This window comes from Moritella viscosa (genome assembly GCF_900120065.1).
Lineage (GTDB): Bacteria > Pseudomonadota > Gammaproteobacteria > Enterobacterales > Moritellaceae > Moritella > Moritella viscosa.
Genome location: NZ_FPLG01000039.1, coordinates 57,672 through 115,342, shown reverse-complemented (window position 1 = coordinate 115,342; position 57,671 = coordinate 57,672). Strand labels below are relative to the sequence as shown.

Annotated in this window: 53 protein-coding genes (2 of these 53 cut by a window edge); 9 read left to right on the top strand and 44 right to left on the bottom strand. The window is 39.2% G+C overall.

The genetic code is table 11. The features are described 5' to 3' along the window. The 4 genes from BT797_RS06640 to BT797_RS06625 all read right to left on the bottom strand — a co-directional run. A protein-coding gene (locus tag BT797_RS06640) for an aldehyde dehydrogenase family protein (protein WP_045110010.1) crosses the window boundary here: on the bottom strand, positions 1–840 show its 5' portion. Its footprint begins 561 nt before the window's first position; 840 of the gene's 1,401 nt are visible here — the first part of the coding sequence; its start codon is at positions 838–840; its stop codon lies off the left edge, out of view. 14 nt (positions 841–854) lie between these two features. Next, on the bottom strand, positions 855–2,225 hold the full coding sequence (locus BT797_RS06635) for a glutamine synthetase family protein (protein WP_075471390.1): 1,371 nt from the start codon (positions 2,223–2,225) through the stop codon (positions 855–857). A gap of 160 nt (positions 2,226–2,385) precedes the next feature. Then, complete coding sequence (locus tag BT797_RS06630) at positions 2,386–2,805, bottom strand: hypothetical protein (RefSeq protein ID WP_075471389.1); 420 nt, start codon at positions 2,803–2,805, stop codon at positions 2,386–2,388. Between the two features lie 207 nt (positions 2,806–3,012). Next, the gene (locus tag BT797_RS06625) at positions 3,013–3,219 is read right to left on the bottom strand and encodes a cold-shock protein (protein WP_045110007.1); all 207 of its coding nucleotides are present in this window, start codon (positions 3,217–3,219) and stop codon (positions 3,013–3,015) included. A 466-nt stretch (positions 3,220–3,685) separates the two neighbouring features. On the opposite strand from BT797_RS06625, the gene BT797_RS06620 reads away from it, so the two are divergent. Continuing rightward, on the top strand, positions 3,686–4,045 hold the full coding sequence (locus tag BT797_RS06620; protein WP_045110006.1) for a VOC family protein: 360 nt from the start codon (positions 3,686–3,688) through the stop codon (positions 4,043–4,045). A gap of 26 nt (positions 4,046–4,071) precedes the next feature. Beyond that, positions 4,072–4,440 carry a tautomerase family protein gene (locus BT797_RS06615; RefSeq protein WP_045110005.1) on the top strand — a complete coding sequence of 123 codons (369 nt, stop codon included), beginning with the start codon at positions 4,072–4,074 and terminating at the stop codon, positions 4,438–4,440. Positions 4,441–4,488: 48 nt separating this feature from the next. On the opposite strand, the gene BT797_RS06610 is transcribed toward BT797_RS06615, so the two are convergent. Beyond that, entirely contained in the window at positions 4,489–4,815 is a 327-nt protein-coding gene (locus tag BT797_RS06610; protein ID WP_045110004.1) for a thioredoxin family protein, read from the bottom strand. A 294-nt stretch (positions 4,816–5,109) separates the two neighbouring features. Next, positions 5,110–6,534, bottom strand: coding sequence for an alpha-amylase family protein (locus BT797_RS06605; RefSeq protein ID WP_082276020.1), 1,425 nt, complete (start codon positions 6,532–6,534; stop codon positions 5,110–5,112). Between the two features lie 566 nt (positions 6,535–7,100). On the opposite strand from BT797_RS06605, the gene pulA reads away from it, so the two are divergent. Continuing rightward, positions 7,101–10,949: a pullulanase-type alpha-1,6-glucosidase gene (gene pulA / locus BT797_RS06600; protein ID WP_075471388.1), complete on the top strand. Its 3,849-nt coding sequence runs from the start codon at positions 7,101–7,103 to the stop codon at positions 10,947–10,949. Between the two features lie 200 nt (positions 10,950–11,149). On the opposite strand, the gene BT797_RS06595 is transcribed toward pulA, so the two are convergent. Further along, positions 11,150–12,148: an ABC transporter substrate-binding protein gene (locus tag BT797_RS06595; protein WP_045110002.1), complete on the bottom strand. Its 999-nt coding sequence runs from the start codon at positions 12,146–12,148 to the stop codon at positions 11,150–11,152. A gap of 205 nt (positions 12,149–12,353) precedes the next feature. Here BT797_RS06595 and BT797_RS06590 point away from each other — a divergent pair, with 205 nt between their 5' ends. Further along, positions 12,354–13,991, top strand: coding sequence for an electron transfer flavoprotein-ubiquinone oxidoreductase (locus tag BT797_RS06590; RefSeq protein WP_045110001.1), 1,638 nt, complete (start codon positions 12,354–12,356; stop codon positions 13,989–13,991). A 114-nt stretch (positions 13,992–14,105) separates the two neighbouring features. On the opposite strand, the gene glpD is transcribed toward BT797_RS06590, so the two are convergent. From glpD to BT797_RS06565, 5 genes are all read right to left on the bottom strand, one after another. Then, a complete protein-coding gene (glpD, locus tag BT797_RS06585) occupies positions 14,106–15,653 on the bottom strand; it encodes a glycerol-3-phosphate dehydrogenase (protein WP_045110000.1) in 1,548 nt (515 codons plus the stop codon). A gap of 329 nt (positions 15,654–15,982) precedes the next feature. Further along, positions 15,983–17,515, bottom strand: coding sequence for a glycerol kinase GlpK (gene glpK / locus BT797_RS06580; RefSeq protein ID WP_045109999.1), 1,533 nt, complete (start codon positions 17,513–17,515; stop codon positions 15,983–15,985). 198 nt (positions 17,516–17,713) lie between these two features. Then, positions 17,714–18,571, bottom strand: coding sequence for an MIP/aquaporin family protein (locus tag BT797_RS06575; RefSeq protein WP_075471387.1), 858 nt, complete (start codon positions 18,569–18,571; stop codon positions 17,714–17,716). A gap of 428 nt (positions 18,572–18,999) precedes the next feature. After that, positions 19,000–20,169, bottom strand: coding sequence for an MFS transporter (locus BT797_RS06570; protein ID WP_045109997.1), 1,170 nt, complete (start codon positions 20,167–20,169; stop codon positions 19,000–19,002). A 486-nt stretch (positions 20,170–20,655) separates the two neighbouring features. Continuing rightward, a complete protein-coding gene (locus BT797_RS06565) occupies positions 20,656–22,131 on the bottom strand; it encodes a sensor domain-containing diguanylate cyclase (RefSeq protein WP_045109996.1) in 1,476 nt (491 codons plus the stop codon). A 500-nt stretch (positions 22,132–22,631) separates the two neighbouring features. Between BT797_RS06565 and BT797_RS06560 the strand changes: the two genes are divergently transcribed. Then, the gene (locus BT797_RS06560) at positions 22,632–23,381 is read left to right on the top strand and encodes a hypothetical protein (protein WP_045109995.1); all 750 of its coding nucleotides are present in this window, start codon (positions 22,632–22,634) and stop codon (positions 23,379–23,381) included. 83 nt (positions 23,382–23,464) lie between these two features. Here the strand turns inward: BT797_RS06560 and BT797_RS06555 are convergent, their stop codons facing one another. From BT797_RS06555 to BT797_RS06540, 4 genes are all read right to left on the bottom strand, one after another. Then, on the bottom strand, positions 23,465–23,896 hold the full coding sequence (locus BT797_RS06555; RefSeq protein ID WP_045109994.1) for a hypothetical protein: 432 nt from the start codon (positions 23,894–23,896) through the stop codon (positions 23,465–23,467). Positions 23,897–24,061: 165 nt separating this feature from the next. Then, positions 24,062–24,634 (bottom strand): elongation factor P-like protein EfpL, encoded by a 573-nt coding sequence (gene efpL / locus BT797_RS06550; protein WP_075471386.1) that lies wholly within the window; start codon positions 24,632–24,634, stop codon positions 24,062–24,064. Positions 24,635–24,764: 130 nt separating this feature from the next. After that, positions 24,765–25,343 carry an HD domain-containing protein gene (locus BT797_RS06545; RefSeq protein WP_075471385.1) on the bottom strand — a complete coding sequence of 193 codons (579 nt, stop codon included), beginning with the start codon at positions 25,341–25,343 and terminating at the stop codon, positions 24,765–24,767. A 100-nt stretch (positions 25,344–25,443) separates the two neighbouring features. Further along, a complete protein-coding gene (locus tag BT797_RS06540) occupies positions 25,444–26,067 on the bottom strand; it encodes a glutathione S-transferase family protein (RefSeq protein WP_045109991.1) in 624 nt (207 codons plus the stop codon). 1,064 nt (positions 26,068–27,131) lie between these two features. On the opposite strand from BT797_RS06540, the gene BT797_RS24080 reads away from it, so the two are divergent. Further along, positions 27,132–27,545, top strand: coding sequence for a DUF1805 domain-containing protein (locus BT797_RS24080; RefSeq protein WP_211676429.1), 414 nt, complete (start codon positions 27,132–27,134; stop codon positions 27,543–27,545). Between the two features lie 190 nt (positions 27,546–27,735). Then, the gene (locus BT797_RS06525; RefSeq protein WP_075471384.1) at positions 27,736–28,827 is read left to right on the top strand and encodes a DSD1 family PLP-dependent enzyme; all 1,092 of its coding nucleotides are present in this window, start codon (positions 27,736–27,738) and stop codon (positions 28,825–28,827) included. 333 nt (positions 28,828–29,160) lie between these two features. On the opposite strand, the gene BT797_RS23820 is transcribed toward BT797_RS06525, so the two are convergent. The 14 genes from BT797_RS23820 to BT797_RS06450 form a co-directional block, all read right to left on the bottom strand. Next, positions 29,161–29,310, bottom strand: a complete 150-nt coding sequence (locus tag BT797_RS23820) for an SRPBCC family protein (RefSeq protein ID WP_170860819.1) — start codon at positions 29,308–29,310, stop codon at positions 29,161–29,163. Positions 29,311–29,329: 19 nt separating this feature from the next. Further along, on the bottom strand, positions 29,330–29,698 hold the full coding sequence (locus tag BT797_RS06510) for a hypothetical protein (protein ID WP_075471381.1): 369 nt from the start codon (positions 29,696–29,698) through the stop codon (positions 29,330–29,332). Positions 29,699–29,759: 61 nt separating this feature from the next. After that, positions 29,760–30,134 (bottom strand): cupin domain-containing protein, encoded by a 375-nt coding sequence (locus BT797_RS06505; protein WP_075471380.1) that lies wholly within the window; start codon positions 30,132–30,134, stop codon positions 29,760–29,762. An 80-nt stretch (positions 30,135–30,214) separates the two neighbouring features. Further along, positions 30,215–30,538, bottom strand: coding sequence for a thioredoxin (gene trxA / locus BT797_RS06500; protein WP_339391037.1), 324 nt, complete (start codon positions 30,536–30,538; stop codon positions 30,215–30,217). A 306-nt stretch (positions 30,539–30,844) separates the two neighbouring features. After that, positions 30,845–31,588: a metallophosphoesterase family protein gene (locus BT797_RS06495; protein ID WP_075471378.1), complete on the bottom strand. Its 744-nt coding sequence runs from the start codon at positions 31,586–31,588 to the stop codon at positions 30,845–30,847. Between the two features lie 72 nt (positions 31,589–31,660). Then, a complete protein-coding gene (locus BT797_RS06490) occupies positions 31,661–32,047 on the bottom strand; it encodes a nuclear transport factor 2 family protein (protein WP_075471377.1) in 387 nt (128 codons plus the stop codon). Positions 32,048–32,070: 23 nt separating this feature from the next. After that, entirely contained in the window at positions 32,071–32,796 is a 726-nt protein-coding gene (locus BT797_RS06485) for a class I SAM-dependent methyltransferase (protein WP_075471376.1), read from the bottom strand. Positions 32,797–33,151: 355 nt separating this feature from the next. Beyond that, positions 33,152–33,556: a VOC family protein gene (locus tag BT797_RS06480; protein WP_045109982.1), complete on the bottom strand. Its 405-nt coding sequence runs from the start codon at positions 33,554–33,556 to the stop codon at positions 33,152–33,154. Between the two features lie 17 nt (positions 33,557–33,573). Further along, positions 33,574–33,969 (bottom strand): GNAT family N-acetyltransferase, encoded by a 396-nt coding sequence (locus BT797_RS06475; protein WP_339391038.1) that lies wholly within the window; start codon positions 33,967–33,969, stop codon positions 33,574–33,576. Positions 33,970–34,029: 60 nt separating this feature from the next. Beyond that, entirely contained in the window at positions 34,030–34,830 is an 801-nt protein-coding gene (locus BT797_RS06470) for a class I SAM-dependent methyltransferase (RefSeq protein ID WP_075471374.1), read from the bottom strand. A gap of 85 nt (positions 34,831–34,915) precedes the next feature. Then, positions 34,916–35,386: a GNAT family N-acetyltransferase gene (locus BT797_RS06465; RefSeq protein ID WP_045109979.1), complete on the bottom strand. Its 471-nt coding sequence runs from the start codon at positions 35,384–35,386 to the stop codon at positions 34,916–34,918. A 42-nt stretch (positions 35,387–35,428) separates the two neighbouring features. Next, positions 35,429–36,040: a LysE family translocator gene (locus BT797_RS06460; protein ID WP_045109978.1), complete on the bottom strand. Its 612-nt coding sequence runs from the start codon at positions 36,038–36,040 to the stop codon at positions 35,429–35,431. A 145-nt stretch (positions 36,041–36,185) separates the two neighbouring features. After that, the gene (locus BT797_RS06455; protein ID WP_045109977.1) at positions 36,186–36,689 is read right to left on the bottom strand and encodes a GNAT family N-acetyltransferase; all 504 of its coding nucleotides are present in this window, start codon (positions 36,687–36,689) and stop codon (positions 36,186–36,188) included. A gap of 4 nt (positions 36,690–36,693) precedes the next feature. Beyond that, complete coding sequence (locus BT797_RS06450; RefSeq protein WP_075471373.1) at positions 36,694–37,152, bottom strand: GNAT family N-acetyltransferase; 459 nt, start codon at positions 37,150–37,152, stop codon at positions 36,694–36,696. Between the two features lie 370 nt (positions 37,153–37,522). Between BT797_RS06450 and BT797_RS06445 the strand changes: the two genes are divergently transcribed. After that, positions 37,523–38,737: an NAD(P)/FAD-dependent oxidoreductase gene (locus BT797_RS06445; protein ID WP_045109975.1), complete on the top strand. Its 1,215-nt coding sequence runs from the start codon at positions 37,523–37,525 to the stop codon at positions 38,735–38,737. Here BT797_RS06445 and BT797_RS06440 read toward each other — a convergent pair. From BT797_RS06440 to BT797_RS06410, 7 genes are all read right to left on the bottom strand, one after another. Further along, positions 38,734–39,156 (bottom strand): lysozyme inhibitor LprI family protein, encoded by a 423-nt coding sequence (locus BT797_RS06440; RefSeq protein ID WP_075471372.1) that lies wholly within the window; start codon positions 39,154–39,156, stop codon positions 38,734–38,736. The two genes, BT797_RS06445 and BT797_RS06440, sit on opposite strands and share 4 nt — an antisense overlap. 126 nt (positions 39,157–39,282) lie before the next feature. Further along, positions 39,283–40,488 (bottom strand): 2-methylaconitate cis-trans isomerase PrpF, encoded by a 1,206-nt coding sequence (prpF, locus tag BT797_RS06435; protein ID WP_244534290.1) that lies wholly within the window; start codon positions 40,486–40,488, stop codon positions 39,283–39,285. A 6-nt stretch (positions 40,489–40,494) separates the two neighbouring features. Next, positions 40,495–43,098 carry a Fe/S-dependent 2-methylisocitrate dehydratase AcnD gene (acnD, locus tag BT797_RS06430; RefSeq protein WP_075471371.1) on the bottom strand — a complete coding sequence of 868 codons (2,604 nt, stop codon included), beginning with the start codon at positions 43,096–43,098 and terminating at the stop codon, positions 40,495–40,497. A 177-nt stretch (positions 43,099–43,275) separates the two neighbouring features. Further along, positions 43,276–44,400, bottom strand: a complete 1,125-nt coding sequence (gene prpC / locus BT797_RS06425; RefSeq protein WP_075471370.1) for a bifunctional 2-methylcitrate synthase/citrate synthase — start codon at positions 44,398–44,400, stop codon at positions 43,276–43,278. Positions 44,401–44,643: 243 nt separating this feature from the next. Beyond that, the gene (gene prpB, locus BT797_RS06420) at positions 44,644–45,552 is read right to left on the bottom strand and encodes a methylisocitrate lyase (RefSeq protein WP_045109971.1); all 909 of its coding nucleotides are present in this window, start codon (positions 45,550–45,552) and stop codon (positions 44,644–44,646) included. 1 nt (position 45,553) lies between these two features. After that, entirely contained in the window at positions 45,554–46,279 is a 726-nt protein-coding gene (locus tag BT797_RS06415; RefSeq protein WP_075471369.1) for a GntR family transcriptional regulator, read from the bottom strand. Positions 46,280–46,370: 91 nt separating this feature from the next. Continuing rightward, positions 46,371–46,826, bottom strand: coding sequence for a methyltransferase family protein (locus BT797_RS06410; protein ID WP_211705592.1), 456 nt, complete (start codon positions 46,824–46,826; stop codon positions 46,371–46,373). Between the two features lie 409 nt (positions 46,827–47,235). Here BT797_RS06410 and BT797_RS06405 point away from each other — a divergent pair, with 409 nt between their 5' ends. Further along, positions 47,236–48,813 carry a BCCT family transporter gene (locus BT797_RS06405; protein ID WP_045109968.1) on the top strand — a complete coding sequence of 526 codons (1,578 nt, stop codon included), beginning with the start codon at positions 47,236–47,238 and terminating at the stop codon, positions 48,811–48,813. Positions 48,814–48,979: 166 nt separating this feature from the next. On the opposite strand, the gene BT797_RS06400 is transcribed toward BT797_RS06405, so the two are convergent. The 7 genes from BT797_RS06400 to BT797_RS06365 all read right to left on the bottom strand — a co-directional run. Then, positions 48,980–49,852 (bottom strand): SDR family oxidoreductase, encoded by an 873-nt coding sequence (locus tag BT797_RS06400; RefSeq protein WP_075471368.1) that lies wholly within the window; start codon positions 49,850–49,852, stop codon positions 48,980–48,982. Next, positions 49,839–50,495, bottom strand: coding sequence for a TetR/AcrR family transcriptional regulator (locus BT797_RS06395; protein WP_045109966.1), 657 nt, complete (start codon positions 50,493–50,495; stop codon positions 49,839–49,841). Before BT797_RS06395 ends, BT797_RS06400 begins: the two co-directional genes overlap by 14 nt. Positions 50,496–50,579: 84 nt before the next feature. Next, positions 50,580–51,761 (bottom strand): CDP-archaeol synthase, encoded by a 1,182-nt coding sequence (locus BT797_RS23440; RefSeq protein WP_082293678.1) that lies wholly within the window; start codon positions 51,759–51,761, stop codon positions 50,580–50,582. Between the two features lies 1 nt (position 51,762). Then, on the bottom strand, positions 51,763–53,397 hold the full coding sequence (locus tag BT797_RS06380) for an AMP-binding protein (protein WP_075471367.1): 1,635 nt from the start codon (positions 53,395–53,397) through the stop codon (positions 51,763–51,765). A gap of 14 nt (positions 53,398–53,411) precedes the next feature. Next, the gene (locus BT797_RS06375) at positions 53,412–54,530 is read right to left on the bottom strand and encodes a hypothetical protein (protein WP_075471366.1); all 1,119 of its coding nucleotides are present in this window, start codon (positions 54,528–54,530) and stop codon (positions 53,412–53,414) included. Beyond that, positions 54,523–57,249, bottom strand: coding sequence for a phosphoenolpyruvate synthase (locus BT797_RS06370; protein WP_075471365.1), 2,727 nt, complete (start codon positions 57,247–57,249; stop codon positions 54,523–54,525). The genes BT797_RS06375 and BT797_RS06370 overlap by 8 nt, the downstream gene beginning before the upstream one ends. Before the next feature lies 1 nt (position 57,250). Beyond that, positions 57,251–57,671 carry the 3' end of a phosphotransferase gene (locus tag BT797_RS06365; RefSeq protein WP_075471364.1) on the bottom strand. 2,312 nt of this gene lie beyond the right edge of the window, so only the last 421 of its 2,733 coding nucleotides appear in the window; its start codon lies off the right edge, out of view; its stop codon occupies positions 57,251–57,253.

The window sequence follows — 57,671 nt, the reverse complement described above, 5'->3', positions numbered from 1 at the left end:
CACGCGGCTATCTACGTAGATACGCTCGATAGCACAGCAAGACTGTCCGGAATTGAATAATGCACCATCGATACAAGTTGCGACCGCATGTTCGATATCGGCATCTGCACGGACATAAGCCGGATCTTTCCCTCCGAGCTCTAAACCAACACCAATAAAACGCCCGCAACTGGCACTTTCAACCATAGTTCCACCAGCTACCGAGCCAGTGAAAGCCACATAATCAATTCGACTATCCTTGATCACCGCTTCGGTATCTGCATGACTAAGATGTAAATATTGGAATACGCCATCCGGTAAACCGGCTTTTTGAAAAGCATTGAATAATTGTTCAGCACATAATGGCGTCTGTGCGGAATGCTTTAATACCACACTATTCCCTGCCATGATGGCAGGCATAATGGCATTAATCGACGTGAAATAAGGATAATTCCACGGTGCAATAACAAAGACAGCCCCTAATGCTTCACGTTTAATATAACGCCGGAGTTCTGTTTTTTCTGGCAGCTGAATAGTCGCTAAGGCTTCATCCGCTGCATCAATCATATAACGAGCACGCTCGGCTAAACCTGCAACTTCACCCCGTGCATATTGAATTGGACGCCCCATCATCCAGCATAGTTCATTAGCAATCTCATCTTCATTAGCAACGAAAGCATCGACCATTTGATGGCAGATCGCAGCACGTTCTTGCAGGGTAACATGGTGCCAATTAGCTTGAGCCACAACCGCCTTTTGCAAAGTGTCATTAACGTCTTCACTACTGGCGAGAGCACGCTCAACGTAAACAGAGTTATCGATGGGTGAATAAGTTTGCTGTAGCAGCCTTTTGCTCGTCATTATCCGAGTTCTCCCTAGATAATTTCAAAATAACGTTCTAGTTCCCAATCAGTCACCTGTGTTCTAAATTCACGTTCTTCCCACTCGCGGGTAGCAGCATAATGCTGTACAAACGCTTGGCCGAATAGTTCTTTGGCCGCTTCGGAACGTTTTAATTTACGCGCAGCATCAAACAGGGTTCGTGGTAGCGATAGCGCTTCAGGATGGTCTTGTTCGTACGCATTCCCTTTTACTTGTGCATAAGGTTCTAGTTTCTGTTCTATGCCCATAAGACCAGATGCTAATGCAACAGCTAGCGCAAGATAAGGGTTGGCATCTGCAGAGCCTAGACGATACTCAATACGCTGAGACTTTGCTGTTCCCGGAATAATCCGCAGTGCGGTGGTGCGATTTTCTACGCCCCAAGTGGCATCGAGCGGTGCCCATAACCCCGGGACCATACGACTATAACTGTTTACCGTAGGGGCGATCATCGACAAGAACTCAGGCATGTATTTTTGTTGACCAGCAAGGAACTGACGTTGAGTATCACTTATGTTGTACGCATTACAGGGGTTGTGGAACACCGCCTTACCATTTTTGTCTTTTAACGAAATATGGATGTGACCACTTTGCCCCGGCCAATCGCTTGACCATTTAGCCATAAAGGTAGCCATCAGATTATTACGCTGTGCCCAGACTTTAATAAAGGTTTTGAATAAGGCCGCTTTATCTGCAGCATCCTGTGCGCCATCATAAGCGATAGCCGCTTCTAATACACCGGGACCTGTTTCGGTATGCAGACTCTCTAATGGGAAGTCCATCTCTTCACCTAACGCCATGATTTGATGATGTAGATCTGCATGTACCGAATTACGGATCATGGAATAGCCAAAGCAATCGGGGGTAAGTGGCGTTAGATTTTTATAGCCTTTTTCTCGCACTGATTCAGGCGTCTCTTTAAACATGAAGAATTCATATTCGAATGCAGCAATGACATCAAAGCCCATACGGTCGGCACGATCTAATACTCGACGTAGCGTGCCTCGGGGACAAACCGCTTCGGCATGCTCGCTGAACTCGGCAATGAATAACAACATATCGCCTTCGGCAGGTAGGTTACGACAAGTCTCGGGTAAGATACGCACGGGTGCATCAGGATAGCCAGTATGCCAGCCCGTAAATTCAACATTATCGTAAAGCTGATCTTTTGAATCCCAGCCTAAAATCACATCACAAAAAGAAAAACCATTATCGAGCGACGAGAAGAATTTCTCTTTGCTCATATATTTACCGCGCATGACGCCATCTGCATCAAACAGACCCACTTTGACATGGCTTAAACCTCGCTGTTCGATAATATATTTTGCATCGGCAACGGTCTTTACTTCTCTTGGGCTGAACATAATACATCCTTATATTACAAGCCTATTCCGGCTATGCTTAATAATCTGTGACTGCATTATTCTTAGTATAGGAAGTGTAAGTGAGTTGTGATGGATAAAGTCTACTGCAACGATAAAATAAAGGAAAAAAGTACTTTTTCCATAATAGCAACGGACTACTTTACTTAATAAACACAAGGTTATCCGACAAGTTGGCCTTGAGGTGCGCTCTTAAATCGTCAATTTTAGTGGCAGGAAAAATAAACCCAGCTGTAACACCAGGTGAATATTGATTAAGCGGTAACGAAAAATAGCCCTCGTCTTTAACCGCATCGAGTGCTATTTGGTTAATCGCGGATATAGGCCATGTTGCTTGACCCATTATCATGTGAGAGCTATCGAAGGTAATATACGACACTGGATCATCGATAAACGCTTCACGAAAATGGCCGGTAACCACAATAAATAAAACGCAACTCGACAGACCAATAAGATAGTTAACACTAAAGTCAAAATCGAATATTGCCATGACAATAAAGTAACTGAATACTGCACCTATCCATAATTTTACAGGATGAATAGAACTCATCATATTTAACACACACTACCTCCTTAACTATTACTCAAATCCCGTTTTAACGCTTAGTCGTCCTCTAAAAAAAACCTCTATCAGATTAAATAGATGACCATGACGATATCAGTATAAGGCACAACGGTATGTGATAGGCAAAAAAAATGGCGAACCAATTAAGGTTCGCCATTCTTTAATATTTGTTCAGCTCAGTATTAGAACTGACTACATAGCAAATTAAAGTGCTACGATGTTTTCAGCGTTCGGGCCTTTTTGACCTTCGCCGATAGTGAATTCAACTTTTTGGCCTTCAGCTAAAGTTTTGAAACCTTCGCTAGCGATAGCGCTAAAGTGAGCGAATAAATCTGGGCCATTTTCTTGCTCGATGAAACCAAAACCTTTAGCTTCGTTAAACCACTTAACCGTACCTTGAACTTTAGACATAATAATATCCTGTAATCTTAATGTTGAATTGCCTTAATAGGCTTGAATAGCGTACAAAAATCTGGAACTTAAAAACTGCAGAGCGAGGTATTATGAATAAAACAACGAAATGGAGAATGTAAACAAAAGGCTTTCTTGCTGACTGCGCACTTTATAGAATATAAAATAAAAGTCAAAGGTATTTATAAAATAAATAATCCCCAACCGTAAACATTTGCTTGCACCGCCGTGTGTTTTGCAGCATTTTTAGCTACCTTAAAGCGCTAATCCAGTATTATATACAGATATAATAAGGTTTATCTTTTTCGTTCGATTGTCAACTTAGGCGTGTAGACTCTCATTATCCATCTGTAATTAATGATAAATTTGATACCCTTTATGATAATTTAAATAAAATTCACGTTATACGATATTCTGTATAACAAATCGTAGCGAACAGACGACGGCACCGAGGAGAATGTTATTGATGACTCAGCATGAAAAATTAAACTATGTAGAGTTTCCAGCTAAAGATATTCCAGCTACAAAATTATTCTTTCAGAAAGCTTTTGGTTGGTCACTTGAGGATTTCGGCCCAGATTATATCGCATTTACAGATCAAGGTATTGATGGCGGTTTTTACAAATCTGATTTAGTATCAACAACCAGTAACGGTTCAGCTCTACTTGTTTTACTTAGTTCTGACCTTAAAAAAACACAAGAGAATATTGAATTAGCGGGTGGCAAAATAACACAAGCTATATTTTCATTTCCTGGTGGTCGTCGCTTTCACTTTACAGAACCAAGTGGTAATAAATTAGCCGTTTGGAGCAAAAATAGTGCATAAAAATCATTCGCAAGGAGTATATTCATATGCCTCACGTAGAAATTAAATATTCTGATAATTTAGATATAGATACGAATAAAATCTTTGATTCTGTCGAGAAAGTCATTAATGATAATGACATGAATGCTGGCGTATGCAAATCAAGAGCTTATCCTTGTTCTCAGTATAAATACTCTCATATACTCGTTACGATATCGTTATTAGCTAAACCTCATCGAGATAAAGCGTTTACGCAGAAGTTAAGTGGCGAAATAGAAAAGGCGATAAAATGTAACCTTAAACAAAGCTTATATTTTTCGTTAAATATTGAATATAGTCAGGATTACTACACGACAAATATTTATCGTGTTGAAGGAGATAGCCTACAAGGTCTGGTTGAAAACGTAACCAGTTAAGATGTTATTTAGAGGGGTCAGTACTAAAACTGACCCCTTAACTTTAAGCTAGATAGCACCATCGATAAATGAAAATATTTTCATTTTAGACATTGCGCCAACACTGGTTGCTTTCACTTTACCGTTCTTAAAAACCATTAATGTTGGTACACCGCGAACATCAAATTTGTTCTGAGTCGACACGTTATCTGTGATATCTAATTTGACGACCTTGATCTGTCCTTCATACTCTCCGACCACTTCGTTAAGAGTAAGGCCCATTGCTTTACAAGGGACGCACCAATCAGCCGTAAACTCAACAACGACAGGCACATTCGATTCTAATACGTCCTGTGCAAAGCTTGCATCTGTTACGTTAAAAATATCCTTATTCACGAGCGTTCCTCTACCTTAAAGTGTTAAAAACGAGTATTCAGCTGTTATTCTTGAAGCCAAACGAGCAGCTAAATGATAGTTAAATATTATTGTCTCACGACTCTATTTCAATTTGAGGAAGGTGGCTATTATTGAGCCAATACTGCTGCGCAGGTTAAACTAAAAGAAATATAAAACATCGTTCGTCACGTCTTGCCGATTATCGGCAAGAAATTGATTTAATTTTCTATATTACCCCCTCTAAATTTTAAAGCCTCCCTTTTGGAGCCTTTTTACAAACACTGAAATTTCAAATTAAAGAGCAAGCATTCTGGTAGTCTGCCCTGGCACAGATAATTTATGATAACGAGATGTAATAGTTTCGCGATGACTACTTAACCTATCCTTATACGGCACATACCAATTAAGCTCCGTCTTATATGTATCAATAGTATAAGAACGCTCTTCAGAACATTTATTTATAGCGACTAATCCACTTTTATCACGCTTAAAAATGAGCATGCACTTATCACTATATAAAGTGTCCATCTGTTTCCCTTTCATATCATTATGAAAGCTAATCATTTTAACCATATAATCACGATTCCAAACATCCTCCCATCGACGATTATCTTTATCTTCATCATCAGAAAGAGCGTCACTATAAATTAAAGGAGATCCACCATCCTTACCTAAAATATAGGCATAAGCTAATTTTTCATTAATAGGAGTCATTATTTGATAACGAAAACCATCATTCGTCGGAATATCATGCGTAATAGTAAAGGTGATGGCTCTATCACCAGGCAATGCTTGGCCATATTCTTGTGGGTCATGAAGTAAAGACATGCTTCCATCATAAGAGAATGCAGACCTTATAGAAGCAAATAAAGGAAAATCATATGCACCATGATTCGTGTTATTCAAATATGGTTCAAGAAATGTATGATACTGAGAATCACCCTTACCACCTGTTGTAATTACTTCACCAAAAACATGCATTCCCGACGTTATATCAGACGTAAATATTTGGTTAACTTGATAATCACTCATATGCTTAACGGCATCAATCCTAAAGCCTTTTATTCCCATACTTTTTAAAGATTGAAGATATTGACGCTGTTGCTTAATGACATAATCACTTGGATCTAGATCTGGTAGCCCTGTATCTTTATCGTTACCACACAATCTCCAGTATTGTACATTTCCAGGATCGCCATAATCAGATATACAGCCTGCAGGATGAAAGTCAAAACTAGAAAATATCCCTTTACTTAGATCTCCAAAAAGCTTTTGCTTGTTTATATACTCACTGTTTTTACTATACTGATTTAACAACTCTCTACCGGGATAGTTTAGATCACTTCTTTTCCAACTCTCATTAGCCATATGATTTAAAACTATGTCTGCGTATACGTCTACACCTTCCTTTTTAAGCGCTGAAATTAACGTCTGTAAATCTTCTTTATTACCTAAAGGTGAGTCAATTAAGCGAATATCTTGAGGCTGGTAACGTGCCCACCACTCTTTCCCTGAAGATTTTAATGGTGGAGATACTAAGACTTTTTTATAACCTGCTTTTGCAATATTCTGGGCCTGACTAGTGATGTCACTATATTTCCAATTAAAAGCATGAAGAATAGTGTCAGCGTAAACATTGCTTTGCGCTCCAAGCAGAAAAGTAGCACCTAACAAAATTTTTATTATTGAGTTTGATACAAATCGTAAGTTTCGTTTCATAATAATTGACTCGTGTTGTTATTGGTTTAAACAATATAAATCTAACTCTTTTTATAAAAAAATCCTTTCCTCTGCATATTGGATCTCCACCTCATTTTGTATAGGTCTAATTATCTATTTAGAATTTATTCATAGCCAAGCTTAATTTTGATTCTTAACACGCATTTATTTATGGTGATATAAGCAATTCGACCATCAACTAAACGGTAAAATTTGAAATTTAAGTGTTTTATCATGTGAAACTGACTGGCAATCACAAATTTGAGCTTTTTCCTTAACTCCCAACTACAGAGTAAATAACTAATAAATTACATTTTGTTGTCATACTTGCCTACAAAAAGTGACGTGGTTAAACCTTCATCCATACTTTTTGTTCTTTAATTACAGACTCAGCCTAATAAGTGTGATTTATTTCAAATTTAATATTATCTCCCCCCTTTACCCCCCCCCCCTTTACCTAATTAAAAAGGTTGATGTTATTGCCACCCATTTACTTATCATCACAGAAATAATTAATTATTTCTGAACTCTTAGCCAACTTTATAAATAACCGAGGGATTGAGACAGTGAAAAAAAATACGACACAATTTAAATATTCAGCACTTGCGAAAATAATTATACCGCTATGCTCTGCAGCTATTACCGTAGGGTGTAATAACAATTCATCTACACCTTCAAAACCTGTCACTCCCACGATCCCAGATGAATTAATAGAACCGAGTATTTCACAACCAGTTCCAATTGAACTTCGACCGACAATCACCCTACCGGATGACGCACAGTTACCATCTAAAGAACAATTTGTGATTAGCTATATGATCGGTGATGCTCCGAACGTCTTACTACAGTCAAGTTCGCCCACATACGCTAATTGGACACTAAACTGCAAGAATATAAAACCCATATCTACAACTAGCACTGATGAATTTGGCCCTGTTTGGCTACTTAATAAAAATGTACTCAATTCATGTAGCACGCTAGAAGCAAAAGATGGAAACCAGATAACACAAGTTAAAGTAGCTATTAGTGAAGCTGATTTAGGAAAAGAATTTTTTGTTGCAGACAATAGCACTAAAAAAGTTGAAGGGTCCCGTCGAGATGGACTACTAACGGCTAAAGGGCTTCCGCAGGCTGGAACAGATGTCACCATGCCTGAAACCATCAAGCCAAGGGCGTTTGATGCACCTCAAGAAGGCATGGTTGCATTGCAAATTTACGATGCCATGGGTGATTATACACCCCACGAGAACATGACCCTTCATCTCTGGGGAACAGATAAAAGCCCAGATGGGGGTTGTGAAGGGTTAATTGATACAGCCAGAAATAAAGATTGGAACGATACCTCCGTTATCCCAGACGATAATGATGAGTTTGGCCCTATTTGGTATCTTCCTGTCACAAATACAGAATCTGGTTGCTTCAATGTTATCTTCCGTAATGGAAATAAAGATAAGCTTATTGACTCAAATATCAAAATAGATATTGCAAGTATGGGGGATAATCGCTCAGTCACTTTTATTCCAGGTAGTACTACTCAATACGATACTCGCGCACAAGCTTTTAAATTAGCCGGACCATCATCTGAATTCTCAATCGATACCTTAAGCGCGATCATGCTAGACGATAAAACTCTTGTATGGAAAGGTGGTGCGAATGCTGACATGGTCCAAATTATGTTCAACCATGATGGTAAATATAAAGTTAAAGAAATCATTAAAGATGGAAAGTCTAAGAAGGTAGTTTCTGGTGCTTCAATTATATTGAATTCTACAAGTCTAACGATAGAGCAAAAAACCAAATACCCTCATCTTGCAGACTACCCAGCATTTTCTTTACCCACTCTTCCAGCAGATATAGCACTTTCTTCATTAGTGAAAGGCAGTATGGTCGCAATTGCGTCAACCAGTAATGGTAAGTTTCGGTCCACCACTGGTATCCAGTACGCGGGCGCATTGGATGCATTATTTGCCCAAGAAGCCACGGAACTGCAATATGGTCCAATCTATAATAATAACGACGTAACTTTCCGGCTTTGGGCTCCAACCGCCAGCAGCATCGAGCTGGTTATCTACAATAGTAATAAATCAGAAGCTCAACGTATTGCAATGATTGAAGACAAAACATCAGGTAGCTGGAGTGTTGAACTTGAAAGTAACGCAGTAGATGGGAAATTCTATCGTTATGCAATGAAGGTATTCCAACCTCGTGAACAAAAAGGATACGGCTATGAAGTTACTGACCCGTATTCAGTTAGCCTTTCAACTAACTCCATCTACAGTCAGGTAATTAACTTAAATTCCGACAAGTTAAAACCAAACGGCTGGGATAACTTAGCCTCCCCTCACTCCCAAAAGGAAAGCGACCTTTCTGACATTGTGATCTATGAATCACACGTCCGTGATTTCTCAGCGCGCGATGAAAGTACACAGAATAAAGGCAAGTACCTTGCCTTTACTGAGCAAGAATCCGTGCCAGTCGTTCACCTTAAGCAACTGAGTAAAGCAGGCATGACCCACTTGCACTTAATGCCAGTATTCGATATTGCGACTATTAACGAAGACCCGAAAAAAGTAGCAAATATCGACCAAGCATTTAGTAAGCTTTGTGAGCTAAATCCAACGATAAAACAGTCTGAGTTTTCAAACTATTGCACAAGTGATGGCTCTATTGCAGATGCCTTCGCAGAACTTGCTGAAGTCGACAGCAAAAACAATGCAAAAGTTCAAGAGCTCAATGAATACGTACGTAGCGTCGATAGCTACAACTGGGGCTATGATCCGCTCCACTACACAGTACCAGAAGGTTCGTATGCAACAGAGTCCGAAGGTTCCAAGCGGATCCTAGAATTCCGAAAAATGGTTAAATCAATCAAAGAAGATATAGGTATGAATGTGATTGTGGATGTTGTTTATAACCACACTAATGCATCAGGCCTGAATGACAAGTCGGTACTAGACAAAGTTGTTCCGATTTATTACCAACGCTTAGTTCCTGATACTGGCGCGATAGAAACGTCAACATGTTGCGATAACACAGCACCAGAAAATGCAATGTTTGCCAAACTTATCGATGATTCAATTCGAACCTGGGTAAAAGAATACAAGATTGATGGATTCCGTTGGGATTTAATGGGCCACCACCCGCTTTCTCAAATGCAGAAAACACTTAAGGCTGCCCGTCAAGTTAATCCAGACGTATACTTCTATGGTGAAGGTTGGAACTTTGGTGAAGTTCAAGACGACAAGCGTTTTGTTCAAGCGACCCAAAAACACTTAGGTGGTACGGGTATTGGTTCTTTCTCTGATCGACTGCGTGATGCCGTACGTGGAGGTAGTCCATTTGATACCGGAGAAAGTATACGTAAAACACAAGGCTTTGCTACGGGCGCCTATGTGATGCCGAATGAGCTAGTCGACATTGCAGCCAATGTTAATAATGATGGGGTATCAAATGAATTAACACGTGCACTGCATCAAATAGATCTCACTCGTTTAGGTATGGCCGGTAACCTCAAAAATTTCGAATTTGTTGACTATAAAGGCAACACTCAGAAAGGTTCAACGTTAGACTATAATGGTCAGGCAGCTGGCTATGCAGAACAACCTTGGGAAACTCAAAACTATGTCTCTAAGCATGATAACCAGACGCTTTCGGACATTAATATGTACAAAATATCACACGATGTCTCACTAGACGATCGCGTTCGCATGCAGGCGATCGGCATTTCTACCGTGTTACTTGGTCAAGCTATGCCATTTAACCATATGGGTGGTGAACTGCTGCGTTCTAAATCTATGCAACGTGATTCCTACGATTATGGGGACTGGTATAATCGTGTTGACTTTACCCTTAATGACAACAACTGGAATAAAGGTCTTCCAGCAAAAGATAAAGACGCCGCCAACTATGACTTAATCGAAAAGATACAAACAGCAAACGCACAACCAAGTCCCGCAAACCTAGAGCAGATGTTTGAATTCTACAAAGAGCTGCTTCGACTTCGTAAAGCATCACCACTGATGACGCTACCGAATGCAGATGAAATTATAAGTCGAGTTGATTTCCGTAACGTAGGAGAAGGTCAAATTCCGGGAGTAATTGTAATGAGCATCGATAATGGCCTAACACAAACAACGGATTTAGACAGCAAACTTGACTCTATTGTTATTATAATTAATGCGACACCTCAAGAACAAACAATTGGTAATTTCCTCGATAACAGTAATCATGCTGTCGATCTTATAGGATTTAAACTGAGTACCACGCATAACCAAACTAACTCTATAGCCAGTAACGCTAGCTTTACTAATGGTCAATTTGAAGTTCCGCCATGGTCTAGTGCAGTATTCGTCCAGGCTCGTGATGGTGAACGCGGAGCAGGCCTCCCTGTTGCGCTGAAGGCCAAGATCGAATAAGTTTAATTTGTGATAATCAAGCAAAATTGCGAGTTAATATTAGTCCGTGATTTTGCTTCACTTTAACCCAACTCTAATTATTCAGCTATAGTTAGCAACTAGAATAGGGTACTGATTTCAATATCGAAGATATTAAAAAGGAAGCATTTCAGCTTCCTTAAATTATGTATCTATCACACGTTCTAAACGCTATTTATTGGCTATAAATCAGCTAACGCTGCATTAATTTTTTTAACTGCATCACTTGTTACCCATTGACTCCACATTGCCTTATTATTCAATAAGAAGTGTTCTGCGGCATAATCACCATCGGCTTGCTCTTCTTCTACCCAAGCAAGCTGTTGATTCATTTCGCTATTAGTAAATGAACGTTTGGAAAGATACTGCATAACCGCTGGTTCTCTTTTAGAAAAACTAGTTGTGACAATGCTCTGTACAGGTGCGGCAGGATAATCCGTCACTTTCGGGTTTTCACAGTCTTCGATGATGGTACAGTTTTCAAATTCATCACGATTAAAACCAGTACCGAAATCAACACGTACCATCTCATACTTATCCATAAGCGCGGTTGGCGACCAATAATAGCCAAACCATGCTTCTTTATTTTCGTACGCTTTTACCATTGAACCAGCTAATCCAGCACCGGAACCAGGATCCACCAAGTCAAAACCGTAGTCAGAAAGGCCCATCGCGTTGAATAAGTTGGTGGTTGATATCTGGCAAGTCCAGCCTGCAGGACACGCCATAAAAGCAGAGCGACTTGGATCTTCTGGGTGTTTAAATAATTTAGCATTGGCCTTAATACCAGCTAACGTAGCTAAAGACGGATCTTTCTCTACCATATACGCAGGCACCCAGAAACCAGAAACGGCACCATCAGAAAGTAAATCCCCCGCAACAACAATACGACCTTCCTCCCCGCCTTTTTCCAATGTTGTCCTTATCTGGTTAGTCCAAAATTCGGGCGCGATATCAGGGGTGTTTTTTTCAATCATCGACGTCGCTGTTATCGTCGCGTTACCAGGTACAATTTCAACATCACAGCCATAACCATTTGTTAAAATGAAAGCATCAATATTGGCCACTAACGTTGCACTGCCTAAGTTCATATCCGCTATTGTCACTGAACCACATTCAGCGGCAAAAGTATTGAAAGACGCCATCGTTAATAGTATTGCCAAAGGGGATTTTTTAAACATAATAAAACCTCAAATTAAACTGAGTATATTGGTTGAAAGTAATTAACGTTATTGTAACCATTATTTTTGATTGCACATTAATTTTCACTAAAATAATTTAACTTACCAGTCAAATTCAACTAGTTAATCGCTAATTGCAATATGATTGGCGCTTATTCAAACATACACAATACTTAATATAAGTCATTGAATAAGGATGCCAAGCGTGAAACATGAATCAATGGAGTTTGATGTTGTCATTGTCGGTGCAGGTCCAGCTGGATTATCCGCGGCCTGTCGCTTGCGCCAACTAGCGCTAGAATCTGGCACCAAACTGAGCGTTTGTGTACTCGAAAAAGCTGCTGATATTGGTGGTCATACCCTTGCCGGTACTGTTTTTGAATCCCGCGCATTAGACGAGCTTTTCCCCGATTGGCGAGACTTAAGCTCCCCCGTGATCAATGCCGTAAAACGAGATGAAACCTGGCTGCTTAAAAATGCGACCACTGCCCGTCGTGTTCCCAGTATGTTAGTCCCATCAAGCTTAGACAACAAACATAACTATATCATCAGTCTTGGTGAATTGTGTATTTGGTTAGCACAACAAGCACAAGATCTCGGTGTTGAAGTCTTTACGGGTTTTGCTGCCAATAATTTAACATTTAATGAGGATGGCAGCGTCAAAGGTGTTATCACTGGTAATATGGGGTGTGATAAACACGGGAAAGAAAAAGACAACTTCATGCAGGGTATAGAATTGATTGGTAAATATACCTTGCTCACAGAAGGCTCGCGTGGTCACCTAGGTAAACAATTGATCGAAAAATATAAGTTAGATAAAGACGTAGACCCACAACATTACGGACTGGGTATTAAAGAACTGTGGCAAATCGATCCAGCCCTTCATCATCCGGGGTTCGTGATGCACAGTATCGGCTGGCCATTAGCAGAGCACGGCGCCACTGGCGGAGCATTCTTATATCACCTAGGAAAAGATCAGGTTTATGTTGGTTTGATCACCGACTTGAATTATCAAAATCCCAATCTCAGTCCTTTCGACGAATTTCAACGACTCAAACTACACCCCGCATTTAGTCGTTACCTTAAAGGAGGAAAGCGCCTTGCATACGGAGCAAGAACGATTACCAAAGGCGGCTATAATTCTCTGCCTAAAATGGTGTTCCCCGGCGGATTATTACTTGGTTGCGATGCAGGTACACTGAATGCGGCAAAATTAAAAGGTACGCACACTGCAATGAAAACAGGAATGGTTGGTGCCGAAACCGTATTTTCAGCAATCGTATTAAATAAGGAAAGTCTTGATAATTTCACCTTATTATACGAAACATCTTGGGTATACCAAGAATTATATCAATCTCGCAATTTTGCCCCCATCACCCACAGATGTAATGCCATGTTAGGTATTACATGGTTTGAACAGAACATACTACATAAAAGCTTACCTTTTACGCTGCACGATTCAAAAGCAGATCACAGCCAATTACAAAAAGTGAGGTCCGCCACAGACATAATTTATCCCAAACCAGACAACAAATTAACGTTTGATCGGTTAAGCTCAGTCTTTTTAGCCAATATACAATATGATGCAGACCAACCTTGCCACCTTAAACTCACCGACCCCAGTATCCCTATGTGCTCTAATCTGCCCCGCTTTGCAGAACCCGCACAACGTTATTGCCCAACGGCCGTCTATGAAATAGTAACTATCGACAAAGAAGTGAAATTCCAGATTAATGCTGAAAATTGCATTCACTGTAAGGCATGTGATATTAAGGACCCCTCACAGAACATAACATGGACACCACCGGAAGGCGGTAGCGGCCCCAATTACTCTGGCATGTAATGCAAAGAATACTCATCACCATTATCTTAAATAGTAGATATAGAAAAGCGCTACTAATCAATGATTAGTAGCGCTTTAATGTAAGTTGTTCAATCAGCGTAGTGAGTTACGCAATTAACCAACTTTATCTAGCTTTACCGGATTAAGCTTTACTACTTGTGCATTAATGTAGTCAGTGACAGCAGCTTGTTGTTCTTTACTTAAGTACAAACCAAGCTTAGTACGACGCCATAATACATCTTCCGCTTTCTTAGCAAATTCAGTTTCAATCAAGTAATCAATTTCGCGGCTATAAACACCTTGGCCAAAGTGAATACCGAAATCAGCTTCAGATTTGCAATCTTTAAATAAATCCCAAGAATCTGTACCAAACTGATTAACATAACGCTTAGCTGTTTCAGGGTTTAACCATAGATACTGTGAACAGATATTTTCAACTAGCTGCGTACGCGGATAGTTAAAGTCACCACCTGGTAGCGCTGTATCAGCAGTCCATGAATCACCTAACTTGTCAAAGTACGGTGAAATTAGATTCATCGCAGACTCTGCAAGCTTACGATAAGTCGTTAACTTGCCACCGAAGATAGATAGCAATGGCGCTTGTGTGCCTTCTTGCTCAATTTCCAGTGTATAATCACGTGTGATCGCTTGTGGTGATGACGATTCATCATCACATAATGGACGCACGCCACTATAAGTCCAAACAACATCACTTGGTGCAAGTTGTTTAACAAAATGTTCATTTACAACATCAATCAGGTAATCAACCTCTTCGTCAGAGATCGCAACTTTACGTGGGTCACCAACATACTCAACATCTGTTGTACCGATAATTGAGAAGTCTTCCATGTAAGGAATAGCAAATACGATACGGTTATCTTTATTTTGTAGAATGTAAGCTTGTTCTTCATCATGAATGCGTGGCACAACAATGTGTGAACCTTTCACCAAACGAATGTTTCGTGGTGATGTTTCTTCCATACTGTCATCGAAGAATTGCTTAACCCAAGGGCCAGCTGCATTCACTAATGCACGCGCTGTACGCTCGAAACGAACATTTGTTTGCTCGTTTAGAATAGTGACTTGCCATAAACCATCTTTACGAACGGCTTTTTCTACACGGCAATAGTTTTCAACTTCAGCGCCATTACGTTGTGCTGCCATTGCATTTAGAATAACTAAACGCGCATCATCAACCCAGCAATCTGAATATTCAAAACCTTTGGTAATTTCTTTTTTAAGCAAACCAGATTTCGCTAAATTTACTTGTTTACTGCCTGGTAACGTCGTACGTTTACCCAAGTTATCGTACAAGAATAAGCCTGCACGAATCAGTATTGCAGGACGTAAGAAAGGACGATGTGGTAAACGGAAACGCATTGGTTTAACAATGTGTGGCGCTTTCTTAAGTAATACTTCACGTTCTGCTAATGCTTCAGATACTAAACGAAATTCGTAATGCTCAAGGTAACGCAAACCACCATGAATTAATTTAGAGCTTGCAGATGAGGTTGCTGAAGCAAAATCGGCTGCTTCATATAAACCAACAGTTAAGCCTCGGCCTGCAGCATCTGCAGCAATACCGGCACCATTAATACCACCGCCAACAACGAGCAGATCTAGCACTTCATTGGTCATTACTTTCTGGTTTCCATTATTCATACTTAACTCACTTTAATACATTCTTGTCTGAGCGAACGACCGCTACCGAACATCTATAACTAATATAAAACACTTTTATATTAAAATCACCACTTACTTTCGAATTCGAGCATTTATTTTCACACTTCGAACATCTTCATTTAAACTTGTGTCTAAATGAATGTTCGAATAGCTATTTATTATTAACAACATGTCAATTTGATGACGAAAATAGACTAAATAGCAATAAAACACATTAAAATCACACAAAAAAAGAGCGCCACTATATAACTTAATGGCACTCTTTCAATTTAAAGTGACAGCCTATTGGCAATCAAACTTAAAAACGATTACAGTAAATCATCTTCTTCGTCATGACCTTCAGACCATGATTGCGCAGCTTTAACAGCACGTTTCCAACCACGGTAACGACGTTGACGTTTTACTTCATCATCATGTGCTTCAAATGATTTTTCGATAACAGCTTTGTCAGAAAGTTCGTCAAGGCCATCCCAGAAACCAACAGCAAGACCAGCAAGGTATGCAGCACCTAATGCTGTAACTTCCGTTACTGCAGGGCGTAATACCGTTGTATCTAGTACATCAGCTTGGAATTGCATTAGGAAGTTATTTGCTACAGCGCCACCATCTACACGTAGTTCAGCTAGCTTAATACCTGAATCAGCTTGCATCGCATCCAGTACGTCACGTGTTTGATACGCGATACTTTCTAGTGTTGCACGGATAATGTGGTTAGCACCCACACCACGAGTTAGACCAACAATCGTACCGCGTGCGTATGCATCCCAGTACGGAGCACCTAAACCAGTAAACGCAGGAACAACGTAAACACCATTTGAAGTCTCAACTTTAGTCGCAAAGTATTCAGAATCTTTTGCATCTGAAAGTAACTTCATTTCGTCACGTAGCCATTGGATAGAAGCGCCACCCATGAATACTGCACCTTCGAGTGCGTATGCAACTTCACCGCGTGGACCACATGCTAACGTAGTTAATAGACCATTCTTAGATGTTACTTTTTCTTTACCAGTGTTCATTAATAAGAAACAACCAGTACCATAGGTATTTTTAGCTTGACCTTGCTCTACGCACATTTGACCATAAAGTGCAGCTTGCTGATCGCCCGCGATGCCAGCAAGAGGGATACGCGTACCACCCTTACCACCGATGTTCACTTGACCATACACTTCTGAAGAAGATTTCACTTCTGCCATCATTGATAGTGGAATATCAAGAATCTTAAGTAGTTTCTCATCCCACTGTAGTGTATTGATGTTAAACAACATTGTACGTGATGCATTTGTGTGGTCTGTTACATGAACGCGCCCTTGTGACATTTTCCAAACTAACCAAGTGTCAACCGTACCGAACAGTAGTTTACCTGCTTCAGCGTCTTCACGAGCACCCTCTACATTATCAAGGATCCATTTAATTTTTGTACCTGAAAAATACGGGTCAACAACCAGACCAGTGTTTTCACGAACATAATCTTCAAAACCTTCATTTTGTTCTTTTAGTTTCTCGCACATATCTGCAGTACGACGACACTGCCATACAATTGCGTTATAAACTGGCTTGCCTGTTTCTTTATTCCAAACAATGGTTGTTTCACGTTGGTTAGTAATACCGATAGCTGCGATTTCATCACTGCTGATACCTGTTTTCGCTAACGTTTCAACTAACACTGAGCTCTGAGTTGCATAAATTTCAAGTGGATCATGTTCAACCCAGCCGGCTTGCGGATAGATTTGTGTAAATTCACGTTGAGAAACGCTGACAATATTTGCATCGTGGTCAAGAATAACGGCACGAGAACTAGTTGTTCCTTGGTCTAAAGCAATAATGTATTTTTTCTCAGTCATTATGAAGTCCTTTATATTTCATTTGGTAGAGTACTTTATACTTAGTGTTTAAAGTAATTAGGTCTTATTTAACTATATATTAAAGTATTAATTTAATTATATACCCAAGCGATTCTCTGATGTTACATATTGATTTTACTTATTCATTGTAAATAATATCGTATTCAAAATCGCTTGGGTGTTATTCAAAGTTGCATACTATACTTTAGCAACTACACCTTCAGCTGATTCATCATCACACTGGTTTGGGATAGTACAACCGTGACCTGCTGATGGTAGATATTGACCAATCACTTTTGGATACAACCAACCACCAAAACATGCACCTACAATTGGACCTAAAATTGGTACGATGAAGTAAGGAATATCTTTAGCGCCTGTTAGTGCATAATCCCAACCCGCGAAATAAGCGAATAGTTTTGGACCAAAGTCACGTGCAGGGTTCATTGCAAAACCAGTTAGTGGACCTAAAGAACCGCCAATGACAGCAATTAACACACCGATAAGAACAGGGTTCATTGCGCCGCGTGGTTCACCGTTATGCTCATCACCTAACGCTAAGATAGCGAACATTAATACTGCAGTAATAACAAACTCAACCGCAAATGCGCCAATGAATGTTAATGATGGGTGTGGGTAAGTTGAGAAAATACCCGCTGTTGATAGCGCTGCTTCACTGTTACGTAGGAAACCGTTCGCGATTTCGTAGTCAGTAAATAAGTTGCTATATAAGCCGTATACTAAAGCAGCTGAACAGAAAGCTCCTGATAACTGAGCGAAAATATAAGGTAATACTTTGCTTTTATCAAATCCGTGAAAAGCTGCTAAAGCAATCGTCACAGCAGGGTTAATGTGAGCACCAGATACACCGGCCGTACAGTAAATAGCAACTGCTACCCCCATACCCCAAATAATACTGATTTCCCATTGACCAAAACTAGCGCCTGTTAATACTAATGCAGCTACACAGCCGACACCAAAAAAGATTAACAGTCCAGTGCCAATAAACTCAGCTAGGCATTCGCCCATCAGAGTATGCTGTTTATTGTTAGCCATGATTCATTCCTTTGTTATATTTTTATGTAGGGTTTATGTACACAATGTTCGTGTGATTTTAAATTTACACTTTTAATACATAATTAAAACAAACAAAGAATAAAAATGAGCGTTCGAACACACAAATACGCTCAAATAAGACACGTTGAGTTATATAAACTAACAAAATACGCAGTATCGAGCTGGTTTGACCAGAATAAAATCATATATGGATGGAATTATATTGCATACCTGTAACAACAATTAACACTTTATTGGTAATCAAACGTGTTTAAATCGCATGAACACTTAACACTGTATAATCATAAAGGGCTAAAATGTAAACAAACGAACACTGTAACGACAATATGATTAAAACGAACAAAATACGATTAAACCATCAGCAAGCTTAACCGTATCAACATTGTATTCACTAGGCTAATGTGATCCTACTGCGAGATAGCAGAATGATCGCTTGGCTTTGATGTCGCACTTTTTATAAGCATGTATATACACATCGTTAACATGCAAACACCAAGGTATGTAACTAAGCCGTTGTTATAATGCTTAAAGCCTTGTGCTGCAACAGGGCCAACAACGGAACCCACGCTATAACTTAATAGCATGATCTCTGTTGCCGAAACAATTTTACTAATGCTTAAATTATCGCACGCTAGCGAGATCGCAATCGGGTATATCGAGAATACACTCGCACCTAATAGCATATAGCTTGAACTTAATAACACCGAATCACGGGTCGTTAATATCCCGATAATCCCTAACACGCCAAGCAAGCAGAATAAAGACATTAGCAATGTCTTACTCATTTTTGGTGATAAATAGCTGACTAATGGTTGTACTAACATGCCACCTAAAATAATGATCGCCATCAACATTCCCGTCTGCTCAGCACTACCTGTTTGCGCTTTAATATACAAAGGCATCAAACCATAAACAGGTGCCATTAACATACCCGACACTAAGCAACCCAAAATTGCAGGTCGGCTAAGTGTTTTTAGTTCTGCTAACTTGATCTTTTGATGGCCAGTACAATCAGGTTGTCCTACTCTAATTAATAGTGGTGGTAGTATGGCAATCAACAATACAGCAATCACCATGCTATAAGGAAAAACCCCCTCGACGCCGATTGGTACAAGTCCTAACTGACCAAGTGAGTTACCACCGTATAGAGATGTCATATATAAACCAAGACGCTTTGCACGTTGTTTTGCTGTGTCAGCCATTAATAGCCAAGATTCAACAACAACAAATACGCCAGCTACAGCAATACCTGCAATAAAACGAGACGCTAACCACGTTGCGGCCGTAGGCACTGCGATCATTAAAAATATTGATAATAACAACACACTTAAAAATAAAATAAACGCAAGGCGATGACCTATTCTGGCGACGACTCTTTCTATCTGTAATGAACCAATTAGTAGTCCCAGATAAAAGATACTTACTAGCCAAGGTGTTAGTGTCAGACTTAGACCAAATGATGGTAGTGATAACGGAATTAGGCTCATTAAAAAGCCAGATGCAATAGCAAAAAATGACAAACCAACAACAGGTACGAAAGTACTGCTTCGTGGGTTTGTGCAGGCGAATGTTCCCACCTTGTATCCTCAAGTTAAGTTGTTTAAATGTAGGTTATGCGACTATATGTACACCAGTTGCTGGTTACTGCATATTTCGGCGAGACTTTAATCCTAAATCATTAGGAAGTAAAGATCATTTTCATACAATTTAAAATAATTTATAAACTATATAGATCTTACTTATTTACCTTATTTCATAAGGTTACTGACATGTTAATATTTTACAACGTCATATTTTCAATAATTCACTGTAAATGAAACACAAATCAAACACAGTAAAAAACCAAAGCTCTATTTAAGTAACAAAAATGCTATAAAATGTAATTTTAAAACAACATTAACACCTATTTATAGCAGCTTGGTTTTAATAATCATTAAAATGGGAACGCTAATAATTTCACTTCATAATTAGTTATCGAGTACACGAATAATTCAATCATTATGGAGTGGCGACTGCGACTTTTCAGCGCTGAATTAGAAGCGTAAATTGAAGACTTAGCGACCTTAGGATTCGATTGGATTACGGCTGTTAAAATCGCCATATAGTACACGGTTTTTACCTGCGACCTTAGCTGCATACAAAAGTTCATCCGACTGCTTTATAATGCTTTTAATTGATTTAATTTGATCAATCGAAGACGTAGTGATAGCACCACCAGACATGGTGACGTGAAATTCAATATCCTCGCTATAATGCGGTAAGTTAGCGACCGCATCACAGATACGTTCAAAAATATCAATTTGTTTATTGTCTTTGTTATAAGCAATCAACAAACCAAACTCTTCACCACCGAGACGGAAAAACATATCTTTTTCACGGATCATATGCCGAATTGTAGTTGTAACCCGAATAAGAACTTCATCGCCGACAGGATGACCATAAGTATCGTTAACATGCTTAAAATTATCCAAATCGATGCTCATGAAAGAATAATATTGATGACGTTCAACACTTTTTAGCTCAGACATAAAACCACGACGATTTAATAGACCCGTTAACGGATCATGGTGTGATTCAGTTGCTAACTTTTGCGACACAAGACGTAGTTTCAGCGTGTATAATACCCAACCAGCAAGAACAATCGCAATAAAATAAAATGCAATATCAACAAGGCTATTTGTAATTAAATAAGTGAGTTTATCGCTAATTGAATTGGGCATAACTAAGCGTAAGTCAGTCGCTATACCATCAAAGCTAAGCGGATCACTAAGTATTGAATCACCGAGTAATGGATTCGGTTCATTAATAATATTGAAATCTGAGTCAATACCTGCAACCAAATCTTCCCATAGAATATCCATGTTAAGCACACCGTAAAACTTTTTATCCATAAAGATTGCAATGGAAAAAGTAATTACGTCTTTATTCAAACTAAGATCTGCATAAGGACCTGAAATAAAAATATTATTTGCAAGATTTTCAACACCCACACTTAATACTTTTTGCATATAAGGTCGTTTAAATAATTTACTTTCAAATTCACTCGGCTTAATAACTAAAGCATTATATTTTGGTGAAGTAATCACAAATTTGTCCATAGAGATAAAATAAAGACTAATCACATCTTCAGCACGACCAGCCATAAATGTCATCATTGGTGCAATCTTAATTGTCTCTGTGATCTTATTATGTAATACCGTATTTGGTTCACAACCAGAACCATCACTCACCACCAAAAAATTAGTCTCAAAGTCATACATTTGGTCATGACTAAAACGCTTTGATATTTGACAAGTGTCATCTTCGGTACGTTTAAAGTTTAAGTTAATCTCATCCGCTGATGGATTACGCAAACTGCTCAGTTGTGACATACCATATTGGATAGCTTGAAGTTGATAGAAAAACTCACCTAAACGCCCTTCTACCATTTGAAATGATTGTTGGAATTTATCTAACTGCTTAATCTCAGAGCGATTAACCTGATAAGTAATGATAACACCAATAATAATAACTAAATAAATAGCAATTCTAACTTTCACAATACACCTGTTTACCGCATATTTTTATGCCTGATAATTGGCTGGGGATAATATACTTATTTGTTAGTGATTACTATGGCTGACAATATAAGGATCTGCAACATAAACATCATGTTACTTAAATGCATACATTTTAAGCATAATATATCAATAATAATATTAAAAAATATAATTTTAGAATAAATCGCTTTATTGTACGAGTGAAATAAACCATATAAAGAATAAGGCCTCTATAAATATAGGCCTTATATACGTAAAGTCATTGAATCTAATACCCTATCACTATAACCAGAATGACCACGCTACGATTGATAAAATAAAGATACAAATAAAGTTCAGGTAGATACCAACATGCAACAATGGTTAAATGATATAATAAGGAAAATAAGAGTGAAGGCACTAATAAACCCGTGTATTATTATGCACTTAGATATCATGAAGAATACCATACGTAATAGACGAGTCGCTGCATTTAATAAGGGATAGAAAGTTTGAATTTAATGTTCATGGAAATGGGTATCCTACTCTTTGTATTTTCAATGATTGCCGTTGCAATTTTTGTACAAGCAAGAAAAGTAATATTAACCAAAAAGCGCCAAGTTTTAGCGGCACAACGTCGGTCTATAGAAGAAACCGAAATGGTTTTAAAGTACGCGACCTCGCTTGCATTCAGCACAAAACTTACGATCTTATTACACCAACGTATTATCGCCGCGCTCAAAAACATTTTAACCGTCGAACCACTGAGCGATAAAATTAAACATCATATTACTCAACAAAAAATGCATATTGCGACAGCTAAAATAGTATCTCCATCAGGTCTATTTATTGAACCTGTTGATGAGCAAACCACAATTGACTTAGCACGAAATATTGCACGTCTCAAAGCAATTTTGCGTCACGAGCTACACAAAAGAAACATCTCATTAGAAGATTGCGTCACTGAAGAATCTAAGTTGGAAAAGATTCGATTAAAACTGCGTTTGAGTAATTGCCTAATCAAAGCGACTACGTTTTTTGAGCATGAAAAATATAGCACTGCGGTAAAAATGTTAAATGAAAATATTACATTAATCGAAGCTATCGATCTCAAAGATGATTTTTTAATAGATAAACGAGACAACATGATTAAACTATTAAATAAATCGACCTATCAATTAGCTGAAATCGAATCTCAAAGTAAATTAGATGAACAACCAGAAAAGACTTCAGCACTTGATACTTTATTTGACCAACAACAACCCCGATAAATAATGAAAGAAGAGTGGACTCTATTACTCGGTCACCCCTTCTAAATCATGTTTAAACATAATTAATTCAGTAAGCTATCAGCTTAATCTTGGATTTTATCGTCTGTCTGTTTTTTTACATCATCCATTACTTCTGTAGCTGACTCACTCGTGTCAGATGCTGCTTCAGACACAGACTCAAGTGCAGTCTTAGCTTTGTCTTTCGTTTTATTATAAGCATCACTGGTTGCTTCTGACGCTGTATCTATTGCATTAGCTGTACTTTGTTTTGTACTTTCCCAAGCATCTACAGACGCATCCTTAACATCATCAGCCATTTCTTTAGCCTCATCGACAGCGCTTACAGCAGCGGCTTTAGTTGTATCTAACACATCCTTAGCTGTACTCTTTGCATCATCATAGCTCTGCTCTATGGCACTCTTATCCGGTTCTTCTTGCTCAGTGGCTTTTTCACTACTATCACAAGCAATGAGTAAACCCAAAGGTAATAAAATAATTGCAAGGTTACACATCATAACATTCACTCCTAATCGTGATTACATGAAATGCTTAAGTTTATCTTAAGTCCTATGAGCGTAGCAGCAAATGATAATTCGGCAATTATCATACCAGAGTGCTAAAGACAAAAAAGGCTCGTTATCTGCTTAAGATAACGAGCCTTTATCTAATAGACAACGCTATTATTTATCTGCACGACTCATGAATTTGTGATCAGTCGTATTAATCTTGATTTTTTCGCCGCTTGCGATGTATTCAGGTACTTGTACCGTAAGGCCAGTAGAAAGGATCGCAGGTTTAGTACGAGCACTTGCCGACGCACCTTTAATTGATGGGTCAGTTTCTACAATAACCATTTCAACAGCAGAAGGTAGCTCAATCGATACCGGCTTACCATCAACAATAAGAACTTGAAGACCTTGTGTGTCTTCTGTGATGAATAATAACTCATCAGCGATTATTGCTTTATCTAGACTGTAAGGTGTGTAGTCTTCTGTATCCATGAATACATATTCTTCACCATCAGAGTATGAGAACATAACTTGGTTACGTGTAAGATCTGCAAGATTAAGATTGTCACTGTCTTTGAATACTTCGTCAATTTTTGAACCTGTAACTACATCGTACATACGCATACGGTAGATACTACCACCAGCACGGCCTTGTGGTACTGAACGTTCGATATCACGGATAATGTATACGCCGTTATTATATTCAACAGCGGTATTCTTTTTAATGTCACTTGCCTTTGGCATTTTAGGTATTCCCAGTAATAAATTGTGTATAGAAAATAACATAAAGGATAAAACAGACCAAGTACTGCGACAAGGAAGCGCCGACTTATTCACCATTTTTAACGACTTTATTGTATTACTAAACAAATATCTATTTAAGCAGACCCTGGCTCACCGCCTTTTCCAGCTTCTGCTCTAACGACGTCCATACCTGTTTGCTACCTTTACCAATTCTGCTGTTAACCGAAAACACTTGTTCTTTCGAGATATTATGTGTTTTCCAGCTATGCCCTTCCCCATGTATGTTATGTAATAACGGAGGGATGCGATCAATGGCTTTGGCGTAAACAGAATCTGCTGTAACCCCTAGTTCAAATTCATGCCAAAGCTCTATATAGTCTTTTGCTTGTTCGGGCGGTAATATATTCAATAATCGGTTAATACCCGATGCTTCTTTCGCCTTGTTCTCTACCGTTTCAGCGGCATAAACAATCGTGTCTCCTGCATCTATTTCACCAAGATCATGCAACAATAGCATTTTAATTACACGGTCAATATTAATCTCATCATCCGCATAGTCTTTTAGCATCAATGCAGATATACACACGTGCCAACTGTGTTCTGCAGAGTTCTCATAACGATCTAATCCGACAGGCCTTGTCTTACGTAACACATCTTTAAACTTTTCAATTTCGACTATAAAATTTAATACTCTTTCAATGTTTTCCACACCAACTCCTTGGTCATAATACGTTTAGCTATTAATGAGTACACTTTATAATTTAACATTACTAAAGCTTATCCACCAGTACACTGCCACTAACTTTACGTTAGACAGCGAGTCCAACCGCAGTCGCTTGCATGGGAACAAAGCCTCTAAGCTCCTCAACACGAGATAACCAGCGTCTAACATGTGGATAGTCTTGTAACGATACGCCCCCTTCTGGCGCATGCGCGATATGGGTATAGTTCGCAATATCTGCAATAGTAGGTTTGTGTCCAACTAACCAAGGATTATGTTCTAAATGCGGGTCTAATTGTTTTAAAATCGCATGTGCTATGTCTAGCGCTTTTTGATGATCAAGTTTCGCGTGAAAGATATTAATTAAACGCGCAGTCGCGGGTCCATAAGCAACGCTACTCGCAGCAATGGTCAGAAAACCTTGTACTTGGGCAGCGAGTACAGGATCTATTGGCAACCAAGTATCCGCATTATCGTATTTACTGGCGAGGTAAATCAAAATAGCATTAGAGTCTGATAAGGTCACATCACCGTCTTCAATAACGGGCACTTGCCCTGCGCTATTTTTTTTCAAAAATTCAGGCTGTTTATGCTCTCCTTTCAACAAGTCGACATCAATAAGTTCCGTTTCTAATCCAAGTAACGATAACAGCAATTCCACTCTGTGGGCATGCCCAGACAGTGGATGACGGTATAGTTTGATTGCTGACATGAGATATCCCCAATTATTGCTTATGTCTATAAATAATAGCCGCTACTGAGCTAATCATCCTCGCTAGATCATACTTATTTGTAGTTATTACCTTTATACCTTCACGTATTTCAAATTTGATGTTAAATCTTTTTACTGTTAGCCCCACCAAGGATTGGATGCTTGCTCCAGCTGGTGGGTGCGTTGTATTTGTCAATAACATATTCGTTTATTTATAGACGTTCCCAAAGAGGTTAACACACTTACTTACATGGTTTTTATGCTTAAAGAAGGAGCGATTGTTTCAGCTTTAGTCGAAGGGAACAAAAATGCAGGAAAGGCATGTATTCCCGCTGTGACTCGATTCCTGAATCTAAAATAGAACAATGATTGTATTGCCATTATTACAAGTCTAAAGATTATGTTCTGACTAACAGTCGTTCAGCACCCTCCAACTAAAAAGAATACCGATAATTATACCAAACAAAAACTCAATCATTTTTACTTCTCTCAATATCAATGACCTAAAAGGCTATTGATATCTGCTCATCATTTACTATTAAAGTGAATAAGCTCTATAACTCCTTCTGGATTTACGACTTAAATTGAAAAAACACTAGAAAAATCTAGCATTAAGAGAGTAACTAAATCTGCTCTTATAGTAATTTTTAGATGTTAATAGTCATCAATAATCAAAATATAATCTCTATTATTAAAATAAATATTAAATGTTTAACTTTAGCCATTTTTAGATTTTACTTTCTAAAAAATTTATTAAAAAGAACTTAGATGTAATTTTAAAACCTGCCAATTAATATAAACAAGGTTAAATCATCCTTGTTAACAGTATTAAATATTAGTATTGGAACGTGTCGATATAAAGCAATGTTAAACCAGTCATTAAATATTTGCACAACTCTATTCCTAAAATCCATAGACCTGCGGTTAATATTTACTAACAGCTAACCAACCGATAGCATTTTGTTAACAAATATAGCCAGCAAACTATGTTAAAACAAAGCCTTAACTAAGTTAGAAGAATAAACATAAATTATTATAAATGAGACATAGAAAAGAAGCTAATTATGAAATCTATACAATATAAAGTTATCTATACAATATTAAGTATTCTAATTATTACATTTGTTAGCTACAAATTAATAAATCATAATAAACAAGAAACAGAATTAATTGTTGATCCACTTGCGTCATTAGATTTTAACCCTAAAAAAGGAAATGAATACATGGAAGCTAAAATGATACGATATGAATTAGACAAACCTCTTTTAATTATCAAAGAAAAAAAAGGTATGCTAGCCTGTGCTTATATTAATGTAGAGACATGCAACAAAACTAATGAAGCATGTGCCATTGTATCTGGTGTTAGTAGCTATAAAGATATGATGTCTGCAAAAATAATTGCGGTATCAAATGAAGCATTAAATCTAGGTGTTAATGTTGGTGATACAGGCATAAGCGCTATAAATCGATTTAAGTAACCATGAGTTAATTAATATAACAATTATTGTATCTGTATTTTATTTATCTGTAATATCTCATTGAACACAACATCATCACGTCTGAGATGATTATGAGTTGGGGAAAAATCAGATGAAATAATGATTAATCTCAATCACTTTCATAGTAGAATGTTTATAAAGCTAAAACAGTGATTTAAAGGGATAAACAGTGATTGGAAAACACAAATTAGAATTAGATACCCCATGTCTGGTTATCGACAAGAACAAACTGATTCATAACATTGACACTATGCAACAATTCGCATCAGCAAAATCGAAGCATGTTCGTCCTCATGCAAAAACCCATAAATGCGTAGAAATTTGTCAGCTACAACTTGATGCGGGTAGCATAGGTATATCAATAACCAAGCCGTCGGAAGCCTATGAACTTGCCAAGGCCCATATTCGCCACCTGCTAATCACCTCCCCAATTGTCACTAAACAAAAATTGGCTACATTGGCTAAAATTATCAAGCTTGCACCAGAAACCATGATCGTCGTGGATTCTGAGGCTAATCTCACTCAGTTAAATCAATTAGGCAGCAAGCTTAACCTACATATTAACCTGCTTGTTGATATTGATGCAGGCATAGGTAGAACTGGCGCATCATTTGAAACTGCGTTTGATTTAGCATTATCAGTACACGAGCATGCCAACACTACCCTTAAAGGTATTCAGTGTTATGCCGGGCATTTCCAACACATTCTTGATAACGAAGAAAGAAAACAAGCGTCTGCCGCATTATTAAATAAAGCCGGTAAGCTAAAGCAAGACATTGAAAGCGCGACAGGTTTAGTGAATCTGATCCAATCAGGATCTGGCACAGGTACTTATGAAATAGACAGTGACATTGCGTCTGTCACCGAAATACAACCGGGTTCATACACTGTAATGGATAAGGAGTATTTCGATATTGAATATAGTGCAGGTCACTTCCAACCTGCGATGACATTACTAACCAGTGTTATCAGTGCCAATCATACAACGCATGTAACCGTTGATGCAGGCACCAAGGCGATTTACAAAGAAGCGACCCACCCACAAATAATCAGTCATGCAGGCCTTAACTATGAGTGGCATTACTTTGGTGACGAGCACGGTAAAGTATCTGGTGAACACTTACCTGCTGTCGGTGAGGTGATTGAAATGATCGTACCGCACTGCGATCCAACCATTAACCTACATGATAAATTCTATGTGGTCGAGAATGACATTGTTGTCGATATCTGGAATATCGCGTTACGTGGTAAATTAGCTTAGTTTTTTATCCTAAATAGGTGTCGGTCAAACGACATCTTTATTTATTCATATATAAATGACTCCTCAACTCCACTCTATTCTTTAATGCTAAATTCATACTCTCAAATGCGGAGTGAAATAATGGATACAGTTTCGCCCCTACAAAAAATGGAATTAATCCCGTAAACACTTCACCATGTATAAACTTTGTTTCGTTATCAGAGGTGCTCTCCAAACGGAAGTAATGCCTACCCTTTATTAGAGGCCACTTATTCATTAAAAACACAGCCTCCTTTTCATGCTTAAGCTCTTTTAAAATAACTTTTGCGATTTCAGGCTTTCTACCTTCCAATTTTACGGTTCTACAGCTTTACCAACGTTCAAACTACCATTTATTTCGGTCAAAAACGGATTCCATTCAGCATGCCCATTTAAATCCGTAAATACCTTCCAAACATCTTTAACAGAGGCGCCTATATTAATTTCAGTTTTAATTTCCATCATATGTTGTCCCCCTAACTTCTTAGCTGCTCTGTGCAACATAAAAACTCAGGCCAGCAATTAACCAAAAGAATATCCAAGATATGTGCTTACCTTTTGTGAACCCAGCAGATAACAAGCCACTCACTAAAAATACAACGCTGATCACCATTAGAATTTGCTTTTGAATATCCACAGTGGGGCTTGAAAGAATGAAAAGAATCGCTGCAAATCCCCACCAAGCCACTGTTGTTAAATGCCAAGCGAACCTTAAAATTCGTTTTGTAAGCCAGTCACTACCAAGAAGCGTTGGGAGCTCTCTTTTAAACAACCGAGTCAAAATAAAGCGTTCACCTAGGTAGGAATGTACGAGTCCGATAAATATTGCCAAAAAACTTCCTGTAACTAACATATAATCTCCATGATTGATTTTTTTCGGTCTGTAATGCTACAACACTAACTGACTTGTTCTGCTAAATGCCGCTAATAGCTTGGCTTGGATATGATATTTCCAAAACCAAACATTCTTGCTCACAAACAAATGGGCCATGAACCTCTCCCGGCGGACGACTTGCATAATCACCGGCTTCAAGCCAAACATCAAAAGCCACGTCAAAAAGACGACCTGACACTATGTATATCTCCTCAGGATAATCATGAGATTTCCCACCGAACATAGAGGTATCAGCACCCGCTTTAAACCGAGTTAGGCGCGTATAATCCCCAGTAACGTCATCCATAGATAACGTTAGTTGTTCAAGCTGTTCGTTTGTATCAGCAATCACATCCCACTTACTTTTATTCGCCGATACTAAAACATTCCAATACTCTATTGTACTTTTACTCATAACTATCCTTGTTCTATTTAATACTTCAATTATCTATACCGCTTTATAAATTATATTAAGATGAGTAATTCGTAGTGACTTTAAATATGCTGACTTAGCAGAGTAGTTAACTGAGTTTTACTCAATACGCCCACTGTCGACGATAACACTTCGCCATCTTTAAACAACATCATTGCAGGAAGAGCACGGATGCCATATTTGGCCGCGATTTGGGGACTAGTATCAATATTAAGTTTTCCAATTTTCACTTTACCGCTATACGCAAAAGCGATTTCTTTCAACACTGGGCCTACCCTTAAACAAGGGGCACACCAAGACGCCCAATATTCAACTAATACCGGTTGGCTGCCAGTCATTAACTCCGCTTCAAAGTTGTCATCCCTCAATTCTACAATTTTGTTCATCAAAAGCTCTCCATAATTCATATTTATTCAACGGGCATTAATCTAAGCTGTTGTTCATAAATATAAATTAAAAAGGAAAACTTCAGTTTATGATGACAAAAGTTATATCATTTTAGTTTGGTTTCACATACTTCAACGTCGAAAAATAACATTTTTCATCATCACACGACTTCTCTTCAATCAGCAAACTAAAAACTGAATAAATCTAAAAATAGATCAAGATTAAGGCAAAAGTATTAGCCGATGTGTGCCAGCGTAGCGAACTATAATCCCCCACGCCCTTATGGAGAGCATACGGTATACGGCTTACACCTTCCGTCCAGTTGTTAAAAAATGAACCCAGTCCATTCTGTCTATTTTCTCACATTCTTTAACAGCTAAAGCGACATCATATGGCACTTTAATATGCAGAACACTCCAATTATCTCCCGTTTTCTCAACGATCGAATACGATGCCATAGCGTTAAAGTTTTCCATTGAATGGACAATAGGTTCATCATCTGTATATGCTTGCAAACCGACACTGCCTGGATTTACGATAATTTGCCCCGTTGTTAAAGTCACGGCTCTAGGGGTGTGGGTATGACCACAGCAGATAAGCTTCGAGCCTTGCCCATTTAACAGTGTTATAATCTCGCTATCACTGCGTAGGCAAGCATACCCAAACTCAACATTTTCTAATAAATAGACTAAATCATTTTCAGGTGTACCATGACACAAATAAACATCATCATTTAATTGAACGTCAAACGGTAAGGATTTCATCCAATTAATAGGCTCTGCACCAAGCTCATCAATGATAAATTTCATTGTTGAATTAGAATCAATTTCTGCTTTTGTGGCTTCGAATATTTGGCGATCTTGATTACCACAAATAGTAACTATTTCATGTTGCATTAAAAGATCAAAAGTCGCCTTTGGTGCAATAGGCCCATAAAGAATATCGCCAAGATTGACCATTAAATCCACCGAATGCTTTTTTGCATCAGCAATAACGGCTTCCAATGCAAACACATTACTGTGAATGTCTGATAATACTGCAATCTTCATGATGTCCTCTTAGAATATAACACCGAATTCAGTAAGCAATTAAGTAGGTTACTTGAAGTCATATAGGTATCGTTAAGCCAGCGTTTTTGCGACTAACGCAGAATCTAAATATGCTCGAACCCGTACTACTTGATTACTCTCGAATTCACAAACCCAGCAATAGCGATTATTAAAATCAGCGCCTTTTTTGGTTATTGAATTTGCGACCAATTCAACGGATGCGGAACGGCCATCGGTTATACAAGAGAGTAATTTTAACGATAGAGGTGACTCTAATACTTCATTTAATTTTGAGATGGTGCCAGTAATGAAGTCTTGTTTTGATATATAAACGCCTGCAAGCGGATGAGTGCCCGTTACTTCCCAAACAACATCATCACTCACATATTCAAAAAAACCTTGAGGATTACCGTTTTCCAAATGCGAAAATATTTCAACTATCCATGCTTGATCAATCATTGTTCTCTCCTTGTAATATAATTTTACTTTACGGCTACGATTGTTTGAAATCCGTTACCGTTACTTGACTCTTCAATTTTAAACCCGATGCTTAAAAGCTGATTTTCAGTCCACTCTACAGATAGCCTAATCTTACGATAACAGCTTTTATTCAGCTCCCATTTTCCATCTGTTTTTATGTAAACAATGTCATGGATCTTAACCGTTGCGGGCTCATATTCTAAAAAACAGGTAAAAATGATATTTTCATCACTTCTCACAGGAATAAATCTGTCCGTATCTTTGAGTTCAGTCGATAAGTCACGAAAAGTTAAAATCAACTTCCCATCACCTTCAAGTAAACTAAATGAATCTTGAAATATTGTTAAAGCATCGTCTTTCGATTTTAGGTGTGTAATCGTATCCGTCATGCAAACGATCAATTCACAGTTAGCACTGACATGGTCTTTGAAATTCAAAATATCATCATTAATGGTGACAAGTGAGTGTTCACAAGCATTCGAATTCAGTTCATTCAATAATTTTTGGCTAAGGTCTATTGCTGTAACATTAAAACCAAGCTCAGCCAAAGGGATCGATTGAAAGCCAGAACCAGCGCCTAAATCAACAGCGATACCAGAGGATGAGGGAGTAATATTTCTACTTTTAAAAAACGCCACATTATTGCTTTTAGCTTGCTCAAACCCACCCATTAACCATGTATATACATCAGATAATAAGCTTTCGTAATGCTCTTCAGCAGTAACCATTAATACTACTCCTATGGTGTTTTCACCTGTAAATTTTACCCTGTTCGACGTTTAATATTATTCCGTGTCGTTGTATTTCCATAAAATGCCTCTAAAACTAAATACCCAATAGTCGATGCGAATATTAGACGCAAAATCAGCTCAAACGTAAAACTCAGATGATAGCTAAATTCGTTTAATATCAATAACAAACAATACCTAAACCTAGGAATATTACAAGGTTAAAATACAAAGTTAATCATTTGATATAGCACTGATATGAATGACGAAGGAAGTATATTGAAATGAAACCTGGATTCTATATCGAAAGGAAACTAGACATGTAATATATTCGAAGATACGTCGACTTAATTAGCTACTTGATTAACTGCAACAAATCCCATTTTGTACCATATAAGTCTTTAAATACCACAACAGTGCCGTATTCTTCGCTACGGGGTTCTTCAGTAAACTCAACGCCCTGATTTTTCATGAATTCATAATCACGCCAAAAATCATTAGTTTGTAGAAATAAGAAGACACGACCACCCGCTTGGTTACCAACAGATTGTTGCTGCTCTTCGTTACTCGCTTGAGCCAATAATAAATTGGTTCCAGTCGAGTTAGGAGGACAAATCTGAACCCAACGCTTCCCACCACCTAAATCAGTGTCTTCAACAAGCTCAAATCGCAGCTTTTTAGTATAAAATTCAATAGCGTCATCGTAGTTTTCAACAACTAACGCTACATTTCCGATTCTTTGTTCGATAAATTTACTCATTTAAATCTAACTTTAGTTTAAGTTCTTAATTTAATTTCCATTTTATAGTATGGAATACCTGATTTATTAAACTCATGCCCCTGTATTTCCAGACCAAATCGTCGATAGAAACCCACCGCAGTTTTACGGGCGTCACACCAAAAACAATCTACGCCTGCTACTTTCAATTCTTTAACTACATGAGCTATCACAAGAGAGCCTACGCCCTTCCCTTGAAAAGGTGGCAACGTGGCGAATTTTCGAAGTCTAGCGGTTCGACCTTCAATGTAAATTGAAGCAACACATATTAGTTCACCAGCAATATAAGCACCGTAATGGATGGTGCTTTCATCTCCGTCAACTTTGCAAAATGAAGGTTGCTTATTTGGCCATAATACACGATGTCGTATTGGCAGCGCCTCTTGCCATTGAATAGTAAGTATATTGACAATACTGTTTGCATCTTTGCTCGTAGCTTTACGTTTTTTAATGTTTTACTCACTTATTTTTCTCGCGATGACTAAGCCATGGTTACTTGACCCTAGCAGAGACGGTTCATCACATGTTTTTAGATGATAGCTCAACCATGTTTGATATTGCGCGGGGGTAAAGTTATTAACCCCTGACGAGATATATCGCCCAAATCCGTCTGTCGCTACATGACGTAATGTAGTAAAACCATGTGTGCTTACCAGCGCTTCCACTTCAGCTGGAGTAGCAAAGTAACCCACATTAAAAAAACTATCAGCAAGCTGACTTGGAACTAAACCCGATTCAAAAAGCGTGGATAGAACCTCTGGTGTAACCAGCTCTGGAGATTGCTGAGCGAACATACCGGCAACGAAATAACGCGAAATGTAAGCAATCGCTAACACACAACCAGGCTTTAGGATTCGATAAGCCTCTGAGATTGCTTGGTCACGCAGTTCTTGAGTCTGTAAATGATAGAGAGGCCCAAGAATAACGCAAAGGTCATGTGAATTACTTTCAATAAACGGAACTGAACAAGCATTACCTTCATAAATTAAAAGTGTTAAACCTTGTTCTTCGGCTTTGCGTTTCAAAATGTTAACTTGATCAGGTACCAGTTCGACAGCCGTTGTATTACAACCCATTTTCGAAAAATTAAGAGAATACCGGCCAGTTGCAGCACCGAGTTCGATAACTTTCACCTTTGGAACAAGATACGCTTTCAGTGTATCCATTGTGGTATCAAATTCCATTTGAGTAATGAATTGCCGAGTAAGACGACTATCTTCATTGCTATCTGTATATTGCTCTATTAATTCTTGCATGATAATTCCTTTTACAAGATCCGTTGACATAACCCAACAACCGAAAGTCAGCTAGATATCACTTATTGACCCTTTGTAGGCTCGATTAAATGGCAGCTACCCATCTCATTACCGTTGTTAATATTTCATGGTGGTTAGCCTGATGTAACGCTTTAAAACCATGTTTTTTATAAAGCACTATATTATGAGTCTCACACTGCAAATACAATTGCTGAATCCCTAAGCTCACGGCTTTGGTTTTAGCCTCTGAAATTAATAAGCCTCCAATGCCACGCCCTCGACTTAAACTATCAACAAAGACACCGCCTAACCAGAACTCATATTCTGGATAGTTAGCATTTTCACGGTACTTTAGCTCAACAACGCCAACAAGTTCACGATTCTCATGAGCTACGATTGCTAACGGAATGGTAGTGCGATTAACCGACTTTTCGGCCACTTTTTCTAGCACCATATTTACGGTCATATTTGGAAACACATGAGCCCACTCACTGTAATACCATTGAGCTATGTTCTTTGCTTCATGCGGATGATCTGCTAACAGCGAAATTTCCATGACCCCTCCTGCCGGTAGTGTCCGGTTATAAGTTTATTACACCTATTTACTTGAGGCTGCCAAGCCTACGCCAAAGCACATGAAAACACTGCCGCTCACTTTATTAAGCGCTCGCCTTCCCTTTGGTTCTAATAGTTTATTTTTAGCAAAACGCGCCAAAAAAACATAACCACTATGGATGGCAATGACTAAACAGCAAAATGTTAAAGATAAAGTAATAAATTGAGCAATATAACTCCCGTGAGAGTCTATAAATTGCGGAAATAAGGACATGAAAAATAATATGGGCTTGGGATTTGAAAGAGTAAGAGAAAGCCCTTCGATATAACATTTTGCATTCGATTTCTCTTTCAGTTCGATATGGGCACTTAAGGGCACTTGCGCTCCCCACATCTTAATACCCAGATAAATTAAATAGGCTGCCCCAATCAATTTCACTACGGTAAATGCGGCGGCTGAGGTTGCCAAAATAACGCCGATACTTGTTGCAGAAAGAACTGAAACAGTTAACACCCCAGTAGCAATACCAAATATGCCAGAAAGAGTATTCGAAGCTCGCCTTTGAATTGCGTTATTTATAGTTAAGATAACACCAGGACCGGGGCTGACAATAGTAAGCGCAGCCACGACAACATACATTAAATAATTTTCCATAACTTATCCTTATTGAAATATACGACAAGAATCGTTCACAGCAACAATAATTTAATTGTCTTTATGAACAACACCCTACCAATTTAATTCAACAAGGTAAACGGTCAGCAACCACTGATAGCAACTCTATTGACAACTTAGTCTATTATTCCGATTTACCCACAGATAGAGTCACTAATCTTTCGTCGTTATAGATCACAACTGAATAATCAGCATTCATATCTAGCTTTTCTAGAATTTTAATCGATGGGATATTTTCTTTTACAGCCACGCCATATATTTTCGTATGCAGGCCTAAAGCAAAAGTATGCTCTAAAACAGATTTTGCAGCTTCATACGCATAACCTTTACCTTGAGCGTCTTGCTTAAACCCAAATCTAATATCACTGCATTCAAAATTAGGAGAAACCTCTATTCCTGCATAGCCAAGCTTAACGTTTGGATGATGCTTTAGGTATACAACAAATGAACCAAAACCTTGCTTCCAATGCTCGACTCTTTTAACCACATGCTGGAGAACTTCTTCATCATTGTAGGCTTCACCTTTTGGAAGATACAAGCTCATCATCGGACAAGACATTATATCTTTATAGATATCAAAATCTGCGATTGTGACGGGTTTTAATATTAGCCGTTCTGTTTCTATCATGCCGCTATCCAAGTCTCAAACGTTCAAGTAATCGGTGGCGTTTAATCTCTAAACTTAATACGCCTTTATTTTTATCTACTTCTTTAAAACCCAGCGAAAAATACTGATCTTTCGCCACGTTATTTTCGAAGACACAGCATGACACTTGGGAGTCGTGGTCAACATAATCCAGCTCTGTTGTAAGTACCGCTTTTAACAAACGAAATCCACACAAACCATTTTGATATTCTCGAGATATTTGAAGTGAGTGAATAGTTTGGTTGTTTGTTGACACATCATAAGCAATAAACCCTATAATATGATTTCCAGATTCAGCAACTAATACCGTCTTAGACATGTAATGCTTAATAATCGACTCTCTATTCCAATCGAGTCCCAATTCTTGTTGCATTGAGAACATGTTTGCTTCTATCAGTTGGTAGATATGCTCCCAATCCGCACTAGATACTTGTCTTATTTTCATTATCTATTCTCAAAGCTCACCACAGTTAATTATACATAATTACGTATAACGAATATTTAATTACCACCAACATTACCAATTTTCATATTAATTACAAATAGATAATGAGAAAATCACGACCCTATGTCGAATAACATTTGAATAAATACAAGAATATAAAGAATACATCCTTCTTTATATTAACCCCGTGTTTTTTCATTTTAACTACTATTATTGGTTATTACTAATCTGGTGAAATGTAGATAATATTAATCTCTAAGACTATTACAGCTGAGTAATAGTCATTTACTATTTATAGGGATTGTCAATATTTGAGACGTAGATATAATGCTGCCATCAGATTTAGTTACACAGAATGGTAGAGCGTATTATGTTAAGAATTGTTGTTGTAGGTGGTGGCGCAGCTGGCCTTGAATTAGTGACTCGATTAGGCCGTAATAAACGCCACGAAGTCATACTCGTTGAGCCGTCTTCACATCACTTCTGGAAACCTCGTCTACATGAAATCGCGGCGGGTACCTTTGATGCCGAGTTGGATGCAGTGAGTTATTTCCAACATGCCGAATGTAATGGCTATACCCACATTCAAGATGCGATGACAGGATTAGACCGCGACAGCAAAATCATCCATTTACGTGGTATGAATAGTGGTCCAACGACACTACAATACGACTATTTAGTCATGGCAATTGGTGCGATCAGTAATGATTTTAAAACCCCTGGTGTGAGTGAACATTGTTTGTTTTTAGATTCATCTGGACAAGCTGAACTGGCTTGGCAACAAATCAAACAACAACTAAAAGCCACAGGTACACGTCGTATATCTATTGTTGGTGCTGGCGCAACAGGTGTTGAACTCGCCGCAGAACTCGCGAAGGTAAGCAGTAAACTACAAAGCTACAGACACGCTTCAAAATTTGAGATCACCTTGGTCGAAGCTGCAGATCGTGTATTACCCAGTAGTCCAGAATGCATGTCAGAAAAGGTGCAGGAGGCACTTAAGAAACAAGGCATTACAATTCGCACCGAAACGCGTGTCCAACGTGCTGAAACAGGTAAATTAATCACATCGGAAAACGAGATTATTCCCGCAGATTTACAAATATGGGCTGCAGGTATTAAATGTGCGGAATGGTTAACCAAGCTCGACGGATTAGAAACAAACCGTTTAAACCAATTAATCGTTAATCCTACTCTACAGTCGAGCCTTGATGATGCTATTTTTGTGATTGGTGATAATGCGCAGTGCACCCAACCTGACGGTCGTGTTGTGCCACCGCGTGCGCAAGCAGCTAACCAAGCAGCAACACATTTAGCAAAACAGTTTCATCGAATGCTAAAAGACAAACCATTACAGCCGTTTATCTATAACGATGGTGGTATGGTTGTCGCTGTCGGGCACGGTAATGCGGTTGGTGCTTTGATGAATAATAAGATCGTATTGAAAGGACGTTTAATCCGACATTTATACGATACAATATTTCGCTTACACCAACGCGTGCTATTCAGCTGGGGACGCGTAACAGCACTTGTGGTACTAAAACGCATCAAGGCTATGCTAAACCCCTATTATAAAAGTTTTTAACTTAAATCTGATGTGACTGGTTCTGGCAATACTGGCTTTGAACTGTCCATATACGTTAAGTACTGTGACCAAAGTTCATGGGTGCGTTGTTGGGTAAGCTTAGTTCGACAACTTAACGTCATCACGACGCGCATCGATCCATCTCTGAACATGGTAAATACCGAATCACACTGCGACTTACTGTACGACTGCCACGCCGATTGTGCGATATTGATCGACTCAATGATATGAGTGTCGGCTGTATATTGCGCAATACTTTTATCGAGATATCGCTGCATTTCGGCTTCTGCTTTATCTAACTGTACTTTAGCGCAGTAATTAATTTCTAACGTATTAAACGCTTTATCGCAGTTCACTGACGTTGCCATCGCTGCAAAACTGCAAACACTTATCAATAAGAATGTAATTACCTTTACCATTATAAAACCAGCCTCGGAGTGAATAGGCTGACAATATAACGGTATATTAACATTAATCCAATTATTCTATTAACTGGTTTGATTAGTTTGGCGTTCTAGACTAAATGTTATTCATAAGAGTACTGATTAACCATTATCGGCAGGAATACGCACCCAACCTTCCATTAAGGTACGAGCACTGCGGCTCATACAGGCTTTAGTTACTGTCCACTCACCATTAACTTCGGTTGCTTGTGCACCAACGCGTAATGTTCCCGATGGGTGGCCGAAATTCACCGAGTTACGCATACCACCACCCGCAGCTAAATTAACCAATGTACCGGGTACGGCAGCAGCAGCACCAATTGCAACTGCTGCCGTCCCCATCATCGCGTGATGAAGTTTGCCCATAGACAAGGCGCGCACCGACAAATCAATATCACTCGCAACGATATACTTAGCACTTGAAGACACATAATCAGCCGACTTAGCGACAAACGCGACCTTAGGGGTATGCTGACGCTGCGCGGCTTCTGCAATGTTTGATATCAATCCCATCTGCACCGCACCGTAAGCCCGAATAGTTTCAAACATAGTTAACGCTTCAGCATCATTATTAATGGCATCTTGCAGTTCTGTGCCTGCGTAACCAACATCTTCGGCATTAATAAAGATGGTTGGAATACCCGCATTAATCATTGTCGCTTTTAACTGTCCACCAGCCACAACAGACTCAGGTACAATCAAGTCATCAATCAAATTACCGGTAGGAAACATAGATCCTTTCCCATCGGCAGGGTCCATAAATTCAACGGGTATTTCTGCAGCAGGAAAGGTAACACCATCAAGTTCAAAATCACCCGTTTCTTGCACTAGGCCATTGCTAATTGGCACATGGGCGATAATCGTTTTAGCAATATTCGCCTGCCAAATACGCACCACAACCACACCATTTTGTGGAATACGACTGGCATCAACCAAGCCACTGTTAATCGCAAAAGAGCCGACTGCAGCGGATAGATTGCCACAGTTACCACTCCAATCCACAAACGGTTTATCAATCGATACCTGCCCAAACAGGTAATCAACATCGTGATCGGGTTTATCGGTTGCAGACACGATCACTGTCTTACTGGTACTCGATGTTGCTCCGCCCATACCATCTGTTTGCTTACCGTAGGGATCGGGGCTACCTATCACCCGCAATAACAGCGCATCACGCGCTGCCCCCGGTGTTTTCGCCGCTTCAGGCAAGTCTTGAAGATTAAAAAATACACCCTTGCTCGTCCCGCCACGCATATAAGTGGCCGGAATCTTAAGCTGTGGTAAATACCCCATGTTAGTTTTTATCATCGCTAGTTAAGCCTCGCTTGATTCAAGGAAATCCTGCGCGAAGCGTTGTAACACGCCACCAGCGCCGTAGATAGAGACTTCTTCTGCCGTATCCAAACGACAAGTCACAGGCACTTCAAGGGTTTCGCCATTTTTACGGGTAATGATGAGCGTTAATGACGAACCCGGAGTCGGTTCACCAATAACGTCAAAAGTTTCACTGCCATCAATCGCGTAGGTTTTACGGCTTTCACCCGTTTTAAACTCCAGCGGTAATACGCCCATACCAACCAAGTTAGTACGGTGAATACGTTCAAACCCTTCTGCAACAATAGCTTCTACACCCGCTAAACGAACGCCTTTCGCCGCCCAGTCACGTGAAGAGCCTTGGCCATAATCGGCACCTGCGACGATAATCAGAGGTTGCTTACGATCCATGTAGGTTTCAATCGCTTCCCACATGCGCATTACGTTCCCTTCAGGCTCAACTCGTGCTAATGAACCTTGTTTAACCTGGCCGTTTTCTAACACCATTTCATTATTCAATTTCGGGTTAGCAAACGTCGCTCGTTGTGCCGTTAAGTGATCTCCACGGTGGGTAGCGTATGAGTTAAAGTCAACTTCAGGCAAACCCATCTTGTCTAAATAGGCACCTGCCGCACTATCAAGCATGATAGCGTTAGAGGGTGATAAATGATCGGTAGTAATATTGTCGCCCAATACCGCTAGAGGACGCATACCTTTAAGGCTACGCTCACCCGCTAGTGCACCTTCCCAATAAGGCGGTCGGCGAATGTAGGTACTCATTTCACGCCAGTCATACAGCGGGTTATTTTTCTCACCGTAATCAACACTACACTCGATATCATTACCAAACATCGGGTTGTAGACTTGACGGAATTGTTCTGGCTTCACACTTGCCTTAAGCACTGCATCAATCTCTTCATCACTCGGCCAAATGTCTTTTAGGGTGATTGCATTACCAGCTTGATCTAAACCAAGTGTGTCACGTTCTATATCAAAACGGATAGTACCAGCAATCGCATACGCAACCACTAACGGTGGCGATGCAATAAAGGCTTCATTGGCGTGTGGATGAATACGACCATCAAAGTTACGGTTACCAGATAACACGGCTGTAGCATACAAGTCACGATCTAAAATCTCTTGCTGAATAACAGGATCAAGCGCCCCACTCATGCCATTACAAGACGTACAGGCAAACGCCACAATACCAAACCCAAGTTGCTCTAGTTCCGGCAATAAATCGGCTTCTTGTAGGTAAAGTTCCACCGCTTTTGAACCCGGCGCTAATGAGGTTTTAACCCAAGGTTTACGGGTTAATCCAAGCTTATTGGCGTTACGAGCGATCAAACCTGCCGCAATCATATTGCGCGGATTACTGGTATTGGTACAGCTAGTAATAGCGGCAATGATCACTGAACCATCAGGCATTTTACCTGGTATATTTTCGACCTTACCACTGATACCACGCTTGGCTAATTCAGAGGTAGGAACACGATTATGCGGATTAGATGGTCCAGCAATGTTACGGCACACAGTCGATAAATCAAATGTAAGTACACGTTCATATTCAACGTTTACTAAGTCATCGGCCCATAGACCCGTTTCTTTGGCGTAAGTTTCCACCAGCTTAACTTGTTCGTCTTCACGACCAGTTAACTTAAGGTAATCGATAGTTTGTTCGTCGATTGAGAACAACGCCGCTGTAGCACCATATTCTGGTGTCATATTAGAAATGGTGGCCCGATCGCCTAAGGTCAGATGCGCAACACCCGTACCATAAAACTCTAAATAACTTGATACGACTTTCTGTGCGCGTAAGAACTCGGTCAATGCTAAAACGGTATCTGTTGCTGTCATGCCTGCAGGTGGCTTACCAGTCAGTTCAACACCAATGATATCGGGTAGGCGCATATATGATGCACGACCAAGCATGACGCTTTCTGCTTCAAGCCCGCCCACACCAATTGCAATTACACCTAATGCATCAACCATAGGCGTATGACTATCTGTGCCCACTAAGGTATCAGGAAATGCCACACCATTGCGTGATTGGATCACAGGTGACATGCGTTCCAAATTAATCTGATGCAAAATACCGTTACCTGGAGGAATAACATCAATGTTTTTAAAGGCTGTTTTCGTCCAGTTAATAAAGTGGAAACGATCATCGTTGCGGCGATCTTCAATTGCACGATTTTTTTCAAATGCATCAGGTTCAAAACCTGCATGTTCAACCGCCAATGAATGGTCAACAATCAATTGCGTTGGTACGACTGGATTAACCTTAGATGGATCGCCGCCTTTCTCTGCAATCGCATCACGTAATCCCGCTAAATCAACTAATGCGGTTTGACCTAAAATATCATGACAAACCACGCGCGCAGGAAACCATGGAAAATCCAAGTCGCGTTTACGTTCAATTAGCTGCTTTAACGAATCTTCTAATACTTCAGGATCACAGCGACGTACTAAATTTTCCGCAAATACGCGTGAAGTATAAGGCAAAGTGGCATACGCACCGGGTTGGATTGAATCAACTGCAGAACGGGTATCAAAATAATCGAGCTCACTGCCCGGTAACGGTTTACGATAGTTAATGTTCATAACTTAATCCATTAAATAAATGGGGCTGAAGTAAAGCACAAATAATAGCCTTTACTCCTCCCTCTTTTAATCAAAACTAACATTGTGATCTGCTCCTATTCATCGATAATGAAAACAAGTCGATCATGCAATACAGTGCTATTTACTCATTCTTTATGAATGGTTAATAACGAGCACTTATCTTTCCGTGATTGGTGTTACAGCTCTTGGTTCTGCACCAATATAATCTGCACTAGGGCGAATAATACGGTTGTTACTACGCTGTTCCATCACGTGCGCAGCCCAACCAGTTAAACGCGAGCAGACAAAAATCGGGGTAAACAATTTAGTCGGAATGCCCATAAAATGATAAGCAGACGCATGAAAGAAATCGGCATTACAAAATAATTTTTTGCTATCCCACATGAACTCTTCACATGCCACCGAAATATCGTATAACGAAGTATCACCGTGTTCGTGAGCCAATTTTTCTGACCATTTTTTGATGATCACATTACGCGGATCGGAAGTACGGTAAATTGCATGACCAAAGCCCATAATTTTTTCTTTGCGTTCAAGCATGCCAGCCATCTGCATTTTTGCGTCTGCAGGTGAAGTAAACGCCTGGATCATGTCCATTGCCGCTTCGTTTGCACCACCGTGTAATGGCCCACGTAATGTGCCAATCGCCCCCGTTACACACGAGAACATATCTGACAATGTTGATGCACACACGCGTGCAGTAAAGGTTGAAGCATTAAATTCATGTTCGGAATAAAGGATCAGCGATACATCCATCACTCGACGATGCTGTTCTGAGGGGGTTTCACCGCGCAATAATTTAAGAAAGTGACCAGCAAGAGATTCTTCATCAGTAGTACAGTCAATTTCTACACCATCATGAGAATAACGATACCAATAACACATGATTGCAGGGAATGCTGCCAGTAGACGGTTTACCGCTTTGTTTTGCACGGAAAAATCCGTTTCAGGTTCAATGTTACCCAAGAATGAACAACCCGTTCGCATAACGTCCATTGGATGCGTATCTGCAGGAATGTGCTGTAATACTTCTTTCAATGATTGAGGTAAATCACGCAGAGTGTTCAATTCAGCTTTGTATGTTTCAAGCTGATCAAGTGTCGGTAATTCACCGTTAAACAATAGGTAAGCAACCTCTTCGAATGTAGCGTGTTCGGCTAAATCTGCTATGTCATAGCCACAATACGTTAAGCCACTACCTGATTTACCAACCGTACATAATTTTGTTTCACCAGCGCTTTGGCCACGTAAGCCAGCGCCTGATAATTTTTTATCTGTCATAATTATTCCTTTAATTATTATTTGAATTAATGTAAGCAGTTAATTTCAAACGGTTAATAGCAAATCTACATACTCAACTGCTCTTAACTACAGTTGGCTCACATTGCAACATCCTGTTTACTACTATTCGCTTGATGATTTAATTTCTATATCTGTAATGCCTATATTTTATGTATATCGTTTTATGTCTAATGTAAGTAATTTTAGTCGATTATCACGCGGACGATTTTTTCCTTCGACTTTTTATTTATTTTTTCCTTCGGAAAATAAGCTATCAAGTTTTTGCTCATAATCGTGGTAACCGAGATAATCGTATAAATCCATACGCGTTTGCATGTTATCAACTACGGCTTTTTGGTCTCCGTCAGCTAGCAAGGTTTTATAAACCTGTTCAGCCGCTTTATTCATCGCACGAAATGCAGATAATGGGTAAAGGACCATGGCACAACCCCACTCTCCGAGTTGCTCTTTATTCCATAATTCGGTTTGTCCAAACTCAGTGATATTTGCCAAAATAGGGACATCTAACGCTTCCGAGAATGCACGGTAATGTGCTTCAGTTTTCACCGCTTCAGCAAAAATACCGTCAGCCCCCGCTTCAACATACGCTTGCGCTCTGGTAATAGCGGCTTCCAAACCTTCTTGTGCAAATGAATCGGTACGCGCCATAATGAAAAAATCAGCATCAATACGCGCATCAACAGCTGCTTTGATACGGTCAACCATCTCTTCTGTCGACACGATTTCTTTATTGGGGCGATGACCACAACGTTTTTGTGCTACTTGATCTTCAATATGTACAGCTGCCGCACCGGATTTTTCCATATCACGAATGGTTTTAGCAATGTTGAATGCACCGCCCCAGCCCGTATCAATGTCGACCAACAAAGGCAAGCTCGATGCGGCAGTAATACGCTGTACATCAGCGATCACATCACTCAATGAGGTCATACCTAAGTCAGGTAAACCGTAAGACGCATTGGCAACACCACCACCTGACAGATAGATAGCCTGATGACCCAGCTGCTCTGCCATCATTGCGCAATACGCATTAATAGTACCGACGACTTGCAGGGGTTTATTATTGGTCAGTGCTAAACGAAACTTAGCGCCTGGGGATAAACGCTGAGACGAAGCTGATTCTGTAGACATATTATTTCTCTCCTTGAACTGGTGTAGTGTCTGCCTTTAACTCTGCGGCTAGTTGACGTGCAATTTTACTTTCAATGTTTTTACGTGAAGCCGCGATATGACGACGCATTAGCATTTCGGCTAATTCACCATCGCGGTCACTGATAGCATCGATAATTTGGGCGTGTTCTGAAAAAGCGCGGCTGGCTCTGGGACTGTGCATACCAAACTGGCAGCGGTACATGCGAACTAAATGATAGAGCTGACCACATATTAAATGAATGAGTTGAGCATTATGACTACCCAAAATTACTTTATAATGAAAATCTAAATCGCCTTCTTCTTGATAATAAGCCACACCATCCTTCAATGCTTGTACTGACGCATGTTGATTAAGCATGGCTTTCATGTCGACAATTTCATCATCAGTCATGTTTTCTGCCGCTTGTCTGCATGCCATGCCTTCTAATGCTTCACGTACAAAGTAAAGATCGAGTAGACCTTGAGTTGTGCACTGTACTACGCGTGAACCGACATTCGATTTACGCTCAATTAAATGGCATTTTTCTAATCGGTTTAATGCTTCACGAAGGGTAGAACGACTAACTTGGTAGCGTTTTGCGAGCTCGGGCTCACTGATCTTACTGCCAGCAAGTATTTCACCATCAACAATGGCACGCTGCATTAGCTCAAAAATTTTATCGGCAGTGGTCACTGCGACTATTTTTGTTGGATCATCTAAAGGCATAGGATTGTCGACAATGTTTGAATTTAATTCAATACTATTGATTTTTTACATTTTGTCAACATTCGCATAACTAAATGGTCGATTTATAAATTTATAACCAACGACGAACCTGTGATAGGTACGATGTAAATTCAGAGCCAAATATTGTGGTTAGCGCTCTCTCCTCTGGAATAATTTGGAACTTATTCATATAAAAAACAAAACCCACTATGACTAAAATAGTCCAAGGTGAGGATAAGTAAACGCCCCAGGAAAGTAAAAACAAAGCAAAACCTACATACATAGGGTTTCGAGATATTCTGTAAATGCCAGAATTAACTAATGATGATGCAGCTTCTGGCTTTAATGGATTAACTGTCGTCGTCGCCTTTTTAAAAGACGCTACACCTGCAACGCAAAAGAAACTCCCCAACACAACGATTAGCAGAGATAAGGGTAACCGCAGTGCTAAACTAAATGTCAGATTTGGAGTAATAAATGATATTCCCCACATAAGTACGGCAAATAATAAAGTAATAACAGGTGGTGGAATCTTGTTTTCAAGTATCGACATCGTATCGCTCCAAATAACTTAAATAATTGTTAGAGAATACGTTATTTAGTCTCCTTGAAAATAACTCAATATCATATATTGTGAACTGGACAGTAATTCAACCTGATCTATACTAAACAATGAAGAGCGTTTTTTTCTACCAATAAACCTTAGAGGTGAGGTAGATGTAGCAACCACGTCAGTTTCTGGGCTTAAAGCGTGGTCAACGAGAAAGAAGCAGAACCCTGTAATAGCTAATTCTCGACGCGCTTTTCACACTTTTTCATCACCGATAAACCGCTTATTAGGCGGTTTTATACTTTATAACTTTTTATTCTTCTGATATTTAGCTCTAAACTTGCTAAACTAACCCATAACAAATAAATCCACCAATATAGAACAGGACTGTTCTAACTGAGGACTAATGAGTATTAATAGGGATAAATACAGTATTGATAATACTGATTATACTGTTGGACAAGACAACGTCCAAAAATGGGGGTTTGACGTACATAACCCTGTATTTGGTATTAGTGCATCGTTAATTGGCCTATTCTTGGTCGCTATTTTATTAGTAGAACCTGAAACATCGAAATCATTCCTAGATGGTATAAAATGGTGGATCATAGGGGCTTTTGACGGCCTATTCATGTGGTCTGCAAATATCTTCGTTATTTTCTGCCTTGCGTTAATTGTCTCGCCATACGGTAAAATTCGTTTAGGTGGTGATGACGCTAAAACTGATTATAGCCGTATGTCATGGATAGCCATGCTATTTGCTGCTGGTATGGGTATTGGCCTGATGTTCTGGGGTGTTGCTGAGCCTGTGGCTTATTACACTGGCTGGTACGAAACTCCACTTAACGTGACACCGAATACACCCGAAGCTGCACAGCTAGCTTTAGGCGCAACGATGTTCCACTGGGGTTTACACCCATGGGCAATTTACGGTGTTGTTGCACTATCACTGGCTTTCTTTGCTTATAACAAAGGTCTTCCACTTTCAATGCGTTCTGTATTCTACCCGATTTTAGGTGACAGAACGTGGGGTTGGGCTGGCCATATTGTTGATATCCTAGCGGTACTAGCTACACTGTTTGGTCTAGCGACATCACTTGGTTTAGGCGCGCAACAAGCAGCAAGTGGTTTCCATCATGTATTAGGTATTGAAAACGGCCTATTTTTACAAATTACGATTATCGTAGTCGTTACCTTACTTGCTGTTGTATCAGTGGTTCGTGGTATTGACGGTGGTGTTAAAGTAATTAGTAACATCAACATGCTACTTGCATTAGTACTATTAATATTCGTTATTTTAGTTACATTTGCAGTTTCAATGGGCACTGTTCCTACGACTATCATGGGTTATGTTGAAAACATCATTCCATTAAGTAATCCAATTGGTCGTGAAGACTCGGCTTGGATGCACGGTTGGACTGTTTTCTACTGGGCATGGTGGATCTCATGGTCACCATTCGTTGGTATGTTCATCGCACGAATCTCACGTGGCCGTACAATTCGTGAATTCATCACCGCAGTACTACTTGTTCCAACAGCTGTGACGGTATTGTGGATGTCTGTATTTGGTGGCGTAGCCATTGATCAAGTAGCGAACAACATCGGTACTTTAGGCAGTGATGGTTTGACAGAAGTACCTTTAGCTATGTTCCAAATGTTTGATTCTTTGCCTATGGGTGAAGTGCTATCAATGCTTGCGGTTGTATTGGTATTGGTTTTCTTCATTACATCTTCTGACTCAGGTTCATTGGTTATCGACAGTATCACTGCTGGTGGTAAAGTTGATGCACCAGTACCACAACGAGTTTTCTGGGCATTAATTGAAGGTGCTATCGCAGCCGCTCTACTTTGGGTTGGCGGTACACAAGCAATTGAGGCATTACAAGCAGGTGCGATCTCTACTGCACTGCCATTCACTGTGATCCTATTGGTTATGTGTGTGAGCTTGATAATGGGTTTAAGAACAGAACAGCGTAATCGCTAAGATTAATATCTAGCGTAATCAATATAAGCTGTCAGTACCTTCGTATTGACAGCTTTCATACATACCGAGTAGTACGCTAAATATCGCCAATAATACTTTTTCATAATATTCCATATTCACTTTTAAAATAGCGCTTATTTAAAATCACTCGCGTTATTGCTATGATTTACTTTCTATCCGACTGAAAAATATGTTTAAAATATGGATCAATCTTTCGGTTACCATAGCTGGGAGCGATCATATCTTGAGCCATAGCAGTTAGAAAAAACTCAGCAGGTCCACCTAACGCCTCTGGCAGCATGGTAGCAATAAACAGGGCTATTTTTCTAATCCAGTCAGGTAAGTATGTAATCTTTACTCTTTTATCTTGAGCATTAAAAGCGGCTTTTGCAATCTCGGAGACAGAAAAAACTTCGGGCCCACCGATGTCTAACTCTCTGTCAGGTTTGTCTATAGCCTCTAAACAGAAACGAGCAAGATCTTCTCCATGGATTGGATTCAGCCTTACATTACCGCTCCCAAAAAGATAAACTCGACCAGCTTTTGCCATTGAATAAAACTCTTCAATATCAGAGTAGAATCCATTCGGACGTATGATACAAGCCTCCAAGCTCTTAACAGCCAGTAACTTAGTTACAAAAGCCTCTTTTGCTTTAAGCAGTCTTACACCCGAATATTTTTTAGCATTTAATGCTGAAACATAGATAAATTTTTTAACTCCCGCTCTTTCAGCCTCCAATAATAAGTTCAAGTTAGCCTGAAAATCGACATCCATATAGCCAACTCTGTCTTTTTGACGGGTAATACCAACGCAGGAAATAACAACATCGACGCCATCACAACAACCATCTAGGGATTGTGCGTCTGTCACTTGTACTATCTCAATTTTTTCCTTAGCGACTCCCATTGCTTCAAGCTTGGCTGAATCTCTAGCCAGAACCTTAAAATCAGCGTTCTTTATTAGTAATTCATGAACAAGATGACGTCCTAAATAACCAGTTGATCCTGCAATCAAAATACGAAGGTTAGTGGTTGTCATTTGAACTCCTTGGAAGAGTAGTAGATAAGAAAAATCGAGTGCCAGATATAACATGAGCCTTTAACTGTTCAGGACTTATATCTACTTTTCCTGAGATCCGAGCTTGGTCATAAATACCACTACGCCAAATATGAAATAGAATATCTGCCAAGCTTTTAATATCAAAAAATGAGGATGATATATGAGCTTGTTCGAGAATAACGCTTATTTGAATTATTGCTTTCTCAGGCCCATTGCGATATAGCTCTGTTTTAAAGTCAGCGAACTGTTTACCGGCTGCTAGCATTGCATTATCGAATGCTATAATTCGAGGATGGCATATTAAAGACATAAGATCGAACCCAAAATCAATAAGTATTTCTTCAATTTCAACAGGTTCAGTTAAATCAATTTTATTCTTCGGTATTACCAACCTTAAAGCTTGTTGAGTAAAAGTTTCAACATATGCTGTCAAAATACCATGAATATTACCGAAGCGGCGGTACAGAGTGGCCTTTGATATTCCGGCATTTCTTGCTATTCGCTCAATAGAGAGCCCTGAAATACCTTCACTTGCTAATATACAGTCTATTGCATCGAATACTTTATGGGTTTTTTGTATATCAACAGGTCGCCCTGCGCTTCTTTGCAGCGTTTCAGACATTCCTATCACTCATTTGTTGATTTGTCATTATACCAAAGTTACTACGAATAATTATGATACGCAAGCGTATCATAATTATTTTAGTTATACCGCACTTGATTTCAACTTGTTATTGAACAGCCATCTTTTTACTAAAAGTGCTGTGATTGGGAAACAAAGTACGTACACCCATAATATTTCAAAAGAGAAACCAAATACTAAACTATACATAATTGCGATACCAATAGCTGAATCTAACTGATCTATCGCCATAAAAAAATATTTGTTCTTTTCAGGTAGTTCTCCAGGCCCGATACCCAAACAACGTTTAAAGTAAGAGTTTGGAAACTCCCCTAATATATAACCAACGCCTGTGATAAATCCCAAAAACAAAACGTTGATGTCAGGTAGTAAGCCTTGACCATATACTTTTGTTAATACGAACTCCATGAGTACTAAAACCAGTGCACTAACCATGGTTAACAAAGGAACAAGTATCACCCCTCGCCATGTTTTGTTTGCGCCAAATAATGATTTGCTAACAGGAACAACTAAAAAATTCAGTCTATTTTCACTCACAAAAATCATATGTAATACCCCGCCCAAAGCAGCAGGAATCAAAAGATATAAAGCGAGTAATATATTCATGATAGGAGAGCTCTTATCATGATTCAAAAGTTCCAAAACAGTAAAAAATAATATACCTGTTAATGTGATTTTTACAATTTGGCTGATAGATTTAAACTTAAAGAAAGGCTTCCTTACGACCATATAATAACTAAACAAAGATAAACCAGCTGCAAGTGAGATATATGCTGAAAATGATCCCAGAACCCTTTCAATAACAAAAGCAGCAGAAAGAATAAAAATACTCCAAAAAACAGGCATCCCTAAATAACTTAATCCATTCTCTTCTTTTATATTACCCGTTTGATTAAACGCGGCAAGCCTGACACTCCCACTGGTTATCATCGCCATAATGAAAAGAGACCAGTAGCCATCAAAACCCCATTGGTACATAACGACTCCAGGTGTAATTAAGTATATTTGCATATCCATAAAACCATCAAGGTAACGGCCAAAATCTCGTTCTAGCCCCCACTTTCTCGCCAGAATGCCATCCAAGGCATCTGCTATCATCGCAATAAATAGTAGTACCATCGCAAAATAGGGACGTTCATCAATCGCACTAATCAATGCGGTAAAAGTAGTAAACACGCTTGTTAACGTTAATAAGTCAACGCGATTTAACTTTATAATATAAGGTGATTCTATTTTTTCAATCATATTAACAACTCCATGTTTCAGCGTTAGACGTCTTACTACTTAAAATGTACACTCGTAACATTGGACGATCAATTTTACTATTATGCCGACCATCAACAGGGATTTTAGACAAGACTAAAGGCAATACCTGCTGAATACCCGACTGACGTAATATTTGCTGAATTTGCACCTGTAACCCAATGTTGATTTCAGTCTTAAGTTGTAAGAACAGATACACACGATTCTCATGTGAAATTAAGGCTGTACGTGTCACATCTTTTAATGCATCAAGTCCACACTCAATTGGATATGCTTGTAAGGTCTCATTATTTACATAAATAATATCTTTCACACGTCCTGTGAGCCAAAGCCTACCTTGCGTATCGAATAGCCCTGTATCACCTGTTCTATGCCAAACCAACCCATTATTACGAGGGATTTTGTTTTCCCTATTTGCGCTTGGATTATCAAGGTACTGCTGAAGAACATGCACACCACTGACGAGTATTTCTCCTACTTGACCTTGCTTCTTCATACCCAAGCCAAGAGATGACTCATGGCAGCAATCATCACTCACATCAGCAATTAAGACGTCACAAAATTCATGTGGCGTACCCACTAAGTAGCCATCGGCTTGGTTGTGATCCGTGATATACGTTTTCATATCGATAGTTGAAATTGGCTCAGCTTCTGTAGAACCATAAATAATGATGCCATGAGCATTTGGAAATACCTGCAGTATTCGTTTAGCAAGTTCAACGGAGACTGTTGCACCACCAACAACGACTTGCCCAATATCCGTCATGGATTGATTATGACTTAATAACCAATCAACCAATTTAGAGATATAAGCAGGTGCGCCTGATATTTGTGTTACGTCAGCTTCCTTAAGTTGTTCAATCACAATGCCAGCATTCACACCAGCAGGATCAGCAAAGTCAACCTTAGGTATAATGGTACTCATACCACAACTTAAGTTATGTAAGACAATCATTGGGAAGCAAGGGCTATCAACAGCATTCTCACTATCCCCTTCTAACAAGCTGATGGCTCGATGCTGGTTAACTAAACTGCTGTGTGTACGGTCAGCCCCTTTCGGCCTACCTGTGCTACCAGAAGTAAACGTGATTAATCCATGGTCAGTATTATTCCGTGCTATGCATATCGGCACAGCTGTCGTTTTTAGCACCAATTGTTGTAAAATCCCCCCATAGCCAATCCCCGGTTTATCGAGAGCCAAACGCTCAAGACGCCATAGTGAGGGGATAAACCAAAACAATTTTACTAAAGCCGATGAGCTAATAATGGCTTTTGCATTTGCATCTTGGATCGCCATTTGTATTTTTTTTCTACCCATCCCCGTATCAATAAATACAGGTATGATGCCAATTGCAGTCATAGACAGCGCAATGGCATATAAATGCTGGCTGGGTTTTAAAATAATAATCACCCTATCAGTAGCCTTCCACCCCTTAATTCGCCATAACTGTTGATAACGGCTAACAAGATTCAATAATTCCGCATACGTACAAGATTCTTCTGACAAACAATCTTGTTTATCCATCACAGGAATTTTTAATGCTAATTTGTTGGGAAATCGATTCGCTTGATATATAAAATCGGCAGCCATATTTCCATTATGATAAGTCTCATTCATCTTAAACGTCCCTTTTAGAATGAGGTGTTAACCAATGATTTACTGAATAAAGCGTACTTCCTTTCAATTTCCCAATCTTTGAGAAAAGCCAAGCTACGATTGTCTTCTCGTACCATCGCGCCTGAAAGCTGCTCGTAATATTCATTAGCCCAAATCGAGGTTTGCATCGCAACAAGCGTCGACAAACCTTTAGAACGATATTTAGGGTCGGCACCACCGGTTTTCATCAGTAAAAGCCTTGGACTACTTAAAGCGTTGTAATGTGTGCTGTAATTAAGTTCAGCCACATCCAGTTGTTCACCTTGTTGATTCACAAGTTCACCGTAATCGGGAAAGCAGAGTAAAAATGCGGCTATTCCCCCTTGTTTATCGAGTACAAGCACTGATGTTTTAGGGCATAACTTGCCAGCGAACCTTTGCCCAAAGTTATGTTTGAAGTGAGTCCAACTTACGGGCGTATATGCAAAATTATCTTTGAAACTTTGGTCAATCATGGGGTAAAACTGGTCTAGTTTATCCAGCCATATCTCAGGTGTTAACTGCGTAATAGTAAATTCGTGACCAATTTTAGTCATTAGTCCGTCATAAAAAGGACGAACCTGTAATGCGAACTCTGATAATTTATCGTGTATACGAGAAACATAGTTATATTTAATCCCGAACCCTAATTGTGATAATAGCTCTGGGTAATAATCAGGGTTAAAGGGTTCACTAATAAATGCAGGACTGGTAAAACTATTTATCCGTATACGATTTTCACCATATGTACTGAAGTCAATCGGTCCATATAATCGAGTTGCACCTTTCGATTTTGCCCATGTCTCTACTTGAGAGAATAGAACTCGATTCAACTCAACATTATTAACCGTTTCCCAGAACCCAAAATAGGCGACGGTCTCCCCATCTATTTGTTGATTCGGATTGAAGAAAGCAACAACTCTTGCTTCATTTTCATAGACAATAACCTTTGCTTCGCAGTGTTTAAAATAAGGGTTTTCAGCACTAAACTGCTGGCGAATTTGAGCTTCACTTTCTTTAATCCAGTAAGCTTTATCCTGATATATCTTTGCTGCGACATCAAAAAATGCATTCGGCAATGTATTTTCAGGTATCCATGATTGATGATTAATCATTATCCGATACCTCAATTCGCTCAACTTTTCCAGACGTACCATCCATGCGGATCTTTTCATGATCGGTTAGGATTTTAGTTAAATTAGGGACGCCAACGATAGCCGGAATTCCAAGTTCGCGAGCGACAACTGCAGAATGCGACAATGTTGACCCCCGCTCGACGATAATACCACCAGCAGTTGGGAATAATGGTGCCCAGCCGGGATCGGTTCTTACTGTACAGAGAATTTGACCATCTAGACTTAGCTCATCATCAGGAGAGAAAATCAAGCGTATGTTTTTCTCTACAACACCTGGATAGCAGCCTGTTCCTTTTAAATGTTCAGAATTTAGATCAAGGTCTTCATCTTGATGCGGGTACTCATAGACGTTATTGCAATAAACCGCACCTTTAGTCCAAAAGTGATGTGGTAAGTCATTATCTTCGTACGATGCAAACTCTTGCTTACGTGGGGCAATAAGAGTATCGAGTTTGGTATGTATGGAACGACCTTCTTTATAAGCATAAATTTCTTCGATACTTAGAAAGAATATATCTCTTGGTTCATCTATCTTGCCGTAAAACGCAAGCTGTTCGCCAATTTCTAAATAAATACTTCTAAATAAACCAAAGGCTCGTGTACGTGCCAAACGCATATTTTCTCTATTACGAATAGCATCTCTCAGCTTCCCAAGGTCTGTTTTGAATTTCCTTAATGATCGACGTCCTAATTTACTTTCAATTAATGGATAAACTAATTCTTCCGCTTCTTTTCTAAATTTACTCTCATTTTTGGCCAAAGACTCAAGACTTAAATCAGGGTTTGCTAAGAAGTTTTTCAATATTGCAAACATGAACGAGGAATCTTGACGTAGTGTAATAGATTCAAGTTTTAACTCGCCTATAGTTCGGTCACCAAAACGTTCGATGTAGTCCATACACTGTGAATAGAATTGAGGGTCACAAGTCTGTATTAAACTAAGTAATTTACTGTTTTCACCCTCAAGGACTAGATTTTTAATCTCTTCATGTTGACGTAAATATCCACACATACGTAGCAAGAACTTCGTTGGTTCAGTACTTTCAATCCCCTCTTCACCCGAGAGTAAATTGTTTTGCACTACATCTGGATATTCTACACTCACCTTTTCTAACCAACGATGCACCTTTCCGTTCATCGTCATTACATAAAAGTCATTAACAATTGGTGACGTCCAGTTTAAAAATATCTCTGTATCTAGCTGCTTGCTTTTATTAATAAGTTGGCCAATCGTCAACGTGTGTAACTGCTCTCTATTGATTGCGCTATAGACTTGTTGAAAGTGGGATCTAAATTCTGCTACTAGTGTATCCATCTTTCTGTATCGACTGAGCAAGGCAAATAATGCTTTAAATATTTGTGGTAACTTTTTTAATTTCTCATTGAAAGAGAGCTGTTTATCTTGGATCATATCGACAGGATCAGTTAACCCCATCATACGTTCCATGTCAGCCTTATTCGTTTTAAATGAAGGAAGGAACTGCAACCCTAAATACCAATTATTGATGTTGTAATAGACTCGGCCATTTATTAAACCCAGCATGTTATTGAGCATCTCCTGATTTTCTTGCACTACTTTTTCACTAATGCCAAGCAACCTGAATGTTTGCTCGTAAACATGTTTGTAAGCTCTATTCGCAAAACTAAAGGTTAATGGGGTTGTTACGCCACAATAAGACTCTTGAATATTTGAATTATCCCAAACTTGTACATCATCTGTGGCAGCGTTAATAGGCGGTAAAGAGGTAATTGGACGCGTTTGTAAGATATAAAAATGGCCATCTTTTAAACACCACTCGATGTCTTGAGGCATTTGGTAACTTTCAGCAATTTTCAAACCGATATCACGTAACACCAATATCTGACTTTTTTCCAAGCAAGCTATTTCACGACGAACCTCTTCAACAGGCACTTCTATTGTGCCGTGTGTACCATTCGCATCAAATATTAGAGCTGTGTCTTTATCATTAATGATCGTATCTACATCATCGTTATACAGGGCAACAGTTGTTTCATCTGTATTACAGATACCTGAAACAATCCCTTCACCACAGCCCCAAGTTGATGAAATTAAAGCATGCTGGCGACTACCTGTAATAGGGTGAGCTGTAAACATCACACCTGCAGCGTCAGCATCTACCATCTCTTGAATAATCACAGCAGCCCGAATGTCGCTAAGATCGAGCCCTTTTTGGATCCTATATGCTAATGCCCGATGATTAAATGCACTTTGCATCACTTTAATAATCGAGGTGAAAATAGCATTTTCGCCACTTTGATATAAGTATGAATCCATCTGTCCTGCGAAAGATGCGCCTTCAGCATCCTCACCCACAACAGATGAGCGTACAGCAAAAGATGTTCTGGCTAATACCTCTGCCGAGATTGCACTACGGATACCCTGTATTATTTCATCATTTAATTGCTGTTTGCCGATCTCTGCTTGAATCTCTTGCGCAATGCCTGCAATAACCTTGTTATTTTCTTCACCCGATAATAATTTAACTTTATCTTCAACCCAATCTTTAATACCAAGCTGCTCAAGTTGTGTTGAAAAACCTTCCGTTGTTAGTACCCACCACTTAGGAACAGTGAATCCATTACGTGTTAATAATGCTAAATTTTCAGCTTTACCACCGAGTAAATCGGTATCCACTTGTGCCGCTTCTACCGCGTCTAAAATATATTGAGTGGTCATATTATTCTACTGCTCCTTCATGATCTAAAAGTCTACGTAATGTCATTTGTACTCGTTCCATAAATTCATAGTGACGGAAGCTATGGCTCACTATGTACATAGGTATACGGTTAATCACGAGATCAAATAAAGACAACGTAAACCCTCTACGCCATTGGATTGGATCTATCTCTGAATTCGTTTGCTGTTGTAATGCTTGACGATGATTTTCGATATATTGTTCGACATCACTTTGATCGAAGTCAGGCTGTAGGGTGAAGGCTAATAACTCTGCGAGATCATGTTGAGGTATTTGAATTGTAGCCAGTTCCCAGTCATAGGCACAAAGACGTAATTCACCGTATTCACGGCGGAAAGTGATATTTCTTGGATTAAAATCATTATGAATTAATGTTTTTGGCATCGCATCTATCTCGCGATAC

What these genes read in the sequence shown, in the direction of transcription:
- BT797_RS06635 (WP_075471390.1), bottom strand. Translation starts at nt 2,225, where the DNA reads ATGTTCAGCCCAAGAGAAGTAAAGACCGTTGCCGATGCAAAATATATT.
- BT797_RS06625 (WP_045110007.1), bottom strand. Translation starts at nt 3,219, where the DNA reads ATGTCTAAAGTTCAAGGTACGGTTAAGTGGTTTAACGAAGCTAAAGGT.
- BT797_RS06620 (WP_045110006.1), top strand. Translation starts at nt 3,686, where the DNA reads ATGACTCAGCATGAAAAATTAAACTATGTAGAGTTTCCAGCTAAAGAT.
- BT797_RS06615 (WP_045110005.1), top strand. Translation starts at nt 4,072, where the DNA reads ATGCCTCACGTAGAAATTAAATATTCTGATAATTTAGATATAGATACG.
- BT797_RS06605 (WP_082276020.1), bottom strand. Translation starts at nt 6,534, where the DNA reads ATGAAACGAAACTTACGATTTGTATCAAACTCAATAATAAAAATTTTG.
- BT797_RS06595 (WP_045110002.1), bottom strand. Translation starts at nt 12,148, where the DNA reads ATGTTTAAAAAATCCCCTTTGGCAATACTATTAACGATGGCGTCTTTC.
- glpD (WP_045110000.1), bottom strand. Translation starts at nt 15,653, where the DNA reads ATGAATAATGGAAACCAGAAAGTAATGACCAATGAAGTGCTAGATCTG.
- glpK (WP_045109999.1), bottom strand. Translation starts at nt 17,515, where the DNA reads ATGACTGAGAAAAAATACATTATTGCTTTAGACCAAGGAACAACTAGT.
- BT797_RS06575 (WP_075471387.1), bottom strand. Translation starts at nt 18,571, where the DNA reads ATGGCTAACAATAAACAGCATACTCTGATGGGCGAATGCCTAGCTGAG.
- BT797_RS06560 (WP_045109995.1), top strand. Translation starts at nt 22,632, where the DNA reads ATGTTCATGGAAATGGGTATCCTACTCTTTGTATTTTCAATGATTGCC.
- BT797_RS06555 (WP_045109994.1), bottom strand. Translation starts at nt 23,896, where the DNA reads ATGATGTGTAACCTTGCAATTATTTTATTACCTTTGGGTTTACTCATT.
- efpL (WP_075471386.1), bottom strand. Translation starts at nt 24,634, where the DNA reads ATGCCAAAGGCAAGTGACATTAAAAAGAATACCGCTGTTGAATATAAT.
- BT797_RS06540 (WP_045109991.1), bottom strand. Translation starts at nt 26,067, where the DNA reads ATGTCAGCAATCAAACTATACCGTCATCCACTGTCTGGGCATGCCCAC.
- BT797_RS24080 (WP_211676429.1), top strand. Translation starts at nt 27,132, where the DNA reads ATGAAATCTATACAATATAAAGTTATCTATACAATATTAAGTATTCTA.
- BT797_RS23820 (WP_170860819.1), bottom strand. Translation starts at nt 29,310, where the DNA reads ATGATGGAAATTAAAACTGAAATTAATATAGGCGCCTCTGTTAAAGAT.
- BT797_RS06510 (WP_075471381.1), bottom strand. Translation starts at nt 29,698, where the DNA reads ATGTTAGTTACAGGAAGTTTTTTGGCAATATTTATCGGACTCGTACAT.
- BT797_RS06505 (WP_075471380.1), bottom strand. Translation starts at nt 30,134, where the DNA reads ATGAGTAAAAGTACAATAGAGTATTGGAATGTTTTAGTATCGGCGAAT.
- trxA (WP_339391037.1), bottom strand. Translation starts at nt 30,538, where the DNA reads ATGAACAAAATTGTAGAATTGAGGGATGACAACTTTGAAGCGGAGTTA.
- BT797_RS06495 (WP_075471378.1), bottom strand. Translation starts at nt 31,588, where the DNA reads ATGAAGATTGCAGTATTATCAGACATTCACAGTAATGTGTTTGCATTG.
- BT797_RS06490 (WP_075471377.1), bottom strand. Translation starts at nt 32,047, where the DNA reads ATGATTGATCAAGCATGGATAGTTGAAATATTTTCGCATTTGGAAAAC.
- BT797_RS06485 (WP_075471376.1), bottom strand. Translation starts at nt 32,796, where the DNA reads ATGGTTACTGCTGAAGAGCATTACGAAAGCTTATTATCTGATGTATAT.
- BT797_RS06480 (WP_045109982.1), bottom strand. Translation starts at nt 33,556, where the DNA reads ATGAGTAAATTTATCGAACAAAGAATCGGAAATGTAGCGTTAGTTGTT.
- BT797_RS06470 (WP_075471374.1), bottom strand. Translation starts at nt 34,830, where the DNA reads ATGCAAGAATTAATAGAGCAATATACAGATAGCAATGAAGATAGTCGT.
- BT797_RS06465 (WP_045109979.1), bottom strand. Translation starts at nt 35,386, where the DNA reads ATGGAAATTTCGCTGTTAGCAGATCATCCGCATGAAGCAAAGAACATA.
- BT797_RS06460 (WP_045109978.1), bottom strand. Translation starts at nt 36,040, where the DNA reads ATGGAAAATTATTTAATGTATGTTGTCGTGGCTGCGCTTACTATTGTC.
- BT797_RS06455 (WP_045109977.1), bottom strand. Translation starts at nt 36,689, where the DNA reads ATGATAGAAACAGAACGGCTAATATTAAAACCCGTCACAATCGCAGAT.
- BT797_RS06450 (WP_075471373.1), bottom strand. Translation starts at nt 37,152, where the DNA reads ATGAAAATAAGACAAGTATCTAGTGCGGATTGGGAGCATATCTACCAA.
- BT797_RS06445 (WP_045109975.1), top strand. Translation starts at nt 37,523, where the DNA reads ATGTTAAGAATTGTTGTTGTAGGTGGTGGCGCAGCTGGCCTTGAATTA.
- BT797_RS06440 (WP_075471372.1), bottom strand. Translation starts at nt 39,156, where the DNA reads ATGGTAAAGGTAATTACATTCTTATTGATAAGTGTTTGCAGTTTTGCA.
- prpF (WP_244534290.1), bottom strand. Translation starts at nt 40,488, where the DNA reads ATGATAAAAACTAACATGGGGTATTTACCACAGCTTAAGATTCCGGCC.
- acnD (WP_075471371.1), bottom strand. Translation starts at nt 43,098, where the DNA reads ATGAACATTAACTATCGTAAACCGTTACCGGGCAGTGAGCTCGATTAT.
- prpC (WP_075471370.1), bottom strand. Translation starts at nt 44,400, where the DNA reads ATGACAGATAAAAAATTATCAGGCGCTGGCTTACGTGGCCAAAGCGCT.
- prpB (WP_045109971.1), bottom strand. Translation starts at nt 45,552, where the DNA reads ATGTCTACAGAATCAGCTTCGTCTCAGCGTTTATCCCCAGGCGCTAAG.
- BT797_RS06415 (WP_075471369.1), bottom strand. Translation starts at nt 46,279, where the DNA reads ATGCCTTTAGATGATCCAACAAAAATAGTCGCAGTGACCACTGCCGAT.
- BT797_RS06405 (WP_045109968.1), top strand. Translation starts at nt 47,236, where the DNA reads ATGAGTATTAATAGGGATAAATACAGTATTGATAATACTGATTATACT.
- BT797_RS06400 (WP_075471368.1), bottom strand. Translation starts at nt 49,852, where the DNA reads ATGACAACCACTAACCTTCGTATTTTGATTGCAGGATCAACTGGTTAT.
- BT797_RS06395 (WP_045109966.1), bottom strand. Translation starts at nt 50,495, where the DNA reads ATGTCTGAAACGCTGCAAAGAAGCGCAGGGCGACCTGTTGATATACAA.
- BT797_RS23440 (WP_082293678.1), bottom strand. Translation starts at nt 51,761, where the DNA reads ATGATTGAAAAAATAGAATCACCTTATATTATAAAGTTAAATCGCGTT.
- BT797_RS06380 (WP_075471367.1), bottom strand. Translation starts at nt 53,397, where the DNA reads ATGAATGAGACTTATCATAATGGAAATATGGCTGCCGATTTTATATAT.
- BT797_RS06375 (WP_075471366.1), bottom strand. Translation starts at nt 54,530, where the DNA reads ATGATTAATCATCAATCATGGATACCTGAAAATACATTGCCGAATGCA.
- BT797_RS06370 (WP_075471365.1), bottom strand. Translation starts at nt 57,249, where the DNA reads ATGACCACTCAATATATTTTAGACGCGGTAGAAGCGGCACAAGTGGAT.